Genomic DNA, 57,671 nt, shown 5'->3' with positions numbered 1-57,671 from the left:
AATTTGCGGGCGGGATAGTTACAGGTAGAGATAACGCCACGACGGTCGGCACTGCCGCCAATGGCAATAGGAATATCGCGCAAGGCTGGGTTGTCGCGCATTTCAACTGCGGCGTAAAAACAATCCATGTCGACGTGGATAATTTTTCGCATTACCTGCCTTTGCTATATCGCTACAAACGTAAAACTGTACAAAAAGACAGTATATTACTAATTGCGTTGAATTACACTATCTCCTTGTAGACTTTAGATAGAGTTAAAGATACATGCATATGATTAACGGCTTTATGAAAATGCATTCTGTGTCGGTTTACCTGGCTAGATAAAGCCAAGTTTTACGTTTGTTTCTTTACTACAGAAATACATGGCCTTGTTGGTACAAGTATCGCACTGGTGAATATCCTACTGTTCAGCTCGATACTTCTGAAAACATAGTTGATGAAAAGGATAATTATCCATATTAAAACGCAATTAACGGGATAATTATACCTAACCAAAACAAAGACCTTAAAAATCAAACTTGAATAATTTTATATATAAGGGATAATTATCCGTATTAATATGCAATTTATGGGAAAATAATCCCTAGCGAGTTGAGTATGGCAAGTGTAGCTGGTCACAAAAAACTGTTTCCCAAACAAAAGAAGATCCTCACCACTTTTGGTGAAGACTTATTTCTGGCTATGAAACGCCGAGAATTCACCAAATCATTGGTAGCAGAACGTACAGGCTTAGACCCTAAGACCATCACTAAAGTATTCAATGGCGACCCTGGTGTTGCTATTGGTGCTTACTTAAAAGTGATGGCGGTGTTCGGCATGGAAAGTAACTTTGCTGACATGGCCGGGCACGATGAGTTGGGAAGTAAACTTCAAGACATGAAGTTATTGGAGAAAAAGCGATGAGTCGAGTAACGGCTGAAGTTTATGCTTCTTGGTTTCCAATAAAAGAACCTGTTTTTGCTGGCCACCTTTTATTTCAGGAAACATCACGAGGTGGCGTTTTTAGCTTTGAATACGATAGTGATTTTTTAACGTCTCCGTTTCGCATGCAGCTCGACCCGTCACTAGCATTAACTTCAGGGGAGCATTATAACGATAGAAGTGATAGGAACTTCCGCGTGTTTCTAGATTCTTGCCCAGACCGTTGGGGCGAGTTATTGATGAAACGGCGTGCAGCTCTCGATTTTAAAAATGGCCACAGAGAAACCGCAAGAATGACAGCCATGGATTATTTACTTGGCGTTCATGACTCCTACCGGATGGGAGGTTTACGATTCAAAACATCCCCAGAGGGCAATTTCGTAGATGATAATGCTGAGTATGCCGCACCGCCAATGGCGTCACTGAAACAACTAGAGTATGCCTCAATGATGATCGAAAACGATGAAAACATTGATAGTGACGAGTATTACCGTTGGTTAAGCATGCTCATTGCGCCGGGCTCTTCAATAGGTGGTGCTCGCCCTAAAGCATGTGCCCAAGATGACAACAATGATTTGTGGATAGCCAAGTTTCCCAATAGTAACGACACTACAGATGTCGGCGCTTGGGAAATGGTCTGCCATAAGCTAGCCCTTGATGCTGGCATTGACATGTATCCATGTGATATTCAAAAGTTTAACTCGACTCATCATACGTTTATCACTAAACGATTTGACCGAGATAAAGGTCAGCGAATACATTTTTCATCAGCCATGACTCAGCTTCAATACTACGACGGCAGAGGCGAAACAGAAGATGCGAGTTACCTAGAGTTAGCAGAATTCCTAACCGTGAATGGCTCGCAAACTCAAAAAGACTTAGCGCAGTTGTGGCGCCGTATTGTGTTTAATATTGCAGTATCTAATACCGATGACCATTTACGCAATCACGGCTTCTTACTGACAAAAAAAGGTTGGGCACTGTCACCTGCTTATGATTTAAACCCGTCTATCGATAAGACCGGCTTACACCTAAACATAGATGACATGTCAAATGACCTGGATTATGGCTTAGCATTTAGTGTCGCTGATTACTTTAATTTAAAAGAATCTGAAGCTAATAAAATCTATGACGAAGTGATGCACTCAGTGAAAAACTGGGAAGCGGTAGCATCTAGTATCGGAATTAGTAGGCAAGAACAGCTTGGAATGCAGGAAGCATTTAGGGTTTAGAATAATTACAAGATTAAGCTCAGAGTGAACAGATACAAAAAAGCGCTGTCGATTTACTCTAACAGCGCTTTTAAATATTAAGCCAACGAGAGACTAAGCATTACAAAATTTGATTTTGTTTCCACTCGTTTAACTTTTTCTGGCGGGCTTCTTCTTTTTCCATGCGCGACTTTTTGCGATCGCACGGTTCTGGGCAGTCACAGGCTTTCTCAATACCTAGTGCGCCTAAGCCACCACAACTTCCAGAAATCGTTTTTTTCTGAACTAGGTAACCGATGGCCATAGCCAGAACCATAGTAAGAAAGAAACCAAAAGCAAGAATGAATGTAGACATTGCTACCCCCTAATTATGAACTGTGACCAGTTTATCAAATTCTGGCGACGCATACTCTTCAAATCCGTCATCTGTGCGACGAATGAGAAATACGGCAAGCTGTTCTTGCTCTGCAACCGCTATCGCCTGTTCCCATCCCATCACATTAAACGCAGTCGCCAAACCATCTGACGTCATAGATGATGGGTGAACAACTGTGACCGACACCAAGTTATGGGAAATTGGTTTTCCCGTTGTGGGGTCGATTAGGTGCGAATAACGAACACCGTCTTCTTCATAATAGTTGCGATAATCACCGGATGTTGCCACTGCGTTAGTACCAATAGACACCACTTTTTGTACAGCGCGCTCAGTAGTAACCGGTTTTTCAATAGCAATAAGCCATTCACTGCCGTCGCCACGCTCGCCTTTCACGCGCATTTCACCGCCTATTTCCACAAGGTAGTTTTCAATACCGTGCTTTTCAAGGATCTCTGCCACTTCATCAACGCCAAACCCTTTAGCAATGGTAGATAAGTCGACGTACAACATTGGGTGGCTTTTCTTTAAGCCCGTCGGCGTGGTTAATAGCTTCTTATATCCTACATACTCTCGAATCTCGTCGATGTCTGCCTGGCTCGGTACTTTTTCAGGGCGCTTTGTTGGGCCAAAGCCCCATAGGTTAACCAGTGGACCAACGGTTACATCGAGTACGCCGCCACTGAGGTTTGCCAAGCGCAGTGCCTCATTTACCACGGTAAGTGTATCTGGCGACACAGCAAAGTTATCGGTGTAGCGGTATTGATTAAACCTTGATAACTCTGATGTAGGGTCATAGGTCGACATCATCTTATTAACGTCAACAAGACGGGCGTCTATTTCAGCCTGTAAGCCTTCTACCGGCGTTTCAGCTACAAGGTATTTCACATTGTAGGTAGTACCCATAGTTTGGCCCTGAAGGTGTACCACAGGCGTTTTGTCATCGCTACAGCTTGCTAGTAAAAGAATACCTATAGCAAAAAAAGCGAGAAAAATTCGAATTGCAAATCGAATCACATTGTTGTCCTTACTAACATGTACACAGCCTTGAGGCGAGATGTACGTTGCGCGTTAAGCTTATACAAAAAAGGGGCTTTCGCCCCTTTTTTAGATTGCTTGTTAGCTTGGTAGCTTAGCCACCGAAGTCATCTAGCATGATGTTTTCGTCCTCAACACCTAAATCTTTAAGCATGTTGATTACGGCCGCGTTCATCATCGGTGGTCCACACATGTAGAACTCACAGTCTTCTGGTGCAGGGTGATCCTTCAAGTAGTTCTCTAGAAGTACTTGGTGAATGAACCCTGTATAGCCTTCCCAGTTGTCCTCTGGTTGAGGATCAGAAAGTGCTACGTGCCACTCAAAGTTATCGTTCTCTGCTGCTAACTCGTCGAAGTCTTCTGTGTAGAACATTTCACGAAGTGAACGTGCACCGTACCAGAAGCTCATCTTACGCTTAGACTTAAGACGACGAAGTTGATCGAAGATGTGTGAACGCATTGGGGCCATACCAGCACCACCACCTACGAATACCATTTCGTTTTCAGTTTCTTTCGCGAAGAATTCACCGAATGGACCAGAGATAGTCGCTTTGTCACCTTCTTTCAGGCTCCAAATGTACGATGACATTTTACCAGCAGGTAGGCTTAAGTTATTAGGTGGCGGCGTAGCGATACGCACGTTCAACATAATAATGCCTTCTTCTTCTGGGTAGTTCGCCATTGAGTAAGCACGAATAGTCTCTTCGTCTACTTTAGACTCGATGTCGAAGAAGCCAAAACGCTCCCAGTCACCGCGGTATTCTTCAGGAATCTCGAACTCTTTATACTTAACGTGGTGAGCTGGCGCTTCAATCTGAATATAACCACCTGCACGGAAAGGCACGCTTTCACCGTTAGGAATTTTAAGCTTAAGTTCTTTGATGAAGGTTGCCTTGTTATCGTTAGAGATAACTTCACAATCCCACTTCTTAACACCAAATACAGACTCTTCCAGTTCGATTTCCATGTCTTGCTTAATCGCAACCTGACATGAAAGACGGCAACCTTCGCGTGCTTCACCTTTAGTGATGTGGTCTAGTTCAGTTGGAAGAATTTCACCGCCACCTGAGTGTACATCTACACGACACTGGCCACATGAGCCACCGCCACCACACGCAGACGATACGAAGTAACCCGCGTCAGCTAGTGCACCAAGTAGCTTACCACCCGGTGCAGTTTTGATTGCCTTGTCTGGGTCACCGTTGATAGTGATGGTTACATCACCACTTGGTACCAATTTAGACTTGGCAAACATGATAATAAATACCAACGCTAGAACGATGGCAATGAACATGCCTACGCCTAGATATATTTCTACATTATTCATTTATATGCTCCCGAGCTCTATTACAGCTGAATACCAGTGAATGACTGGAAGCCAAGTGCCATTAGGCCAGCGATCATGAATACAGAACCAAGACCACGAACACCATCAGGCATATCAGCATACTTAAGCTTTTCACGTACTGCCGCTAGCAATACAATTGCTATTGCCCAGCCCATACCACTTCCTACGCCGTAAACAACACTTTCGGTCAAGTTGTATTCACGTTGTACCGCAAATGCCACACCACCGAAAATTGCACAGTTAACGGTAATTAGCGGAAGGAAGATACCTAGTGCATTGTAAAGCGCTGGGAAGAACTTATCTAAGCTCATCTCTAGGATCTGTACCAATGCCGCGATAACACCGATAAACGTAAGGAAGTTAAGGAAGCTTAGGTCAGCTTCTGGGAAACCTGCCCATGCTAGCGCGCCTGGAGCAAGAATGTTTACATAAATAATTTGGTTAACCGGAACCGAGATACCAAGTACCACGATTACCGCTACACCAAGACCCATAGCAGTTTTAACTTTTTTAGATACCGCAAGGAAGGTACACATACCTAAGAAAAGTGATAACGCCATGTTCTCAACAAAGATTGAGCGAACAAATAACGACAAATAATGTTCCATGACTTACTCCTTAGGCTCTACTTGCTCTGGACGGATAGTACGGATTACCCAAATCATACCGCCGATTAAGAAGAATGAGCTGAATGGTAGGATTAACAAACCATTACCCTGATACCAGCCACCGTTTTGAACCAATGGAAGGATTTCGAAACCTAAAATAGTACCGAAACCAAATAGCTCTTTAATTGTACCAATTACAACTAGGATGAAAGAGTAACCCAAGCCGTTACCGATACCATCAAGGAAGCTCATCAGAGGTGGGCTCTTCATGGCGTAGGCTTCAGCACGACCCATCACGATACAGTTAGTAATGATCAGACCAACGAATACCGACAGCTGCTTCGATATCTCATACGAATACGCTTTCAGAATTTGGTCAACAACGATTACCAACGACGCAATGATGGTCATCTGGATAATAATTCGAACGCTAGATGGAATCTGGTTGCGAATTAGTGAAATAAACAAGTTTGAGAACGCTACAACGCTGGTAAGCGCAAGCGACATTACCAATGCTGTTTCCAGCTTAGTGGTAATTGCCAGTGCTGAACAGATACCCAATACCTGTAGGGCGATCGGGTTGTTGTCCAGGATTGGCCCAAAGAGGGCCTTTTTCATTTCTTTAGTATCTGCCATGAGACTTCCCTTATGAACGCCATGCTTGGTTCTTCAGGAACTGGCCGAAGCCTTGCTCGCCTACCCAGTAACGAATTGTGTTTTCAACACCGTTGCTGGTTAGGGTTGCACCTGAAAGCGCATCGATAGTGTGAGGATTGCTAGGGTTAGCATTTTTCACTACGCGAATAGCAACTTCGCCATTCTCGTAAAGCTCTTTGCCGTCCCATTTGTCCTGCCAAGCAGGGTTTTGCACTTCACCACCTAGTCCTGGCGTTTCTTTTTGCTGATAGTAAATAAGCTCGCGAACCGTTTGGCCGTCTGCGTCTACCGCTAAGAAACCGTACATAAGATCCCAAAGGCCGCTGCCGTGTACAGGAAGGATGATACGAGAAACATCACCTGCGTCGTCGCGAACTAAGTAAACACTTGCCACGTTAGGGCGGCGCTGGAAACCAACATTGCTGTTAGTTACCTTTGTGCTGTACTCAGTTTCTTTGGCTGCTTTATACATATCGTAATCTGGCTTAGGCGCTTCTACGAAAGTACCTTCGTCAAGGTTTACATAACGCTGCTCTACTCGCTCGCTGTACGTGCTTTCAATTGCGTTGTTGCTCATGCCCATTTCGTAAAGGCCTGCAGCATTAAGAATGTTACTCTTTTTATCAAGAGCAGCGTTTGTTTGTTGTAGAGAGCGAAGGCCAACAGCCGCGCCAGAAACAACAATTGAACAAACTAAACATACGGCAACAACAATACCTACCGTTTTGCCTAAAGATTCTTTCTTAGCCGACACGTGCTACCCTCCGCTTGATATTGCTTTGTGCGACGAAATAGTCGAACAGTGGCGCCCACAAGTTAGCAAATAGAATCGCTAGCATTACACCTTCAGGGAAGGCTGGGTTTAGGACGCGGATTAGTACCGTCATGAAACCAATGAAGATACCGTAAGCCCACTTACCTTGGTTTGTGAACGACGCAGAAACTGGGTCTGTCGCCATAAAGAACATACCAAAAGCAAGACCACCAACAACAAAGTGCCAATGTGCAGGCATTGCAAACATAGGGTTGGTATCGCTGCCGATTAGATTTAGCAAGGTTGCGAAGAACGCCACACCAATTGCTACACCAGCAACAATGCGCCAGCTTGCTATACGCATGTACATGATGAACAAGCCACCAAGAATAATAGCAAGGGTAGACACCTCACCCGCAGAACCTGAGATAGTACCGATGAAGCTGTTCATCCACTGATCCATGTTCGCATAGTCAAGGTTGCCAGACGCCGCTTGGCTTAGAGACGTTGCACCAGAATAACCATCTGCCGCTACCCATACTTGGTCACCTGAAATTTGTGCAGGATATGCAAAGTATAGGAATGCACGACCAGACAGTGCTGGGTTAAGGAAGTTACGACCTGTACCACCGAATACTTCTTTAGCAATAACAACACCGAAGGTAATACCTAGTGCAACTTGCCATAGAGGAATAGTGGCTGGAAGTGTTAGTGCGAACAATACCGATGTAACGAAGAAACCTTCGTTAACTTCGTGCTTGCGCACAGACGCGAACAATACTTCCCAGAAACCACCTACCGCGAACGTTACCGCGTAGATTGGCAACCAGAAACATGCGCCATAGAAAAATAGACCTAGTGTACCCGCATTTGCCAAGTCACCTCCAAGTGCAGCGAATAGGCCTGCTTGCCACGTATCAGGTAGTGTACCTGCACCAGCAGCAATTGCTTCTTGCGCTTGGAAGCCGATGTTGTACATACCAAAGAACATAGCTGGGAATGTTGCCATCCATACCATGATCATGATGCGCTTAAGGTCAATGCTGTCTCGCACGTGCGTGTTAGCTTTGTTTACTTTACCTGGGGTGTAGAAAATGGTCGCCGCAGCTTCGTAAAGCGCATACCACTTTTCGTGCTTACCACCTGGTTCGAAGTTTGGTTCGATCTTTTCTAAATACGCTTTTAAACCCATGACTTAACCCTCTTTCTCTATCGTGGCCAAACAGTCGCGTAAGATAGGAGCATAGTTATATTTGCCAGGGCATACATAAGTACACAATGCCAAATCTTCTTCGTCCAACTCTAAGCAACCCAATGTCTGAGCACCGTCAGTATCACCAGAAATCAGGTCCCTAAGCAGAAGCGTAGGAATGATATCTAGGGGCATAACGCGTTCGTAATTACCAATTGGAACCATAGAACGTTCTGAACCATTGGTAGTTGTTGTCATATCAAATTTCTTGCTACCACTTAGGTGACCTAAGTAAGCGCGTGTCACTGAGTGTTGGTTTGAACCAGGTAGGATCCAACCGAACAATTTCTTCTCGTGACCTTCTTTTAATAGTGAAACTTGGGTGTGGAAACGACCTAAGAAGCCGTGAACGCCCATCGCCGTTGTACCGCTAAGTACAGAACCAGAGATAACACGTACTTCACCGTCAACTTGCTCGTTTGCAGTTAGCTCGGTTAAGTCTGCGCCGATTACCGTGCGCACTAGGCGTGGGTTTGTTGCTGCAGGACCTGCTAGTGAAATAACACGACGGTTATCTAGCTCCCCTGAAGTCAGCAATGCACCAATCGCCATTACGTCTTGGTAATTGATGTGCCAAACCGTTTTGTTCATGCCGGCAGAATCAAGGAAGTGGATGTGAGTACCCGGTAGGCCCGCAGGGTGAGGACCGCCAAATTCTTCAACATCAACTGCCGCATCGCCAGTAGCAACTGACGCACCTGCCGCTTTACAAACGTAAGTCTTGCCGCCGCTCAATTGCGTTAACGCTTTAAGACCATTTACGAAATCGTCTTGGCGCTCAGCAATAATCACAGCAGGATCTGCTGCCAGTGGATTAGTATCCATTGCTGTAACGAAAATTGAACTTGGAACAGAGTCTAGCTTTGGAGATTTGCTAAATGGACGTGTACGGAACGCCGTCCACATGCCTGACTCTACAAGGATTGACTGAAGCTGCTCGCGTGAAGCGCTCGCGATCTGGTCAGCTGCAATTTTGTCAAATGTCACAGCATCACTGCCGCTTACTTTAACAACTACAGACTGAAGAACACGTTTTGCACCACGGTTAACCTCTACCACTTCACCCGCTGCTGGGGCAGTGAATTTAACGCCAGGGTTCTTTTTGTCTTCAAAAAGTACCTGACCTTTTTTCACTACATCGCCAACTTGGACGTGCATGGTAGGGCGCATACCCACATATTCTTCTCCCAGAATGGCAACGCGCGTAGCAGCAGATGCATCAGCAATCTCCTGCTTTGGCGCTCCCTCAATTGGGAGGTCGAGACCTTTCTTGATTTTTATCATATGTAATCGCACTACTCTAATAGAAATACCCTTTTGCATGACCGCAGGAAACCGGCCTGTCAGCATGCAAAAACGCACTATTAACAGGTGTTAGACACCTTTTCGTTGTTGAATGATGGAACCTGCTGCAATTGTTACGGTCAGCCTGTTATGAAGCCGTAACGCATAATTCCTTTTGCGGACGCTTAATTCGCCCTATTTTTATAGACCACCAGCAGAAATTTACACTTATTATTGTTGTTGCGTAGCTGCAATCGCTACTGCTGTTTTGGTAGAGGCAGAAAAGGCCCCTACTTAATTTCGGGATTTTAGCATTAACCCATACGTTTGTGCCACGCTATTTAAGTATAAAGGCAAATTTTTCTACAATTTAATGTAAACCTTTGGTCTCACTCATTTACATTTTGCGCAGCTTTCCTATGTAGAAGACTGTAATTAGGCGTAAAAAAGCCGTCAAATCAGACGGCTTTTCATTTTTAAACGTTACGTTAATTAATAGTAAGTTAAAGAATTACCACTTAACTAATGGGTCAACTTCGCTGTCGTAATCAACGCTTGAAATGTCAAAACCAAACAGCTTTAGGAACTCATGGTGGTAACCTTTGTAGTCACTTAAGTCATGAAAGTTCTCTTGTGTCACTTGATCCCATAGCGCTTTAATTTTCGCTTGGGTAGCGTCGTTCGTTTCTTTACCATCCATACGATAGCGATTTGCTTCATCTAACGTTGGTGTATTGCCGAACAAGCACTGTGTAAACAAGCCATAAATCTGTTCAATGCAGCCTTCGTGAGTACCTTCTTCTTTCATCACTTTGTATATAAGTGAAATATAAAGTGGCATTACTGGAATGGCCGAGCTTGCCTGCGTAACCAATGCTTTTAACGAGCTCACATTTGCTTGCACAAGTAAGTCGCTGTTTTTGCCAATAATAGCGGCAGCGGCGCGATCAAGGTCTTCTTTCGCTTTTCCAATCGTTGCCTGACCATAGATAGGCCATGTTAACTCTTTACCAATGTAGGTATACGCCGTTGTTTTACAGCCTTCAGCAAGCACATCTGCATCGCGCAAAAAGTCCATCCAACGTTCCCAGTCTTCGCCACCCATTACTTTGATAGTGTTCAGAATTTCTTCGTCGTTAGCTGGCTCTAGTGCCACTTCGTGCACTTTGTCTTTATCAGTATCGTAGGTTTTTGTTGTGTATGCGTCACCTACTGGCTTAAGGGTAGACTTATACGTTACGCCTGTTTCAGGGTCGGTTCTACGGGGCGATGCAAGGCTATAGATAACCAAGTCAACCTTGCCCATTTCCGCTTTGATCTTTTCAATGGCTTCGTTTTTAATTTCATCAGAGAATGCATCGCCATTGATGGTGTCTGCATACAGGCCTTTCGCTTTCGCGTTTTCATGAAATGCAGCTGTGTTATACCAACCGGCTGTACCTGTTTTTCGTTCCGTTGGTGCTTTCTCAAAACACACACCAAGTGTTTTTGCGCCATAGCCAAAGGCAGATGTGATACGTGACGCCAAGCCATAGCCTGTAGAGCTTCCAATCACTAATACGTTTTTAGGACCTTCGCCCAAGTCACCTTTTGCTTCCACATAAGCAATCTGTTCTTCAACCGCTTTAGCACAGCCTACCGGATGCGCGTTTGTACAAATGAAGCCTCTCACTTTAGGCTTGATAACCATAATAATTTTCCTTATTTGAGCGTGGGCCTATTGTAATGCCGAAGCCACTGATAACAACTCGGAGCAGATAAGGAACCAGCATATCGCATACGTGTAGTTACACCAACAAAACTTGAGCACTCACCCGTTCATATTTGAAGATTTGTTATATTTTACAGGTTATTAAACAACGGCATCACTTCATCTTGTTAGCCGAGAACTAATAAATATTTGTGGGAAAACAAAAGAAGAGACTGAGGGAAGAAAAGTGAAGGCTGAATTTTACAGGAGCGCTAGTGAGCACTCCTGTAATGGTGTTTTTAACCTAGAACGTCTAGTAGTTCTACATCAAATACCAATGTGCTGTATGGGGCAATCGCTGCACCAGCACCTTGTTCACCATAAGCTAGGTCATGTGGTACGTATAGACGGTACTTAGCACCTGCTTTCATAAGTTGAAGGGCTTCGGTCCAACCTTTAATCACGCCACCAACAGGGAATTCAGCCGGCTGACCACGCTCGTAAGAGCTATCAAATGTTGTACCGTCAATAAGCGTACCGTGATAGTGAACACGAACAGTGCTAGATGCATCTGGTGTTTCACCGTCACCTTCCGCAATCACTTCATACTGAAGGCCAGACTCAGTTACCGTTACTTCGTCACGCTTCGCGTTTTCTTCAAGGTACTTTGTGCCTTCTTCAATAACTGCTTTGCTCGCTTCTTCTTTAGCCGCTTGCATACGCTTATGAATTTCGCCAAACGCATCGCGCAGCGTATCGTTGTCAACTTGAGGGGCTTGACCCGCAAAAGCGTCTTTTAGGCCAGCAACAACTGCATCGATTGCCAAACCGTCAAAAGGATTTGATTGCAATTGTTGACCCATTTGAAAACCAATGCCGTAACTTGCTTGGGTTTCTACTGAATTGAATGTATCAGTCACAAGAACTCCTGAAATTAAATTACAAATGCAGTACAAATTTCAAACAAACCGCATAATGCGAAAATGTTTCTGCATTTTCCGGTGCAAGAGTGTATCACACCATAAAATATCTTGCTTTGAGCAATGTTAATTAGGGTGCAAAAGTATCAAAATGTTGTAAATTATAACCGAAAGTGGTTAGACAAGTCGCAAAGGACACAGTATGGTTAGCCCATATATTTAGGAGGATAGCATGCAAACACACTATGATGCTGAACTGAAAGATACCGTTCGATACCTAGGAAAAACCTTAGGTGAAACAATCAAAAATCAATTGGGTCAAGAGTGGCTTGACCGCATTGAAAAGATTCGTAAAGGCGGCCGAGCCTCTTATCAGGGAGACGCTGCATGCAGTGAAGAACTGAAAGAAACTTTCAAAACAATGTCTGACAGCGATTTGTTGACTGTTGGCCGTGCTTTCGCACAATTCTTGAATTTGGGCAATATTGCCGAGCAAGAGTACAACGCGGCAATGAATGTCGATGCATCGATTGATGCGCTGTTCAAACACCTAGATAAAGCTGAATTAACAGCTGACAAAGTACAAGATGCTGTAGCAAAGCTGAATATTGACCTTGTATTAACTGCGCACCCGACTGAAGTCACGCGCCGAACGCTTATTCACAAACACAAAGAACTCGCCGACTGCCTTCAAGCAGTGCATCAGGCGTCACTTAGTGATGTTGAGCGTAAGAAAATCGAAACCCGCATTGCTGATCTTATTGCGCAAGCTTGGCACACTGAAGAAATTCGCTCAGTTCGCCCTACCCCCGTTGATGAAGCGCGTTGGGGCTTTTCCGTTATTGAAAACTCGTTATGGGAAGCCGTACCTGATTTCATGCGCGAGCTTGATGGCCGATTAAACGAAGACTATGACGTATCGCTACCGCTAGACGCATCACCAGTACAATTTAGTTCTTGGATGGGTGGTGATAGAGACGGCAACCCATTTGTTACTTCAAAGGTAACCGAGCAAGTATTGCTACTGGCAAGAAAGCGCGCAGCTAAGCTTTTCGCTATCGACCTTGATCGTTTGCAAGTTGAACTTTCAATGTACGATTGCAACGAAGAACTACGCGAAAAAGTGGGCGACGCCATCGAGCCATACCGCGCCCTACTTCGCCCTTTAGTGAACAAGTTCATTGCTACCCGCGATGGTATTGCCGACTATCTTGCGGGTAAAAACCCGGACACGTCAAACTGGATAGAAAGCGACGACGAGCTTATCGAACCGCTCATGCTTTGCTATCAGTCTCTACTAGACTGCGGTATGCAGGTTGTAGCAAATGGTCTACTTCTAGATACTATTCGCCGTGCACGTGTTTTCGGCATTCACCTTCTACGCCTAGACGTACGTCAGGACTCTGAGCGTCACGCCGACGTATTTAGCGAGTTAACTCGTTATCTTGGCCTTGGCGACTACGCACAGTGGAGCGAAGCCGACAAGCAAGCGTTCTTGTTGCGAGAACTGGGCTCAAAACGCCCACTCTTCCCTGCGCAATGGGATGCGTCTGATGACGTAAAAGAAGTACTCGATACTTGTAAAGTTATTGCGAAACACAGCAAGCACGGCTTTGGGATCTACATTATCTCTATGGCAAGTGAGCCATCAGATGTATTAGCGGTTCAGTTACTACTTCAGGAAAGCGGTGTAGATTGGCCAATGCCAGTAGCGCCATTGTTCGAAACGTTGGACGATTTGAACAACTCACCTGATGTCATGCGCAAACTTCTATCAATCGACTGGTATCGCGGTTACGTGAAAGGTCGTCAGTTTGTGATGATTGGTTATTCTGATTCAGCAAAAGACGCTGGTGCACTAGCAGCAGGCTGGGCACAGTACCAGTCGCAAGAAGCGCTTGTAGCCATTGCTGATGAATTTGACGTAAGCCTGACCCTATTCCATGGTCGTGGTGGTACGATTGGTCGTGGTGGCTTGCCTGCACATGCAGCTATCTACTCTCAGCCTCCTGGCTCATTAGACGGCGGCTTCCGCGTAACAGAACAAGGCGAAACTATTCGCTATAAGTTCGGCATGCCAAAGCTAGCTAAACGCAGCCTAGGTATTTACGCCAGCGCTATTATTGAAGCCATGTTGTTCCCGCCTCCGGCGCCTAAAGAAGAATGGCGAGAGCTTATTACCGCAATGGCAGCCCAAGGTCGCGATAACTACCGCGCTACGGTAAGACACGATGAAGAGTTCGTGCCTTACTTCCGCGTGGCAACACCTGAGCAAGAGTTAGGTAAACTTCCGCTAGGTAGTCGCCCTGCGAAGCGTAAGCCACAAGGCGGTATTGAAAGCCTTCGTGCTATTCCATGGATTTTCGCTTGGGCTCAAACCCGTTTAGTACTGCCAAGCTGGTTAGGCGTGATGCGCGCTATTGATAGCGTGAAGACTCCTGAGAACGAGAAAGTGGTTAACGAGATGTTCAGCGAATGGCCATTCTATCGTTCGCGTCTTTCAATGCTAGACATGGTGTTCCACAAAGCTGACCCACGCATTAGTGAAGCTTATGATGAGCGCCTTGTACCTAAAGAGCTCAAGCACTTTGGTGAAGCGCTGCGTAGCGAGCTTAAAGAAAGCATCTCGTCACTGTTGGCTATCACAGGCGATGACGACATTATGAAGAACGACCCGCAGGGTAAAGAGTCTATGGAAATTCGCGCTGCGTATTTACAACCTCTACATTACCTGCAAATTGAGCTTCTAGATCGTATTCGTAAAGCCGGTGATGATGCACAGAACACCAGCTTAGAACGCGCAATGATGGTTACCATCGCGGGTATTGCCATTGGTATGCGTAATACAGGTTAGTCACTGTGTTAGCGAAGTGGTTGAATTGACGCACATAGCTTTATTTTGTTAGTCACCAATCGCTTCGCTAAGTAAAAAGATCAAGAAAGCCCGCTTCATATGATGAAGCGGGCTTTTTTATTGCTTAAGTCTTTCTACTTACACTCAAGATAAGTACTAACAAGTTAGATCAAAACGGTCTGCGTTCATCACCTTCGTCCGCGCTGCAACAAAGTCTTTTTGAAGGTAGTTTCTGTAACCATCTGCAATTGGCTCTAGCGGATCAAACGATTCAGCATAGGTCATGTCGTCAGTGGCATCACCACGTCCTAGTGAGAAAGGAACAGGTACGTCAGGCTCTATATAACGAACTTTTGGTCCTAGGTCGCGGTGAGTAAGTTTAAACCATGCACGAGCGAACACTTCGCTGAAATATTCACGATCGTTATAGAATTTTTCAGAAATTTTTCTATATTCTGGATCCATTTTCATCGCCATATCGGGGTCGGTCATAATAGGGTTATAGCGTTTTGATGGATCTTCAACATCAACAAGCTTATCTTCTTCCTTAATGTTAATTGGTTCCCTCTGCTCAGCACTGGCAGGAGACTTTTTCAGTTCCCAATCGTTATTAAGCAGTAGGTGGAAATATCCGTTGTCCCATTGCGTAGGATTCGTCGTCCACGCGCCTTCAATGCCACTTGATACGGTATCGCGACCAATACTGCGACTCTCATGGTTCATCCAACCAAGACCCGCTTCTTCAATGCCTGCTGCTTCTGGGTCTGGGCCTAACGCTTCTGCGCTTCCGTTACCGTGACATTTAGCGACCGTGTGGCCACCGGCTGCTAACGCAACGGTTTCTTCGTCGTTCATTGCCATACGCGCAAAGGTTTCACGTACGAGGGCTGCCGTTTTAAGTGGATCTGGTTTACCGTTAACGCCTTCAGGGTTTACGTAAATAAGGCCCATCTGCAATTCGGTACGAGCCTGCAGCATGCCACGACATACGAATCATAAGACCGCCATAGTGCCCCCAATCTGCTGGCCACCAAGGCTGTGAATCTGTCATTAAGTCGGTGAGATCTTTTTTAAGGGCTTGAAAGTCTAGTTTTTTAACCTCTTCACGGTAATCTAAGTCCTCTTCCATTGGGGTTGTCTTCGTATCGTGCTGATGCAGAATGTCTAAGTTTAAGGCTTCAGCCCATCAGTCCATTACTGTTGTCCCCGTGGCTGTTAAACCACCATGCATGACCGGGCATTTTTTGTCGAATCATTCACATCACCTAACTTTGCATCGCTCATATTACATCCTCTTTGCCTGTTCGTTTGCGTTATACAACTCACACGTTAGTTAGGTTATAGGATTGACCTATGGGGTTACGCTGTGACACCACCTTCGACATCAAAAAAGCGTTATTCAAGGATAGCCAAAATTTTGGTCTTTCCCACATTACAAAAACATTATCTCATCATATTGGCACTTGCCCATTAGAACTAATACAGGTAAGCCGCTAATCTTTTTCTCATGGCTGACAGCCACAGAATATTGAAGGGTTATGCTTATACTACAGTTAAAGGTATTACTGCAGATTCAGGTGAAATCAGGCTTTTTGATGTAACGAAATACCCATCTCTGAACTAACCTAAACACAGTTCCATTCGAAATTGCCAACATAATATGACCTTATTAATCATGGTTTCCCACAAGAGGTTACAAACAGATCATCCGTACAGTTAAAAAGTCGCTTCGACCTTAATACACTTTAAAGGTCCCAATTCTTGGGGATTTTATTAATAGATTAAGGATGACTTATGCAAGAGTTAAATGTAGAAGAAGTAACACAAGTGTCTGGAGCAATGAGTGACTGGACCTCTGGAGGCATGGCAGTAATAGGCCTTGGGATTGCCGGAGGTCCAGCTACAGGTATATTCGGACTCGCTGTCGGCGGAGCAATGATGTTCATTGGCTATTTCGGCGAGTAAGAAGTGATAAAAGCTCACCTTTGGGCGAGCTTTTAATCTCCACCTAATGAGGGTAAAACACCATGAAACATAAAAAATTGGCTGATTTCACTTACCTAGTTTTGATCTTTACAACGTTCATCGCCTCCTACTTTAAAGATAGCGATTCTTTTTTTTACACATTTACCGTACTAACGCTGGGTTACATAGTCATTCTTCAGCATGGAATTATTCAACGTTTGGATTTTAACGAAGCCCCCCTATCTGTGGGTAATAAATCTATAAATATAGAAAAATGAGATTTGGGGCTGAGAGAAGTTTTGATAAGTAAACTTGCACCACAAACGCCGTCGCAATGTCTACAAAGATGCAACAAAAAAAGCTCGATAAGTAAGGTCGTAACAGACTGCTCTTTTCTAAAAAAACTTCAGTGATTAGGCTATTGAGGTGTTTGGAGGTGGCGGGGCTTTGATAAGTAGGCTCTCCACCGCAGGGAAGCGGTGGCGAAGCCTACAGGGAAGTATTCACGGCGTGCCTACGTTCAAAGGCCCGCCAATGACACTCACCGATTAGCCGTTTACGAAGTCAACGCCTAGCTTGATGTCGCCGCGTAGGCCTTCAAGCATGTCGTTTTTCGCTTTTTCTTCAAATGCGCTTAGCTCGCCGTATGGCAAGATTTCTTCAACACCGTTTGCACCTAGGCGAACTGGGTGTGCGAAGAATGCTGCGTCGTCGCTGTCGTCAGTTTGTACGTAAGTGTACTCAACCACGTTCTCACCTTGCATTGCTGCAACTAGAGATAAACAGAAGCGCGCTGCTGCTTGACCCATAGATAGGGTTGCAGAGCCACCGCCCGCTTTTGCTTCAACAACTTCAGTACCCGCATTCTGGATACGAGTAGTTAGGCTAGACACTTCTTCGTCAGTAAACTCAACGCCTTCAACTTGTGAAAGTAGAGGAAGGATAGTTGTACCAGAGTGACCACCGATTACCGGTACGTGCACTGAAGATACGTCTACACCTTTAAGTTCAGCAACGAAAGTTTCAGCACGGATAACGTCAAGCGTAGTTACACCGAAAAGCTTGTTCTTGTCGTAAACGCCTTTTGCTTTTAGCGTTTCAGCTGCAATAGCTACAGTAGTGTTCACTGGGTTAGTGATGATACCAACACACGCGTTCGGGCAGTTATCAGCTACACCTTCAATTAGGTTTTTAACAATGCCGGCGTTGATGTTGAACAGATCAGAACGATCCATACCTGGCTTACGAGGCATACCTGCTGGAATAAGAACAACGTCTGCTCCAGTAAGTGCACCAGCAAGGTCATCTTTACCGTGACCGGTTACTTTTACCGCAGTTGGGATGTGGCTCAAATCAACGGCAACACCAGGAACTACTGGCGCAACGTCGTAAAGCGCTAAATCTGAACCTGCTGGCAATTGTGTTTTCAACAACAAAGACAGCGCCTGACCAATACCACCGGCAGCACCTAACACGGCTACTTTCATACCATTTCTCCTATGGGATTACTTCACGTATTTAAACGGAACGTCACACTAATGCAACGCGGGGGAAAACTCAATCACCGGATCGTCTTATTAACGTTATTTATGGCGATTTTTATTCGATATTCATTATCATGAATGATTATGCAAAGAAATTGCGCAAAGTCCACCTGTGCGGCACAATATACGCATACTAAATATAATTCCTAACGATAACCCTCAGAAAAGAAAAGAGCGCTAATGGCAAACGCAAAACAAGAGCAACTCATCAAGGCTTTTAAAGAGATTCTCAAAGCGGAAAGTTACGGTTCACAAGGCGAAATTGTGGATGCTTTGAAGTCGCAAAGCTTTGACAATATCAGCCAGTCAAAAATATCAAGAATGCTGAGCAAGTTTGGTGCGGTAAGAACGCGTAACGCCCGTGGTGACATGGTTTATTGCCTTCCCCCTGAGCTTGGTATGCCAACGGCTAAAAGCCCGTTAAAACAGCTCGTATTAGACATTGTGCACAACAATGTGATGGTGATTATCAGAACGAGTCCAGGTGCTGCTCAGCTTATCGCGCGCTTGCTAGATTCTTTGAGCAAAAAAGACGGTGTGTTAGGTACCATTGCCGGCGATGATACAATATTTATTGCCCCCGCAGATGTATCTAAAATAGAAGAGCTAAGACAGCGGGTTGAAGACCTGTTTGAGAACGTTTAAAAAAATGCTTCTGTCTATCAATATAAGTAAAAGTGCCATTGACTAAAGAGCGCTTTGAACGAAATTATGGCTTCGCAAAACAAAGAAACCGCCGTAATAAGGCGGTTTCTTCATTTTTAGTATTAGCACGTTAATTAGGACAGAAGCTTAATGAGCGCGTCTGCTGCTGGGCGTGACGATGGCGGATTTTGACCGGTAACCAATAGACCATCAGTACAAACCTTCACAGCAAAATCATCTGCACTTTCATAATTTCCGCCTTTCTTGACTAACTCATCTTCAACTAGGTAAGGCACTACATCAGTGAGTTCCATTGCAGCTTCTTCGCTATTTGAAAAACCGGTTACCGCTTTGCCGTCTACTAAATACTTGCCATCAGGAGTTTTTACATCCTTCAGCACGATTGGAGCGTGACAAACTGCCCCGACGGGTTTATTAGCAGCGATAGTCTCTTCAATCAATTTGATGGAGTGCGCGTTATCTGAGAGGTCCCACAATGGTCCATGACCGCCAGGATAAAATACCGCGTCGAATTCTTCAGCACGAACATCTTCAAGCGGAATAGTCGAAGCGATTGCACTACGCGCTAACTCATCTTTCGTGTATCGAATTGCATCATCTGTCATGGCATCGTCAGATAGACTGTTAGGATCAATCGGAACCTGCCCTCCCATCGGCGAGGCCAATGTAATTGTATAACCTTGGTCTTTAAATGCGTAATAAGGTGCGGCGAACTCCTCTAGCCACATACCTGTTTTCTCACCCGTGTCGCCCATAATTTCGTGAGACGTCATTACCATTAACATACGTTTTGACATAAGCCCTCCTTGCGAGCATTTAAAAAATGTAACGCCAATTAATTCGTGTGGTGAAGGGTCTTAGATCATAAAAGAAGAGAAGGATCGATTAGTAGCAAATGAGTGAGATAAATCGCAGGCATAAAAAAGTGCCACTTCCTGTTAAGGAGAGTGGCACCTAACACTACAACTTGTAGTTAGTGTTTACTACTTCTTAGAAGCGGTAGTTAACACCTACGCGGATTTCCCAAAGTGATGGACCGCGAGATACGCTCTGCTCTGGTCTTGAGAATGCACTGTACTCGTATTGACCTGCGTCATTGAAGTTTGCTTCTAACACTTGATCACCACCGAAGCTACCCTGACGGAAGTCGCCCCACTGGTCGTTGATTAAGTTAGTCAAGTTTTCGATTACGAAGAACGCGCTTGCTGTGTGACCTTCATAGAAGCCAGGAAGCTCTTGAGATACACGTAGGTCAGCTTTAAACCACCAGTCAGCAGTTTCACTGTTACGCTCAAGGATCTCGCCGCGTTCGAAGCCATTATCTTCAACCCAACGATTGAATGCAGCTTCAGCAACTTCAGCTGTTTGAAGTACATCACCATCACGGTTTGTCTGATCAACAAACACTACGTTCGGGTCGTTTACTTCAGGAATGTAAATAAGCTGACGAGCAAACACACCATCCCAAGGGAACGCTGAGTTGTTGCTGTGAACGTAAGAGAAAGGCTTACCTTCGTTAGCCGTTGCAAACAAGTTGAAACGCGTTGCATAACCGTCAAAGAACTCAGCTGTATAGCCTAGTGAGAAATTGAAACGGTTGCCAACAGCGTAGTCAGACGTTGCTGCAGATGGATTGTTAGGATCGCTAGTTGCAAAGTTAGCGTAGTTCGAGAACGCAACTGCACTTGTCATCGGGTTAGCATCTTCAGCGTCAACATAAGCATATGATGCAGCCATGTCGAAACCATTATCCCATTCTTTGCTTACGCCGATTGAAAGTACAAGCGAGCTACCGTCGTCACTTGAATCCACGTTACCAAGAATAAAGTCAGACGTCTCGTTACGGTCTGCGTCAATGCGCTCGTAAATTGGACGACCATCAAAACGGTTTTGACCTGAGTAAACGATGTTTGCGTCTCTAACAATCGCTGAGTCTTGGCGATCGGTATAGATCATATCGGCATTGATTAGGTAGTCGTTCTCAGTCACGTAGGTGAAGCCTAACGCGTACTTCCACTCAGACGGAATTTCAAAGTCTGGGTCAGTTGCATTCGTGTTTCCGTCACCATCTGTAAGACTAGTGTTCGCCACTTCGTCAAATAGATCTTGTGGTACGTCGAAGATTGGACGACCTTGGCCCGTTAGCGCTAAGTCAAACAATGAAGTAGTACCGCTTACGAAACCATCAATTTGTCTTTCACGCGTACCGATGTTCGTCACACCGTCGTTTGAGTAAGCATTCGAAATCCAAACGTTCGGGTTACCACCAGAGTAAAGACCCAAACCACCGCGTAGCTCTAAGCTTTCATTAACTGTATAAGTAAAGCCAAAGCGTGGTTGAAGAAGGTCGATACCGTCTACGTTAGCCGTATTGGCAAAGCCATAGCGTTCAGTGAAGTTTTCATTCAGGCGAGGCGTGTCGTCTGAGCCGTAAGTATCATAACGAAGACCTGCCATAATTTTTAGGTCGTCGGTTAGATAAAACTCGTCTTGAACATAGAACGTAGTAATATCGAACGCAAAAGACGCGCCAGCGTCAGCTGGGTTGTTTGTACCCGCTGAGTTGTTGTAGTAAATACGGTCAACCAAGCCAGCTTCAAAGTCTTCAATACTTCTGAAACGGTATTCACCTACCGTGTGCTGCATGAACAAGTTAAATACGTCAGTTTCTTCATATTCAACACCAGCTGTAACTTCGTGGTCACCCCAGAAATAAGTACCAGCAAGCTTGAAGTTGAATACTTCATAGTTAAGGTCGTTAGACTGACGAGAATCATCAGGACCGATATAGATACGACCGCCGCCGTCTGTTTCAATTTGCGCTTCAGCAAAACCAGAAGCCGCGTCTAGTGACTGCTGACGATTATCTAGGTCAGTGTGACCGATACGAAGTTCTGTCGTAAAATCGTCAGTCCAGTTTGAGTATAGTGAACCAACAATCGTAGTTAGCTCAGCGCCACGCTCGTAGAAGTGGTTGCTAAGAGAAAGGTTAGTTGAACCACCATCAGACTGACTTACGCTGAAACCGTCGTTCCAGTTGTATACCAATGAAGCACGGTGATCAGCATTAATGTTCCAGTCTAATTTGATTAGAATCTTTTCATCTTCAACTGGTGCAGAACCTGGTGTGCCACCAACATCGTAGCCGTAAACGTTTTGCGCAATTTGAGTAACTTGGTTGATGTCGTCTTGAGTTACACGGCTACCTAGCGCGTTGTAATCATATAACTGAACGCCTTCAAGCTTCTCATATGCAGCAAAAAGGAAAAGGCTATCTTTAATTAGTGGAAGACCAACGTTGAACCCGTAACGTTTTTCAGTGTAGTTACCGTTGTCACGCTCTACGCTGTCAACTTCGTCGCCACGGTAAGAGTCAGACGTAAAGTCATAGAAAACACCACCGTGAACTTCGTTTGTACCTGATTTGGTTACTGCGTTGATATTACACGCAGTGAAGCCGCCGTATTCTACGTCGAAAGGAGCAAGCTCAACCGCTACTTGTTGAATTGCATCGTAAGAGAAAGGCATACGCTCAGTTGGGAAGCCATTGCTGTTTAGACCAAAGTTGTCATTCATACGAATACCATCTAGGGTCAAGCTGTTGTTACGCGGGCTCGCACCACCACAACTAATTGAGTCGTTGAAGCTTTCATCAACGAAAACTCGAGGGTCAACACGAACGATATCGCCGATGCTACGGTTAATAGCAGGAGTATTTTCTAGTGCTTCAAGATTAAATACCGTCTGTGGCCCCGTCGCACCAAACGCTGTTGCAGCTAGTGAACTGCCGCTAACAGAGATAACTTCGATATCACTTGCATCTTCTAGAGTAAGGTTAACGCCAAATGGGTTACCTAGCTCTAGGAATACGCTGTCGATTGTGGTGTCTTGGTACTCGTCAGAATCAACAACAATTCTGTAAGGTCCACCAACGCGAAGACCGCGAAGGTTAAACGTACCGTTAGCACCCACAGTTACTTCACGGGCTGTACCAGTAGGTTCGTGAATAACTGTAACAGATGTTCCCGCAGCAGGTGCACCTGTAGGGGTAAGGATGCGGCCTTCCATTGCAGATGACGTTTCTTGCGCCATTGCAGTGGTCGACAAACCGATTGACAGCGCAACCGCAGCCGCGATGCGGCTGAACTTAGCTGATGAGCTCATGTGTGTGTTTCCCTTTTTGTTTAAAATTCTTTTTTTCGGCCAAAGACTGCACATAAATCACGCAGTGTGCTTGCATCTTAACCGGAACCTGATGAATTGTCGTCAAGGTTCATGTCATTTTTATTACACTTTTACATTTTTATTTAACAGCAATCGTACGAGATTATTGAGTTTGCAAATTTTTTCTTGACCACATGGTCAAGTTAATTTACTTGTTATTATTATTGCTGACCCGCTTCGATTTGCTGGATCTATTCTTGACAGACGGGCAACTAATAAACAGCGTTTAATAAAAATCAGGTTTACCCATAAAAAACCTTTAATTATTAATACATTAACACATTAAAATAAACTTACCTATTGCAATAAATAACCTTAACTGATGAAATCACATTATAAATCGTTAATTCATTCGGTCGTTTTTTTGACTAATTTCAGAATTGTTGCTTCAGGAAAATGGATAATTTTTATTTTGGCCGCTGTTAGTTGTGGTTCGATAAACTATTTTCTAAATTCTGCATCGTATGGCGATATCGCGCCACAAACTGGTCATTACATAACCTGCAAGACTGGTCTTGAGGGTAACAATGATGTTTTTTCTGTTTATGTTACCGATGGCAGAATCGCAGAAATGGCTAGCGAGCGTTTGTGTGATGATAAAATCATCAAGCGTCAATATGGCGAGGTGAAGGTAACTATCGGTCAAAGCGACTATGACACCTTCCGTTACATTAACCACGGCGTGGTTAACTTGGCGCTGGTAAAAAGTAATGTGGTTGATGCGTTTGGCGCAGATCAGATATATGGGTTAACGAAACTAGCTTCCCATCCAGATTATTCAGCGTTTTTTATTGCCTTGAGAGAACGACCACTGCTTTCAAAAGAGTATTTGCTAGGAAAAAGCATTGGACTTTTAGATTATCCAAGCAGCCGCTCTGGCCACATTGTGCCGAAAACCGTGATACAGAATATTGGGTTAAGTGACAGCAACGTAAACATTGTTTACTACAGTTCTCATCAAGAATTGAGGCGAGCCTTACTCGCCGGCGAAATCGATATAATTTCGTCCTATTGGGCTGAAGAAGATAGTGAGAACTTTTCCAAAAACTATGCAACGCCCCTTCAAGAGGATGTTAGCGGCATGCAGTGGTACTTAAAAATGCTGACGCAAAACACGGATCTATTTTGTGCCATGCAAACGGTTGTAAACGAGATAGCTATGTCACACCCAAGGCCTTATTACAAAACGATTACACTTGAAGAAGGCTGTAACTAATGAGTAATAAATCTCTCAACTGGAAGCCTAAGCCTTTTATCTTTTTTATATTCTTTGCACTTTTTGCGTGTATACAGTGTGTGGCTCTCGTCGCACAATACTGGTCTCATCAATCATCAATTCATGAAGCAGTCGACAAGGTAGAACGAAGAATAAGCTTGGATAGCGCCTTTCTTGACGTAGGAAACAGCACGCTAAATACGCCCGTTAATCAATTTGCAATTATTAGGTATCTAGAGAAACTCAATAAGGCGCTCAACGATGGAGGTTATCCAGTTCTTGTAAAGAGTATTCAGAATGTTGAGGACGATAAAGAAGATTTTACATCTTACAGTTCTATTATTAATGCTAATTTCAAGAACGCAGAACAAACGATTACCGCAGAAATTCGAGCCGTTGGAACGCTAAGTGCGCTCTCTTTTAGCTGGACTGCACTGCTGTCGTCACTACTATTGACCCCTATTTTCAGTGTCTCAAATAAGGTTAAAAAGAAACCAATGTCGCTAGAAGAAGTGATTCCGCCTTCACCGAAGCTGGTAATCAATCTTCAGGAAAAAACAATTTCAAATGGTATCGACGATAAGGTCGTTACCCTGCAAAACAAGCCACTTTGCTTTTACACTGCACTGGTGAAATATTGCATTGAACATCCCGGTGTACCACTCCCCCCGCACAAAGATGTGCCAAGTGAACTATTAGCCCTTGCAAATAAAAGTTTTGGTCGCTTAATTGAACTTGGCCACACAAAACGTAAGCGCCCAGATTTCAACGCAAATCTTGACAAGACGTTAAGCGAAATTAGAGCAGCTCTAGACGAAGTATTCTCTTCATTCAGCGAAGAGAAAGAAACGTATTACCCACCGCGGGCTCAGGGCGAGGGTTCTCGGTCTAAACAACACTCTTACGCAATACCATCTATCAAGCAAGAGGATATAACAATCATCGGTAACTAACTAAAAACTGACCACTTGGAGAGCTTTTTGTCATTTTTTGCTAATTAAGTAAACAGCCTGCAATGCCTTGAAAATACAATAAAGTTCTAGCAAAGACCGATCCAAAAACAGATAACTTGTGAATATATCATTGATTCGCGAGGCCTAAACGCGTATCTTTGCACCAACAAAACCAGCTTTATAGTACTATGCAATCGCCACTTATTATTGCCATTTCTGGGGCTTCAGGCTCTGGAAAGTCTCTTTTTACAAAAAATTTGTTCAACGGCTTCAGTGCTCAGGGTCGTCCTGTTCAAGTACTGCGTGAAGATCACTATTATCGTGCGCAAGACCATCTTCCGATGGAACAGCGTGAGAAAAATAATTACGATCACCCTAATGCCTTTGAACATGAACTATTAAAAGCACATCTGCAAGCTTTGCGCGAAGGTCAGCCGATTGATTATCCGCACTACTGCTATAAAACGCATACTCGATTACCTGAAACAGAACGCCTTAATCCGGCTCCTGTTATCATTCTCGAGGGTATTATGTTGTTGGCTCGAACAGATTTGCTTCCTCTTTATGACGTTAAGATTTTTATTGATACGCCTCTAGATATTTGTCTGATGCGCAGGATGATGCGTGACCTTAAAGAACGTGGTCGCAGTATCGAGTCTGTTGCTAAACAGTACGAAGAGACTGTAAAGCCTATGTATCATCAATTTATCGAACCAAGCCGCTTCACTGCCGACGTAGTAGTGACGCAAGGTGGTAAAAACCAAATTGCATTAGATGTGATCAAATCACACATTCAGCAAGCGCTTCTTTAAGGGAACATTTCTATGGTAAGTTTACTGGGCATTGCAGTCCTTCTGGGTATTGCTTTTGCGTTATCATCAGCGAAACGCAGTATAAATTTGCGCACCGTGGGTGGCGCATTTGCTATTCAAGCATCCGTTGGCGCATTTGTCCTGTATTCTGAGCCTGGAAAAGAGGTTCTGTTAGCATCAACAGAGTTTGTTGCCAATATTATTGCTTATAGCCAAGATGGAATTAACTTTTTGTTTGGCCCTATTGGCGACAAATCTATAGCCTTTATATTTGCGTTTAATGTACTTCCGGTTATCGTATTTTTCTCCTCCTTGATTGCAGTTCTTTATCATTTAAAAGTGATGAATATCGTAATAAAGATCATCGGTGGCGCGCTACAAAAGCTATTGGGAACAAGCAAATCGGAATCAATGTCTTCGGCCGCTAACATCTTTGTTGGGCAAACTGAAGCACCATTGGTCGTGCGTCCTTTTATTCCTAATATGACTACATCTGAGCTATTTGCGGTTATGGTGGGTGGATTGGCTTCTATTGCGGGCTCGGTAATGGCCGGATATGCAGGTATGGGTGTAGAGTTAAAATACCTACTTGCAGCCAGCTTTATGGCTGCTCCTGGAGGGTTGCTTATGGCAAAGATAATATTGCCAGAGACAAACACTGCCAGCATAGAATCTAAAAATGTGGAAGCGGAAGATACCGTTTACGCTAATGTGTTTGACGCTGCCGCCAGTGGTGCATCGTCAGGCATGCAGCTTGCGCTAAATGTGGGCGCAATGCTACTCGCTTTCATTGCACTTATAGCGATGGTCAACGGCCTTATAGGCTGGAGTGCAGGACTATTTGGCTATGAAAACGTAACGTTTGAAGGGATCCTGGGTTATGTACTTCAACCTCTTGCATGGGCAATCGGCGTCCCATGGGACGAAGCACAACTTGCAGGCAGCTTTATTGGTCAGAAAATGGTGGTGAACGAATTTGTTGCCTACCTTAACTTCTTGGAAAACCAAGCACAGCTATCTGAAGCGTCTCAGGCCATTATCACCTTTGCTCTTTGTGGTTTTGCAAACTTCTCTTCTATCGCAATCTTGATGGGTGGAATTGGTGTAATGGCACCAACACGCAGAAATGAAATTGCGCGATTAGGATTAAAAGCAGTTATCGCAGCTACGCTATCTAATTTAATGAGTGCCGCACTGGCAGGCTTTTTCCTCTCTCTAGGTTAAAGATCATTAAATTAGACCAGTTGGTCAAGAAAAAACTAGACTAACTAGTCAGGTTTCTGTAAATTACGCGCCAATTCATCGCGGGGTTGATTTATGTCAATTTCTGCGACTTTTTTCTGTAGCCCGTCTACCTTTATAATGCCGCAGTCAAAATATACGGGATAAAGTTATGCAATTAGTTGCTGTTGATTACCAAGCGGAAAACGCACAAGAAGAATTCGTGAAGTCACTTCGCGAGACGGGGTTCGGTGTTTTGAAAAATCACCCTATCCAACAGTCATTAGTTCAAGGTATTTACGACAATTGGCAGGGCTTCTTCGACAGTGAAGAGAAGAATGATTACCTGTACAACAAAGGTAAACAAGACGGATTTTTCCCTCAGAGCGTATCTGAGGTAGCTAAAGGCTTTACGAAAAAAGATATTAAAGAGTATTACCACTTCTATCCATGGGGTCAGTGCCCTGAAGCACTACGTCCTCAAATTTCTCAATATTATGAGGAAGCAAACACGCTAGCGAAAGAGCTGTTGGGCTGGATAGAGAAGCATTCTCCTTCAGAGGTGAGTGATAAGTACAGTCAACCGCTAGGCGATATGATCAAAGATTCTGATCAAACCTTGCTACGTATACTGCACTACCCACCACTAAAAGGTGATGAAGAGGTAGACGCAATTCGCGCCGCTGCGCACGAAGATATTAACTTGATTACTATCTTACCTGCGGCTAACGAGCCAGGATTGCAAGTACAAGCTAAAGACGGTAGTTGGATTGACGTTCCTTGTGATTTTGGGAACTTAATTGTGAATATTGGCGACATGCTTCAAGAAGCATCAGGCGAATATTTCCCATCAACTACTCATAGGGTTGTAAACCCAGATGGTGCAGATATGACGAAATCTCGTATCTCGTTGCCACTGTTTTTACACCCAAGACCAGATGTTGTTCTTTCAGAACGCCATACCGCAGGGTCATACCTGCAAGAGCGCCTTCGTGAGCTGGGCGTTATATAAATTAAGTTCCTTTTGTAGTGTTATTCTTTTGCCGCAGCTAGTCTGCGGCTTTTTTTTACCTACTAGCTATTGCTGCAAGCTTTGAAGTATAGCGTTGCCTATCCTGTTCGTTGGGTGAATGCTTAACGGCCTGCTGTAAATAGCGCTGGGCTTCACTCACATCTCCTAACTCATGATGTGCTTTCGCCATGCCAAAGAGTAACTCATGACGGCTTTTATCCAGCCTTAGGCCTTTTTCGTAGTGGCTAATTGCTATCTCGATATCACCAGAATCGAATGCTTGCTCTCCCAAAATATAATGGTAAAAAGGATTGGTTTTGCGCTTTGTTTCTACCATTTGCGTAATGCGGGAAGCTTCAACGTCTCTGTCTTGATAAATATAAAGAATAGATAAATTTTCCCACGCTGTTAGGTTATCGTCATTAAGCGATAGCGCATGTTTATAGGCTAATTCTGCTTGTTCGTATTCATCGACCATGCGATATAACACGCCCAAGTTAACCCAGCTTTGCTGTAACTCTGGCGATAGTTTCGCCGCTGAGCGAAAATAACTGTAGGCTCGGGTGTAACTATTGGCCACCAGAGCGTCCGCTCCCTTGTTGTTGTAGTACATTGATATTACTTTGTTAAGAGATACGGCGTTACGCGGAAAATAATTTCGTAACATCTGAGGGTCGAAATCGACATCAGCCCAAGCGCCGCCAAGGGCTGCAACTACACCATCGTTAGGCACTGATACTCGCAAATTAATATGGCCATTGAGCAGGCTATATCCGTCTCTACGCGTCCAGTATTCGGGGATATCTACCTCGTAGAATGTCGCATTGAGACCCACATGCTCAGCAAGAGCGTAAGTCATAATTGACAATGAAAGGCAATTTGCCGCGCGGTTGTGGAAAGTAGTATTCGCAGTAGTGTTTGCGCTGTTGCGATAAAGCATACCCTGGTCGGCATGATCGAATATTGCCTTAACGAAGCCTTTCACATTCTTTTGTAAGATGCTCTTCTCATACACCGCTTTTTCCGCAAAGCGCTTTGCGTCTTCATCTAAGAAAAATATCTCTTCAGGGGTTTCAACGGGAAACAAGCTGTATGCAGGGAACAGGCTGTCATTAAGTAAGGTGGGCGCAGCGTCAGTCGTTTCCGTTTCAGTAGACTTACACGCCCCTATTATAATACTAAACAATAATAAGGCAGTTACTCGAGCATTCATTACAGGCACCCTTTTTGTGTACTCGATGCTATAAGTATAGCTCACCACCCGATTTTCACATTTTATTTACATCCCGACTTTTTATCTATTCGGCGCAAATGTTCATCTCGTGCTTTTCCGAGGCGAAGCAAGCTTTTTGTAAGATTACGGAAAGTTAATCATCAATTAGTACCTTTCTACCGTAAGCATTGTCAGTTCAGTAACGCTCGCTAGCTGGATGAAGTGGCAAGTAACTAGAGAGCACATAGTTTCGTGTTAAATTTTTAATCATGTATAGGAAATAGTATGAAAAAGTTAATTAGTGCGTTTGTCGTTATTCTTTTTAGTGCTTCAGCTTTCGCTGGGCATCATAAAGATGCTGAAAATATGGACATCGTAGATACCGCAGCTGGTAACAAAATGTTCTCAACCCTTGTCACCGCGGTAAAGGCTGCTGATTTAGTGTCTACGTTAAAAGGTGACGGTCCTTTCACCGTGTTTGCTCCTACTGATGAAGCATTTGCGGCCCTACCAGCTGGTACCGTTGAAATGTTGTTGAAGCCAGAGAACAAGCAAACGCTTGTTCAAATTCTGACTTACCACGTTGTAGCAGGTAAAGTGACGGCAGAAGACGTATCAACGCTTTCTAATGCAACGACGGTAGAAGGTAGTCAAGTAGACATCTCGGCGAAGATGGGCAACGTTATGATCAACAATGCGAAGGTAATTAAAGCGGATATCATGACAAGCAATGGCGTAATTCACGTGATTGATACTGTATTGTTGCCTGCTGAAGTAGCGGCTGCATTATAATATAAAGAAATTAAAAAAGACTCTGAAGCACTGATACGTCAGTGCTTCCGTTTTTTTAAACCCTCGATCCAATCCTTTATACTTCTCGTACAAATTTGCTTACTAGATGCTAGACAAATTAAACGTTACAAAAGTCTGAAAAGGAGTTCTTATGTTTTCGGTATATACCTACAGCATTGCTGGTTTACTGGTAATTTGTTTGACCGTTTTTGTACAGAATATCGTGGCTGCGATTGCACATCGAAAACAGTCAACCTACATCCCGGGTAAAGTAAGCGAAGAGTTAAGTCACGATAGTTTTGTTTTTAGAAGTCACAGAACGTTTCATAATTCGCTAGAAAACGTGCATCAATTTACACTTCCCGCGCTGTTTTGTATATTTTTAGGTGCGCCGACCAACATCTTGGCATCGCTCATTTGGGTATATGCACTGTGCAGAATTATCCACATGGCCCTTTACTATGCTATTGCGACTGAAAAGAATCCTAGCCCAAGAAGCTATTTCTACATGATTGGCGTGCTCTGCAACCTTGCCGTTTTCATTCTCGCCTTCTTCCAAGTGTTTACCTAAAATCATTTCGATAAACCAAAAGTAAATGTCGTTATATTCAACTTATGTTTAATCCACTTTTGAAGCTTACAGGAGTAATGTGTGTGGTAGATGGTTCCTCCCGCAGATAGGACTGAGTGTGTATAATAAACAGGTCGGCGAACGCACTTTAGATGATTGCACTGTGTTAATTGTCGACGACCAAGCGAGCAGCAGACTGGTGCTAGAAACGCTACTTGAAGATATGGTTTCTTGCGTTTCTGTAGCCTCAGGGCAAGATGCGATCGATTATTGTAAATTTCGCACACCAGACTTAATTTTAATGGACGTTTCTATGCCTGAACTTGATGGGCATGAGACAACGCTATTATTAAGAAAAAAACCTTCCCTTGCTAACATTCCTATTATTTTTGTCACCTCTTCTAGCTCTGATGAAGAAGAAAATAAATGCTGGGATTCTGGATGTGTCGATTTCGTTTTAAAGCCCGTAAACGCATGCACCTTGCGCAATCGGGTAAAGTCACACCTAAACCATAAGCTAAGATATGATTTACTTGAAAAGCTTATCTACATTGACAAACTCACCGGCGCCTACAACCGACACTATCTAGATGACTATCTTCCGCGTTTGGTAAAAGATGGGCTACGCAATGTTTGTCCTCTTGCCTTAGTCATATTCGATGTGGATTATTTCAAGTTATACAATGATATGTATGGGCACTTAGACGGAGATAGCTGTCTATGGAAGGTAAGCAAAACCATCAATGAAGCGCTGCTACGACCCATGGATAAGTTGGTAAGGATCGGGGGAGAAGAGTTCTTGGTCATATTGCCTAACACTGATCTTGAAGGCGCAAAGTTGGTAACAGAGCGGTTACTTACGACTGTCTATGACCTCAACCTCCCCCACGCAGCTTCTGAATATGAACGCGTTACACTGAGTGCAGGGTTAGCGATTAAACAAGCGGACGACAATAAAACCATCGATTATGTCATGTTAGAAGCGGATAAAAATCTGTATTTGGCAAAGACAGGTGGTCGAAACCAATTGAAAATGCCCTCGCTAGCGAAAAGCTTATAAGTGACTAGCCAAGCTGATACCTTCCCACTGCTTTTGTATGTAAAAGCGTCTCTAGCAAATGCTCTTGAGTGATACCCAATTCATTCAGCTGTGCGAAAAACAACTGTATAGTGGCGAGCGCATCATCTAAAGCATTATGAGCAGGGAACACGGGTAAATCTAAACGCTGTCGGCACACTGTAAGTGTTGCACTGTTGTTCGGTAGCACCTGATGCTGCTTGTTTAATTGGTACAAAGCCAATTGGAGGGTATCGATATACATGATCTCTATTTGAGGAAGCTGGCATTGCTTAAACGCAGAATTTAGCGCCATAAGGTCGAGTCGGGCATTGTGAAATAATAAAATGTTTTCCTTGAATAGCGACGATATCGCGGTCAATGCTTCTGCTATGTCTTCACCTTGTGCCAGAATATCTTGCGTTAGTCCATGGATCACTGGGCTTTGCCCCAAGTCCCCGTTTGTTTTGATAATGTGATAGCCGCTCGAAGAAAGGGCCATACGCCCGGCTCTACCCACCACATAACCCATTGACGTAATTTGTGACTTGTCTGCATCTAACGAAGTGAGCTCCAAATCTAACGCTACAAACGTGGTATCGCAAAGACGCCTATCGCGTAGATAGCGTCTAAATTTATTTCTCTTAAAAAGAAATGAACTACAAGCATGTATAAATTTTTTCATCATAGCGGCTAACTTACACCGCCAGAAAATTTCATCACCATGGCTTGATTAGTACGATCAATCGCTTTAAATGCGGCTTTTAACTGATGCTTTTCTATCGAAGATAGCATTGATACGGATACTCTGTTGTCCGTAACTTTGTTTTCTAACTGATGACGCCAGCGCAAACGATTTAAGAAAAGCCAAATATCTCTGAGGTTAGCCGCATCTCGCTTAGAAAGCTGAGAGCTTGAAGAAAGCGCGTCTAAGCGAGCGAGTGTATTGGGAAGCAATATACCGTCTGCAAGCGCATAAATACGGGCAATATTATTAATGAGTGCAACTGCTCGAGTTTTAAGATCAATAACGTCCTTTTCCTTGCGTTTGTCGTTTTTAGCTTTTTCATAAATAAACTTTTGAAACATCGATAGAGGAACCGATATTTCATTACTGTGCCTAGCTAAGGCCGCTAAAAACATATTTTGCTGCATTAAAGGGGCTCTGCGCTTTTGTAGCTGTTTAAATAGACTGACATCACCTGCTGCACATCGCACATCAAGAAAAATATTAAAATGCATAATGGCATCTTTTGTAGGCGCATTAACCCATTGCTTCGCCTCTTCCACTGCCTCATCTAGCGATAAGCGAAGCGTGGGGTTACTGGCCATAATATTACCATCACATAATTTTATACCGCATTTCGCAAGCCCGTTGCAGACATACTCTGCCATAGCAGCAAAGTAGTCTGCTTGCGACTCTGTGGGGCGATTTGCGAGCAACAGTCCATTGTCTTGATCAGACCCCATAGTCTGATCTTCCCGGGCTTGAGAACCATAAACCAGCCACGAAAACATCATGGGTGCTTTGCCGTGGACCTGCTGAAAAAAACCGATCAACTTTCTGGTCATGATGTCTGTTGCCTGAGACAAAATTTTTCCCGCAATGTCATAATCGCCGGCTTTTTTTGCATGCGCCGAAAAATAGTGAGGAAGCTGCCAAGATAAACGAGTTAATTCATATAAATTCTCTGCTTTGCTCAGTTCGCCGATAATAAAAAGAACGTTTCCTCGTTGGTGGCGAATAATGTCACTTGCCGTAACCATACCTAATGGCACAAGCGACTGATGATCAATGACGGGTAAATGATGAATATTACGTTCAGTCATTAACGCTAACGCATCGAATAATGTTCTGTTTCCCATTATTTGGGCAGGGTTAGGCGTCATTATGTGGTCAACCGACAACGACGTATCTAATGACGTGGCAACCACTCTTGATCTAAGATCCCGATCGGTCACAATGCCGATAAGTTTGTCTTCTTTAGTCACCAGTAAGGATGAAACTTTCTGCTCTGTCATCAGCTGAGCAGCCGCTGATATTGACGTTATTTCCTCCACCGAAACGGGCGATTTTTCGATAACATCTGAAAGACCTTTATACAACCACATGGAATTGGTATCAGATATCGCATAATTTTGCAGGGCATTATTTCGAAGTCCATCAAAGAAATGGCGTATCGCGGTATCTTCAAATAATGGCTCAATCACGGCAGCATCAAAACGATAAACTAACCCCGGACTATCCACGCTAATATTTAAGGAAAATGGACGTTTTTCCATGATGCTAGCATAGCCGAAGTAATCCCCTTCACTTAAATGACGTAGGGGCGCATCTGAATCTTGCACAGAAAATTGACCACTTTGAATTAAGAAAAGCGCCGGAGCACCTTGCTGAAGTTCAGCAACAATATCAGCCGTCACGTAGATTAAATCTGCGTGTTTAACTAATTGCAGCTTCTGTTCGCTATCGAGGGTATCAAGCGGCGCCGACGTATTCAGAAAGTCTTCAACTTGTTTAGCCATTGCAGTCATAGAAATCGTCCAGTGATAGGGTTTGTTCGCCTTCGCTGTGTAAATTTTAGCCCACATACACAACAAAAATGAGCTCGTCCCTCAAAAAAAAGAAAAAACAAAAGAAAAAACCAACCTATTCACGTTCGCCAATAGGTTGGTTTCATTTTGCTATCGCCTATCTTTAGGCTGTATCAGGTTAGTGAGCTGATGCTTCACCTGCACCTTTTGGATACCGAATGCTTTCTACTAGCTCTTGAATTTCTTCAGGCGCTTCATCGGTAGCTTTGAACACTAGGAAAGCCACGATAAAGTTAACCATCATACCTAGCGTTCCGATGCCTTCTGGCGAAATACCGAACCACCAGTTGTCAGGGGTGTTAGCTGCAGGGTTTACAAACTTGAAGTAAATGATGTAAGCCGCAGTAAACGCGATACCTGATATCATTCCCGCAATTGCACCTTTGTCGTTCATGCGCTTGCTGAAGATACCCATGATGATTGCTGGGAAGAAGCTCGATGCAGCCAAACCGAAGGCAAAGGCCACGACCTGCGCAACAAAGCCGGGCGGATTGATACCGAAGTAGCCTGCGATAACAATTGCAACCCCCGCCGCTAAACGTGCGTACATAAGCTCAGCTTTATCGGTAATATTTGGCATAAAGTTTCGTTTCAACAGATCGTGAGACACGGATGTTGAAATAACTAACAATAAGCCCGCAGAGGTAGACAAGGCTGCTGCCACACCACCCGCTGCCACGAGTGCAATTACCCAAGCTGGTAAGTTTGCAATTTCAGGGTTAGCCAATACCATGATGTCGCGGTCAACTTTCATTTCGTTGCGCTCATCACCCGAATAGAACATCTTGCCGTCGCCATTTTTATCTTCATAAACGATAAGGCCGGTTTGTTCCCAATTTTTAATCCACGACGGCGCTTCTTCATAGCTTGTGCCTGTCATCTCTGGGCCATTGATGGTTTCAATCATATTTACGCGAGCAAATGCAGCAAGAGAAGGTGCTGTTGTATATAAGATTGCAATGAACGCCAGTGCATAACCTGCTGATTTACGCGCATCATGTACCTTAGGTACGGTAAAGAAGCGAACGATTACGTGAGGAAGACCCGCTGTACCCACCATTAGTGCAAAGGTAATGAAGAATACGTCTATGGTACTTTTGGTGCCCGATGTGTATTCGTTAAATCCGAGTTCGACGGATAAATTATCGAGTTTTTGCAGCAGGTGCATCCCCGACCCGTCGGCGAGCGTTGCTCCAAAGCCTGTTTGCGGCAGGATGTGACCTGTGACCATCATTGATATAAATACCGCTGGTACGATATAGGCAAATATCATTACGCAATACTGCGCTACTTGTGTATAGGTAATACCTTTCATGCCACCAAGCACTGTGTAGAAGAACACAATAACCATACCGATGACTACGCCGGTTACAATATCTACTTCTAAGAAGCGGCTGAATACTACGCCCACGCCACGCATTTGGCCGGCAACATAGGTGAAGCAAACAAAAATTGCACAGAATACGGCAACCGTACGTGCAGTTTGAGAGTAGTAACGATCGCCGATGAAATCAGGCACCGTGAATTTGCCGAATTTACGCAAGTAAGGCGCTAAGCACAAGGCTAACAAGACGTAACCGCCAGTCCACCCCATTAGGTAAACCGCGCCGTCATACCCCATAAAAGAGATGAGACCTGCCATCGAAATAAACGATGCAGCCGACATCCAGTCAGCGGCAGTAGCCATACCATTCATGACCGGAGGCACACCGCCACCAGCGACGTAGAAGTCATTGGTTGACCCTGCACGAGCCCAAATTGCAATTGCGATATATAGCGCAAATGATGCGCCAACGATAATAAACGTTAATGTTTGAACGTCCATGATTTACTCCTCATCTACGCCGTAGCGTTTATCCATGGCGTTCATCTTCGCCATATAGACAAAGATCAATGCAACAAATACATAAATTGAGCCCTGTTGTGCAAACCAGAAGCCTAATTTAAAGCCAAAAAATTGGATTTCATTTAAGATATCGACAAAAATAATGCCGGCGCCGAATGATACGATAAACCAAACGACTAACAGCTTAGCGAGTAGAGCGAGGTTTTCGCTCCAATACGCTTTCTTGTCCTCTTCGTTTCTAAATGCCATTGTTTCACCCTCACATCAGGTTAATTGATTGTTATGTTTTTACATATTCCTAACGCCCGGCTTTGTTAACGTTATTGCTGCTTAATTGGTAACTGACTAAAGACAACCACCAGCAGCAAAGTCAAGCACTTAGGAGCTTGCGTATTACTCTAGACCTGGAAGGTGAAATTCAAAATGAGACCATGGTCGTAGGTAGACTATGGTCGAAATGATTATAATAACAACAAAGTTGTTAAAACCCCGTTAAAGGAATCTTATGGTTTTTGGTTGGGTCACACTTGCAGTTTTGTATCTCTTCTTGCTTTTTTCACTAGCAAGCTGGGGAGAAAAAAATTCGCCCACCGCGCGAGCGCTGACGTCTCACCCTGCGATTTATTCGTTAGCTCTTGCCATTTATTGTACCGCGTGGACATTCTTTGGCATGGTGGGCCAAGCAAGCAGAGACACATGGATTTATCTTCCGATCATGCTGGGGCCTATCTTGGTTTACGTGTTAGGTTACAAGTTTATTTATAAACTTACGTTCGTTAGCAAAAAGCAGCACATTACCACCATTTCTGATTTTATCGCTTCGCGCTACGGTAAGCGTCAGACTGTTGCGCTAGTTGTTACACTTATCGCGCTACTTGCCACTATTCCCTATATTGCACTTCAGTTAAAAGCCGTAGGCGCCACCTTCCAATTGCTGACACAACAACCTAACAGCAACGGCATCATTATTGCCGCAACGGGCTTTATCGCAGCCTTCGCCATTTATTTTGGTACACGGCAAACTGATGTAACGGAGTACCGTCGAGGTTTAATGCTGGCTATTGCTTTTGAATCGACAATAAAATTACTGGCATTGGTTCTTGTTGCAATCATTGGTTACAGCGCGTGGAAACGCACTCAAACTGGGCCATTTTTTGAAAGCTTCACTAACGAAATCGCGTTAGCCCAATTTGGTTCGTTTAGCTTTATCGCACAGACCATCATGGCAGCAGCAGCTATTGTCTGCTTACCAAGACAATTTCACGTGGCAATCATCGATAACTTGAGCTTGGGGCACCTACGAACCGCGCGCTGGCTCTTCCCGTTATACCTTGCGGTGATCTCCGCAGTGATCCCTATCATCGCCATTGCCGGTAAATCGATATTCGCAGGACAAGGCATAGAGCCCGACTCTTATGTGTTGTCGTTGGCGATGTTTTCAGAATCAACCCTGCTCCAAGTTATTGTATTTGTAGGTGGCCTTTCTGCAGCGACGGCCATGATCATCGTAGCAACACTAACCCTTAGTACTATGCTGACCAACGATGTCATCCTTCCTCGCATTTTGGCGTTCACGGGAAATACCGACGACAAGAAAGACGTATCGAAAAAAATTCGCTTAATCCGACGGATTGTCATTGCCTTTATTCTGCTGATGGCATTTTTGTACCATCAACAAATGACGAGCAGTCGCTCTCTTCACTCCATCGGACTAATTGCGTTCTCCCTGGTTATTCAACTGATGCCTGCCATTGTTGGCGGACTTTACTGGAAGCGAGCTCATGCACACGGAGTGTATGCTGGTCTGATGGTGGGCTTGGTCATCTGGGTGTTATGGCTAGTACTCCCAATTGTGAGTGAACAAGTCTCTCAGCTGGAACAAAATGAGCTAATTAGCCAAGGGGCAATGATTAGCTTAGCGGCAAACAGTTTTGTTTATATTCTTTTTTCACATTTCGCGCCTCAGCGTCTCATCGACCGCATACAGGCCGAAGCCTTTGTTTCTCCGGCCATCTCTGGAAACAACACCGTAAAAACGCAAACTATTAGTGTCACCGTATCCGATCTTGTCACCTTGCTTACAACCTTTATGGGTACAGGTCGTTGTAAACAATTGCTTGGACAATATCAGCAGTTAAATCACTGCAATCTCGACCACGACAGTACACCTGACGAGTCATTTTTATCTTTTTGTGAGCGGGCTCTCGGTGGAGTGATAGGCGCATCGAGCGCCAAAGTGCTGCTAGACAGTGCATTGCGCGGTAAAAAAATGGATTTTACAGAAGTTATTAACTTCTTTGACGATACCACTCAAGCCATGCAATTTAACATGACCGCGCTATTAACTTCGCTTGAGAATATGGATCAAGGCATTAGCGTTGTAGATAAGCATCTCAATCTGGTGGCTTGGAATAAACGATACGCGAACCTTTATCCCTACCCTGATAACCTGCTGGCTGTCGGTACGCCTATCGAAAAACTCATACGATACAATGCATCTCAGGGGGAGTTTGGTACCGATAATGTCGATGGAGAAGTGGAAAAGCGCCTTAGCCATTTAAGGTCAGGCATGCCCCACCGCTTTACTCGCCAGCGTAAAGACGGCCGCGTTATCGAAATGGTGGGCAACCCTCTACCCGGGGGAGGCTTTGTAACAAGCTTCAACGATATAACCGGCCACGTAGAAATTCAGCAGGCACTTGAAGAATCGAACATTGACCTTGAGGCCAGAATTAAAAAACGTACAGAAGAAGTGCATTCAATAAACGCCGAACTGCGTCTTGAAATTGAACGACGCTCAGAAGCTGAGAAGGAACTAATAAGAGCGCGAAAAGCAGCTGAAGACGCTAATGCAAGTAAAACCCGCTTTCTTGCTCTGGCCAGTCACGATGTACTGCAACCGCTAAACGCTGCCAAGCTTTATGTCAGCGCTTTGGAAGAACAAGAACTTTCAGAGTCAGCCCACGCCATTATTCAAAAGTTGGGGCATAGCGTAACCTCTAGCGAAACCCTTATTGGCACACTGTTAGATATTGCACGCTTAGACCAGGGTGAAATGAAACCTGACTTAGAGTCTATCGATGTTCGCACTCTTCTTTCTCCTCTCGTGGACGAAATGGCCATGAGAGCAAAAGAAAAAGGGCTGGGATTTAAAGCCATTATTCGCTCATGCTGGGTCAGAGCAGATAAGACTTACCTTTACCGAATTACGCAAAACTTGCTTTCAAATGCTGTGAAATATACAGAAAGTGGAAGAGTATTATTTGTCGTCAAACCGATTAGCAATACCGTTCATTTCAAAATTCTCGACACTGGAATTGGTATATCCAACGATAAAAAAGACAGTATTTTCGGAGACTTTTTCCGCGCTAACGAGAGCAAAGAACACGGCATTGGGCTCGGGTTAGGCGTAGTACGCCGGTTAAGTTTACAGCTAGATAGCGACATACGGGTAAGGTCGCAGATAGGTAAAGGCAGTTGCTTTACGTTTTCTCTTGCGAAAGCCGAATCTAAAGTGGTGTCTAGCGAGACAACCAAGCCTCGCTCCACGACATTTACCGGCATGGATGTTCTTTGTGTGGACGACCAAAGGGAAAACCTGGACGCAATGCAAACGCTACTACAAAAATGGGGAATTAATGTTGTGCTTGCAAATAACTGGGATGATGCCCTTAAAATATGTGAGACCATTCAGCCCCAAATTCTCCTAATGGATTACCAACTCAGTCACGATAGCGAGAAAAATGGGCTAGCACTTATCGAAGAGATTAGACATCGGTTAAATGTAGTAATGCCAGCAGCGTTAATCACAGCAACACCAGATGAAAGCTTGGTAACCCAATGCAAAGCACAGGGAGTTAATTTTTTAGCTAAACCCCTTAAACCGGCAAAACTACGGGCTCTGCTTCAAAGTATGACCCGCTATATCAGAGAAGCAAAAAACGTGTAGCTCTGCCTTGTTACGCTAACTTTGTATTAGGAAAGCCCTAAACCGACTATAGCAACTCTTCATGAGGCTTGCTGTCGTCGGTTTTCGTAACGGATGACTCAACATTCGGCTTAGCCACCACTTTTCCCATTGCGCCCCATTTTTGTTTAGGGTTGAGTAACACCGGCCGGGTGAGAATTAAGTTGTTGGGGTACATCAACGTTTCGCGGTCAGCGGTAACTAATCGGGTGCTGAACGGCCCTAAATCGGCGATTACGCCCTCAATATAGTTATCGCCATCGAGAATACGCACGTAGTTGCCCCTGCGATAGGCAACGTTAGTCAGTAAAATAAAATACGCAGTGATATTGCTGATAAGCGACCAGCTTGCAAAGAGTGCGACGCCTGTTACGGTAATAATAGACGTTGAGAGCACCAATAAACCTGAGAAATCAATACCCCATGCAAGCAGCAACAGGGCAACAGTAACAGTGGCCACAATCACGCGTGCGGCGAATAGCCCCTTTAGCGCACTACTAGACTTCAGCTTAGATTTTTCGATATTGGTTTCTAATTTTGGCAGAAGCTTGCGAGACATCGCTAAATAAAATAGTAAAGCCAGACCACTCCACACGACATTTGACTGGTACTGAATCAACCACGCCAAAAACGCATGCCACCATTCATTCATCAACCTAAACCCTCTCTCATTTTTAATTCTAGCAAACTAAATTTTCAGACCTTTACGACCTGTGTTCCTGCGCCCTACCATGCTAACGTGAATAAAAGGCGAGTTCATGCATTAAAAGCAATCGCCACAACAAGAAATATTCGTAAGACTCTCTTTACCACATACATTAGTATGCGCGCAAAAATGACTTGTCTAATTCAAATTCGCGTTCTAACGTGTTAAAAGACATGTCGATTAGACGACAAACAAAACACAAACTACAGGCTTTTTATAATGCGCATTGCAATACTTTCCAGAAATCCTCGTCTTTACTCTACTTCACGCTTAGTCGAAGCTGGTCAGGCTCGCGGGCACGAGGTTGACGTCATCGACACCATGCATTGCTACATGGATATCACAAGTGCGCGACCGTCTGTACGATACCATGGGAAAAAACTTCCTTATTACGACGCCGTTATTCCTCGAATCGGCGCTTCTGTGAGTTTTTACGGCACCTCAGTCGTGCGTCAGTTTGAAATGATGGGCACTTACAGCCTGAACGAGTCAGTCGCGATTAGTCGCTCACGAGACAAGCTTCGCTCGCTGCAGCTTCTTTCACGCAAAGGCATTGGCATGCCGAGAACGGGTTTTGCCCACCACCCTGACAAAATTGATGATGTCATCAAAACTGTTGGTGGTGCCCCTGTAGTGATAAAGCTTCTTGAAGGCACCCAAGGTATCGGCGTTGTACTTGCTGATACACAAAAAGCTGCTGAGTCTATTATTGAAGCCTTTATGGGGCTAAACGCCAGCATATTGGTACAAGAATTTATAAAAGAAGCGGGCGGCGCAGATATTCGTTGTTTCGTAGTGGGCGGGAAAGTGGTTGCCGCTATGAAACGCCAAGCAGCACCGGGTGAATTCCGTTCTAACCTTCATCGCGGTGGGCAGGCAAGCTTAGTACGTCTAAGTCCTGCTGAACGCAAAACGGCTGTAGATGCGGCTAAGACCATGGGGCTCAACTGTTGTGGTGTAGATATCTTGCGGTCAAATAACGGGCCAGTGGTAATGGAAGTGAATTCCTCTCCTGGCTTAGAAGGTATCGAGAAAGCAACCAACAAAGACGTAGCAAGTATGATCATTGAGTTTATCGAAAAAAGCGCTGAGCCGCATAAAACGAAAACCCGTGGCAGAGGCTAGCCTCTAAATTTTTGCTGTAAAAACAAGATATGGGAAACGTTAGTGGTAAATGATGTTTTAACAATTGGGGGTCAAACCATTGCCCCTGGCGAAACAAAGAAGATTGAGTTGGAAATGCCGCCGTTGTACACGGCGACCAATATGAGCATTCCCGTTTATGTGAAAAGAGGTAAGCGCCCTGGTCCAGTTATGTTTGTCAGCGCTGCCATTCACGGTGATGAACTCAACGGCATCGAAATTGTGGGACGACTAATCCGCTCAAAAGCTATAGAGCGTTTAAGAGGAACCCTTATCGCGGTGCCAATGGTGAACGTATACGGCGTACTCAACCAATCTCGTTATTTACCTGACCGACGAGATCTAAATCGCAGTTTTCCAGGCAGCAAAAAAGGCTCTTTAGCAGGACGATTAGCGAATTTATTTTTTAAAGAAGTCGTAAGTAAATGTGATGTGGGCATTGATTTGCACACCGGTGCTATACATCGAAGCAATCTGCCTCAGATTCGTGCAGATTTAGACGACGCAGATGTCCTAGAAATGGCCAAAGCATTTGGTGTTCCCGTACTTTTGAATGCAGAATTACGGGATGGATCTTTACGCGAAGCGGCAAGTGAAAGTGGCGTTAAAATATTGCTCTATGAAGCCGGGCAAGCGCTGCGCTATGATGAGTTTTCTATTCGTGCGGGCGTAAGGGGTATTATAAACACCATGCGCCACTTGGGCATGCTCAATAAAAGCCGGAGTAAAGGCCATAACATTGAGCGGTTTATCGCCAGACAAAGTGGTTGGGTAAGAGCGCCAGAAAGCGGCTTTGTTACCCATTTAGCTCAGCTGGGTGATCACGTAGAGAAAGGTGACAAACTTGCAATTATTGCAGACCCATTCGGTAACTATTTAGATAGTTTAGAGAGCCCTGCAGAGGGCGTGGTAATTGGCAAACAAAATATTCCGCTAACGCAAGAAGGCGAGGCGGTTTACCACATTGCATACTTCTCAGAGCCAGATACGGTTGCAGAACATGTGGAACTACTACAGGATAATTTATTGCCACCAGAGCAGGCTCCTATTTTATAAAATTGGTAGATAAACTGATGAACAAAAAGAAAATTGTCGGTGCAGTAGAGCTGTGCGATTTACCCAAGCTTGCGATTACTGATTTAAATGTGCGTGTAGATACAGGGGCCGCAACCTCTTCGCTACACGTAGACAATATCGAAGAATTTGAGCAAGACGGCGAGCTGTGGATTAAATTTGATATCCACCCTGATATTCATAACGTTGAGCGTGTTGTGCGAAGAGAAGCCCGTGTAGAAGGCCAAAAGCGAGTAAAAAGCTCAACCGCTACACGAGAGAGGCGATATGTGATAATTACGCCTATAATAATGGACGGATATCAGTGGGATATTCAGTTAACCCTCACTGACCGCTCGGAAATGACCTATCTTATGTTACTGGGTCGCGAGGCAATGAGCGGGCAATTTATTGTAGACCCCGAATATGATTTTCTGCTTACGGGGAAGGATTAAAAGTCATCAGCCAGGTCAAAGGTAATGATGAAGCCTCTCTTAACAAGGCGTGCGCTGACCGCATGAGATAACACATATGGACGTTAGGGCAATAATTTTAGGTATAGTGTTACCACTGCTAAGTGCATGCGTGCTTTTTGGTGCTCAAGCGACAGAGCCAGCATTCAATAAAGTAAATAACGACTTACCCCATACCCTAATTCGTTTGCCTAATGTTCACCCTGGAAGAGACAGTGTATATGCATACGCTAAAACGCTGCTAACTGAAGCGCTTCTGGTTACAGAACCTCAATACGGTACTTTCGAGATTATGGTTAGTGGTCAAGAGTCGGCGCAAGAACGCCAATTACGTAACCTTGAACACAACCTGTTAGATGTGACTTGGAGCGTAACGTCAACGGAAAGAGAGCGCCAGTTTCTTCCTGTCCGCATACCAATAATGGCCGGGCTATTCGGGAAGCGTGCGCTTTTTGTAAAAGAGGGAGATGAGCGCCTTAAATACGTCAAAACCTTGAAAGAGCTCAAATCGTTCAGAACAGTTCTTGGCTACGACTGGCCTGATACAAAAATCTTTCGCGCTAATGACCTGCCGGTTTTAGAAACGACCTACCGCGCTTCCTTTCGTATTGTCTCTGAAGGATTTGCCGACATCTTTCCGCGCAGTGTAATGGAAATTAGAGAAGAGTTTGAAGATGAAAAGCTAACTCGAGGGCTTGCCATAGATGACAACCTTATTATTTCCTATCCGAGCCCTATTTTCTTCTTTGTAAGAAGCGACAATCACGCGTTAGCTAACCGAATTGCTGAGGGCTTGCTTATCATGTTTGATTCAGGAAGGTTTCAGGAACTTCTGCTCTCTCAGGATAATTTTCGACACGGTATGTCGATGCTCAAAGGTCGCACTGAACTAAAAATTCAAAACCCGCTGTTAAGCGAACCCAGTCGAATTGCCCTTGAAAAATTTCTTCCAGAGTTTACTGCGACCAAAACAATTCAACAGTTCAACGCTAGTGAGTCGGTGGCTCCAATTCAAGCTGAGAAGCGATTAGGACAGCCTGAGTCCGGTTATTAATACCAAGCTTTTTGAAGATGGCAGTTACATGCGCTTTCACTGTTGCTTCGGCTATATCTAAATTGAAGCCTATTTGTTTATTTAACAGTCCGTCTCGCATGTAGCATAAAACTTTGTATTGAGAAGGCGTTAGTGACGCTACTTTATCTGCAAGCTCAGAGAACGCTTCATCAACTTCATCGACATTTTCGCTGAGATTATCAGGTAGCCAAACATCACCATCTAAAATCGCCTCTACGGCATTCGCAATATCCTGGGCACTCGCGGTTTTAGGAATAAAGCCGAGCGCGCCAACGCTAATAATCTTTGAAATCAGTGTAGCGTCTTCTGTACCCGACACTACAGCAACAGGAACATCAGGGAAAAGCTTGCGAATATGCAGAAGACCAAACAGGTCATTACTGCCCGGCATATGCAAGTCTAAAAGTAATAAGTCGATATCCTCGTTATTGAGAATATCGACAGTAGTAGGTAAATCGCCAGCCTCTTTAAGCGTCAAGGCTGGCAGAGACAAGGACAAAGCGCCTCTCAGTGCATCGCGATACAGCGGATGATCATCAGCGATCAGAAGAGTTATCATTGTCTATGCCCTTAATGCTTACTTATTTAGACGTTCCTCTATCAGTGTATCAACAACCGACGGATCCGCCAATGTAGATGTATCGCCTAATTGCTCATGTTCATTAGCAGCAATCTTACGTAAGATTCGGCGCATGATTTTACCCGAGCGAGTCTTGGGCAAACCATTAGACCACTGGATCATGTCAGGGGTAGCAATAGGGCTTAACTCTTGGCGTACCCAGGCTTTGAGCTCTTTGGTTAGTGCTTCGTCAGCCTCAACACCTTCATTAGGCGTAACGTAAACGTAAATCCCCTGCCCTTTGATATCATGAGGGTACCCGACTACTGCCGCTTCAGCGACTTTAGGATGGGCGACCAGCGCACTTTCAATTTCAGCGGTACCTAAGCGATGCCCTGATACGTTCAGTACATCATCTACACGTCCTGTGATCCAATAGTAACCGTCTTCATCACAGCGCGCGCCGTCACCGGTAAAATAAACGCCTTTGTATGCACTGAAGTAAGTGTTTATAAAGCGCTGATGATCACCATAGACGGTACGAGCCTGGCTTGGCCAGCTGTCTTTTATAACTAGATTGCCCTCAGCTGCACCTTCCAATTCATTGCCATCGGCATCAAATAAGGCAGGCTGAATACCGAAAAATGGTCGACTTGCTGACCCTGGTTTTAACTCCGTAGCTCCCGGCAGAGGTAAAATCATATGACCACCCGTTTCGGTTTGCCACCAAGTATCTATGATAGGGCAACGTCCCTTACCAATGACACGATGATACCACTCCCACGCCTCTGGATTAATTGGCTCACCGACGGTACCGAGTAAACGAAGGGAAGACAAATCACACCCTTCTGCTGGCACATCACCATGAGCCATGAGCGCGCGAATTGCCGTTGGGGCGGTATAAAGGCTGTTTACTTTATATTTTTCAACGACCTGCGCAATACGTTTTACATCAGGATAGGTAGGAACCCCTTCAAAAAATACTTGAGATGCAGCGTTAACCATAGGTCCATAAACCATATAGCTATGACCTGTGATCCAGCCCACATCAGCGGTACACCAATAAATATCATCATCTTTATAATCGAATGCATATTTAAATGTCATTGCAGAATAAAGCAGGTAGCCACCGGTTGTATGAACAACGCCTTTAGGTGTGCCCGTAGAGCCTGACGTGTAAAGAATGAATAGTGGGTCCTCGGCGTTCATCACTTCAGGTTCACACTGACCTGACATATCCTCGATGGCGTCATGCCACCATACATCATGCTCTTCGTTCCAATCGATATCGCCACCCGTTAGCTTGTGAACAACGACATGACTAATGGAAGGACACGCGCCGTTTGCCAAGGCTTTATCAACATTCGCTTTTAATGGAATGCTTCTGCCCGCACGACGACCTTCATCGGCAGTAATAACAACTTTAGCGCTGCTGTCGTTAATGCGATCAGCAATTGCATTTGGTGAGAAACCACCAAATATGACCGAATGCACAGCGCCGATTCGGGCACACGCCAGCATAGCGTACGCCGCCTCTGGTACCATCGGCATGTAAATAGCGACGCGATCACCCTTTTCAACACCCATTCCTTTAAGCGCGTTAGCTAATTTACACACTTCATAATGCACTTGTTGATAAGTGATATCTTGACTATCTTCTGGAGAGTCGCCTTCCCAATGGAAGGCGACTTTAGTGGCGTTCTTAGCCAAGTGGCGGTCGATGCAGTTGTAACTAGCGTTTAGTTCACCATCCTCAAACCACTTTATTGAGACATCATTCTCGCCGAAAAACGTGTTTTTGATCTTCGTAGGTTTTTGATACCACTCAAGAATAGACGAATGTTCCGCCCAAAACGCTTCCGGCGCTTCTACTGACTGCTTATACATCGCGTCATATTGCGATGCATTGAGGTGGGTAGACTGAAGAATGTTCTCAGGTACAGGATAAGTCTTGCTGGCGCTCATAAGGATTGCCTCCAATATCAATAATGTAAAATTCTTGTTTTATGATGAAACACTCTAGCCATTCAAGCACAAAGCAAAATGAGACTTTGGTCTTAGCAACACCCTACTTAGGTGCTAAGCGTCAAGTATTACGGAAAAGTATTACGACTATGGTCTTATGCGACCATAGGCGTATTTAATTTTGCGATAATACGTACACAATCAGTGATGTTAACGTTGAATTTACATTTATTTAACCACTTTTGGAACAGACACGATGAAAGCTAAAATAAAAAATACGGCGACGGCGGTAGCGCTGTGCCTAGCAGCATCAAGCGGTGCAGCACAAGCAGCAACGATCGGCGATACAAGTGTGAAATTCACAGGCTATGTCAAAGTTGACGCCATGGTCAGTGACTACTCAGACGGCACCATTGCTTCGGGTAGCGTTGGCCGAGACTTTTACATCCCTTCACTAACTCCTGTTGGTGGCGTTGACGAAGACCCACAATTTGATGCACATATTCGGACTTCACGATTCCGTTTCGCAACGTCTACGCCGACAGAAGAAGGCGATACGATAAACGGTGTGTTTGAACTTGATTTTGTTGTTACCAGTGGTGGTGATGAGCGTATTAGTAACTCTTACGTACCACGTGTTCGCCACGCCTATATAACGTACAAAAACTGGTTGGTAGGCCAAACCTGGACCACGTTTATGGATGTAGGTGCCCTGCCAGAATCGCTCGACTTTATTGGTACAACTGACGGCATAACGTTCGGACGCCAAGTCATGCTGAGATATACCAACGGCGGGCTCCAAATTGCGCTAGAAAACCCGGAATCTACCATAACGCCATTTGGTGGAGGCGGCCGTATCACCAGTGACGACAACGCAATTCCAGACTTAATCGCGGCATATACGTCAAAACAGGACTGGGGTTATGTAAAGGTTGCGGGCTTGGTTAGACAGCTTTCCTATGACAATGCCGCTGGCATTGATGCTGACGAAACCAGCTTTGGTGTGTCAGTGACGGGTAAATACAACCTGTCGAACGGCGATGATATCCGTTTTACATTCAATACCGGTAGCGGTCTTGGCCGATATTCAGCTCTAAATGCGGTAAATGGCGCAGTTCTTAACGAAAGCGGTGACCTCGAAGCTATTGACTCAACAGGCTACGGCATTGCATATCGCCACAAGTGGAGCGATAAGGCGCGCAGTAGCATTATGTTCTCGGCCTTTGAAGCTGACAATGATGTATCGCTAACTGGCTTGGCTACCACCGAAAGCACATATAGCACCCGTGTGAACTACCTATATTCGCCAACTAAGGCATTGACGGTAGGTGCCGAATACGCTTTCGCAAAACGAGAAGTTGAATCAGGCCTTGAAGGCGACATGAACCGCTTCCAAGTCTCAGCGAAATACGCGTTCTAAGAAAATGTAAGATGTGACAAAAAAACCGGGGCTTCTTCATTAAGAAGCCCCGGTTTTATTTATCTGATAAGTAAAAAGCTATGCCCTGCCACTCAGAAAACCCGCTTTTAGGGGCCTAAATAGTCGTAAAGATAATACCCAAAGGAACGACGAAGAAAAGTCCACCGACATAGGCCGCACCATACACTTTCCTTTCCGCTGCCAGAACTGATAGCTGATACGACAAGTTAATAGGGATATTTCGCAGAACAGGGATACCGTAAATAAGCGTTACGCCAATTACATTATAAATAAGATGTACCAGCGCAATTTGCAAAGCGAACCCACTATTTACACCCACTACTCCTAAAGCAGCAATTAACGCAGTGATACACGTTCCGATATTAGCCCCCAGGGTAAAAGGATATATCTCACGGGCTTTCAAAACGCCCGCACCAACCAGAGGCACCATGAGCGACGTGGTGGTAGATGATGACTGAACCAAAACCGTCATCAGAGCGCCGGATGTAATACCTGATATGGGGCCTTGCCCAATGCTTTTATGTAATAGATCCTTAGCTTTGCCGACCATAAGCGATTTCATGATCTTGCCCATGTAGGTAATTGAAACCATGATAAGTGCAATACCCAAAAGGATTTTAACAATGCCCGGATAAACCGACGGCAAAAACTGGAGTGATTGAGAAACTAAATCTGTTACGGGCTGTGTGGCTGCCTTTATGGGATTAAACCCACTTACTCCTAACGCTTCCCCGGTGTGAATAAGCGCTACAATTTGGCCACTTAGATACTCTAGAATGCCAAACGCCATCTCAAGCGGGAGAAATATGAGCACCGATAAAACATTGAAAAAATCGTGGATGGTAGCGGCATTAAAAGCCCGCTGAAACTCTTCTTTTTTTGCAACGTGCCCAAGGCTTACCAGTGTATTCGTGATGCTGGTTCCGATATTTGCGCCCATCATCATGGGCACGGCAATGGTAATAGGAAGTCCACCAGCAACCATTCCAACAATAATCGAAGTAACCGTGCTTGAAGACTGAATTAAAGCGGTAGACACCATGCCGATAATCAAGCCCATGATAGGGTTAGACGCGAAGTTGAAAAGCTCTCGCGCTTGCTCGCCAGCCGCATATTTAAAACCGCTGCCAATCATACTTACGGCAAGTAGCATGACATAAACAAGTAAAATAAGAAGAAGCCATCGTTGCCAGTTGTTGTTTTTTTCTACTGAACTGGCGGAAATTATTTGTGGGTCAATCATTTAATAATGGTTACAAGTTATGACAGAAAAACCCATAGTATTACCAACGTGTGACACAAAAATGACGGGTAACGCCCGCCACTTTTGCGAAAATGTTGGCTTGAAAGATTCGAGCCCTTCAACTTGCACTATGTCATTTTTAGCGGCCTTGCACCACGTAGACAAAAAGGATGAAGCCCGAAACTTATGCGGGCCTAAAAGCCCATAGGATATTGACGCAGTACGTCGTGAGTAGCCTTCAACGTCTCTTGAGACAAATCCATATCAAACGCTTCTATATTTTCTTTCAACTGAGGCATTGTCGTTGCCCCTATGATAGTAGAAGTAACACCGGGTACTTGTTTACACCAGGCTAAAGCAAGTTGAGAGGGCGTCACGCCAGCTTTTTGAGCAATTTTTATGTATTCAGCAGTGGCAGCTTGCGCAGGCGGTTTATCTCTGAATAATCCCATACGTTGAGCTAATGTCCATCTGCTCCCTTCCGGGCGCGCACCGTCTTGATATTTACCACTTAGCATACCCGTGGCCAGTGGCGACCATGGTAAATAAGCAATATTTTCAAGCTCACACATTTCAATGAGATACGGCCAATCCTTCGCGTGAAGTAGGCTGAACTCGTTTTGAATAGACACGGGCAGAGGCATATCAAGCTCTTTACAGAGTATAAGAAAAGCGTGAATTCCCCAAGGCGTATCATCCGACAGCCCCCAGTGCCTAATTTTTCCTTCATCAAGGGCGCGCTTGATCCCCATCAGGATATCTCGCATACCGTCGAGTTCTCTCTCACGATCGGTTTTTGTTGGGTTTGCGCCATCCGGCCAATGTTTACCAAAGTGAGGGGTAACTCTGTTAGGCCAGTGAAGTTGATAAACGTCTATATAATCTGTATTCAAACGTTCCAAAGAGTACGTTAACGCATTGGCAATCGCGCCAGAAGTAATTGGGCCCGCATTGCGAATATACTTAAGTCCGCTGCCGGCTATTTTAGTCATCAGTACGATATCTTTACGCTTAGACGCGTTGCGTGAAAGCCAATTTCCAATAACACGCTCTGTGTCGCCGTAGGTATCAACGTTTGGCGGTACTGGATACATTTCTGCGGTATCAATGAAATTCACGCCTTTATCTAACGCAAAGGCCAATTGCTCGTCAGCGTCTTGCTGAGTGTTTTGAATACCCCAAGTCATAGTGCCCAAACATATGTCTGACACTTGTAAATCGCTCGTTCCCAAACGGTTAAACTTCATTTTACTCATACCTTATAAATGCAATAGCGAACTGGTCGCTTGGTGCAACAAAGTCCCTACTAGGTGCTATGATGCTTTTTTATTGGCCAACTCGGCTTCAACACTGGCTAAACGCGCTTCAATATTTCGCTTTGACTCGACCATCTCGTTTGCCAGTTCAGCAAGTGATTTTAATTCTGCAAACCCTAACTTCCTGGTATCAATTTTTTGATATTGACGTTTGCAGCGATAAAAGAAAGTAAGAAAGTTAACAAAAGCCCGATGAAATGTCGCAAAACTCTTGATTAAAACCAGAATTAATACGACAGATGTGAGCGCGGCAATGCCTAAACCGTAGATACGTACTTGAGCTTCCTGTTGTTCAATAAGAGGTTGAAGCGCGCTATCAACACTTTTAAGTTGGTTCTCAACGTTGTGAGCGCTTTGTCTAAACTCACCGCGTAGCCCATCGTTATGAGTTAAACCAAACCTTAGGTAGTTGTTAACCAATGCCACAAGCGCAGACTGATATCGTTGAAGCGTCACATTCAAATTTTGATCATCGTCGAACATCGACACTAAGCGAGTGCTGAGCTCTTCAATTTCACGGGCATAAACCGCTTCTTGGGTTATTTGAAAGTTGCGAGTTGCTAGCTGCAAATCACCAAATAGCTCACGTGTTGGTGCTCGATTGACTTCAGTCTCAGATAATCGATTCTCTAGGTTGGTTATTTCGCTGCGAATACCACTATTTAACGTTAAGCCAATTTGGCGCTGCAGTGCTACGACCTCTTGAAACTTTTCTCGGTAGGTTTCTATGGAATTCGACAGGCTTTCCACATCTGTGATTGGTAGATCATACTGACTGAACATGGGCACCAAACTATCTAGCCGAGTATTGAATGAAACGGCTTGCTGAGAAAATTTTATAAAATAGGCTTCGTCTGACCTTAAGAGAAAGTCTTTTTCATGCCGGCGCATTTGAAGCAAGTCTTGTCCCATGCGTAAAAGCACGTCACGCTGCTGATTGAGGGTGATAAGTCGCTGTGTAAAATAATGCTGGCTAGCTACCAGCCCTCCCATGCCGATGACACAGATTAGCGTCATCAATACTAATCGAGATTTTATTGAATCGAACTTCACGGAGAAATCCTTATAAAAGGATACAAAATGCAAAATTTAGTTAAAACTAAACCCCAAATTTGCTACGGAAATAGCTCGTTAAATATAAGCATAAAACATGACGGTTTTAATTAAACCTTTGTAGAAATTAATAGTCATTTATGAAGGACTGCTGATTCCAAATTCTGGCAATCGTCAATAGGAACGCAATCCTTAAGGATTAGCGCATCTTGAGTAAATAGGCTAGCGGCAACGATGCCTAATTCGAATTGAGCTAAAATTAGCTCTCTTATAGGCGCTTAGAGCTGCACGCCTACATGAAGGTTGCTAAGAGGTTTAGGGGCTTTTACTTCCACACATACTTGATCACCATAATAATTATCAGTGTAGTTGCACTGCACCTTTATTGGTTGATTTGGAGTGGTAGCTACACGTTGGCTAGTCGTGATTGTTAGTTTTTTTAGTAATGCGTTCATTTCGCTCTCCTTGTTAAAGTAAACGCATTATTATTGATTAGATAAAACTATTAAAATGATATAATTTGATTCACAAGATAGAAAATTAAGATTATAAACCTGCTGGCTCAATTAATTCAGCAATGAACTACAGATGTTTCGACACAAATTTATTGTCGGAAACCGCACGGGCTAGGCGATGTAGTTTTTGAGCGAGATAGCAAGGAACCTGAGACCAAAGAACCTCATAAGCAAGGAACGGCGTAAGAGTAAAACACCGTTCCAATGTTACTTAGAGACAATACCCAAAATACCAGTCCGCATTGATAAGTATTACGCCCTGGCCCAAGGACCTGTAATCGCCAACGTTTTAGTAGGTGAGTAAATATTGACGAAAAGCGTATTGCCGTCGGGCGAGAAGCACGCGCCGGCAAGCTCTGTTTGAGCGTGTAACTTGGCAAAGTTATACACCTCTCCACTTGGCGTGACGCCGCGCAAATGATTATCGACGATGTCGGTGTATTGGTCTTCACACACTAACAAATGCCCGTTTGGACACACCGTCAGATTATCACCAAAGTTATACAAGTTCTTGTCTTCGCTTTCTAGAAACAGCTGCAGCTTGTCTTGTTTACCATTTTCGGAAGGAACAAGTTTCATTACCTGACCGAGCTGCTTTTCCCCGCCATTGGTGCAGCAAAAGTACAACTCATCGTCTCCCCAGTGTATGCCTTCACCGCGAGCGAACAAGGCTGCACCCTTGTCATACCCTTGCTGACGTAAATCATCATCCGGACTCTCTGGGTTATCTAGCGCTACCCACTCAATGTCAAACCAGGTCGCTGTAGGCATCGTTGAGGAGCTCCAGTTACGCGTATCAAACTGGGGGGTATTTTTTACTACTAAGGCTTCTAATTGCCCGCCAGCAGCCAAGTTTCCGTATTCGCGAGGCACAAAGCGATACAGCAAGCTATCGCCCCTATCTTCGGTCAAATAAACAATGCCGGTTTTAGGGTCAACGCACGCCGCTTCATGATTAAAACGCCCCATTGCTTTAAGTGGTTTAGCTTCAATCAGTGAATCAGCATCTGCTGGCACTTCAAAGATATAGCCGTGAGATTTGTTTACCACATCACCGTTAGGGCCATGAGGGCGGTCTACCGACTCTTCACACGTTAGCCACGTGCCCCAAGGGGTGATACCGCCCGAGCAGTTTCTTACCGTTCCAGTAAGACTAATAAACTCTCGCTCTACCATCTGCGTGGTAAGGTTGTACACCATTGTTGTGGTGCCGCCGGGCAACGCCACACCATCAGCGTAGTTGTCGTAGGCGAGTTTACTGGTATGTTGCTGAATAGAATCAGGCTGAGCACTCAAATGTTTGGGATGCAGCTCGTGGTTACGTATGAGCGCCACTTTGTTATTGTTACCTTTAATAGGCAAGCAACCCATACCGTCTGCTCTGTCGGGAACGTGCATACCATCAGACATTACATCACCAAGGCTTGAGATAACGTTATAAGTAAAGCCCTTTGGTAAATCTAGTAGCTTTTGCGGGTCGGGTAAAAGGGCTCCGTACCCTTCGCTCATCGGCATAGACGCCACATTCAATTGCTTACCAAAGGCACTGGTAGCTAGGCCACCAAAAGCCAAAGAGCCCACTAAAAATTGACGTCGTGTAATCATAAAAATCTCTTACTGCGCTAAATGTAAATATCATCGCTTGGTATTGTTACACTATAACAGCACGAGATCCGCAAACTAGCAAGAACGCTTTCTGTTAAAGCGACAACAAGCGGATAAAATACGCTTAAGACTAAGCAATACGATAAACGCTATTTGCAGGCGCCGTTTTAACATTAGGGAAGCTTTGTATTTTTTTGAAGGCCTTCCCAATGCGCTTGTGGTTCTGGCCTTGAGAAGTAATAGCCTTGGAATTTTTCACAGCCTTTAGCTTTCAGATAGTTTAACTGCTCTTCGCTTTCTACACCTTCGGCAATGCAGGAAACGTTAAGCGCTCTTGCCATTTCAATAATAGCGTCAACAATCTGCGCCGCTTTTCCGTCAAAGTCTTTTCCTATGTCGTCCACAAAATATTTATCTATCTTGAGTTCGCTGATAGGAAGAACTTTGAGGTATGCAAGACTGGAATAACCTGTACCAAAATCATCAATTGAAAAACGAAAACCGAACTTCGCCAGTTCAAGCATGGTTTCTTTAACCAATTCAATATCTACGACTAAAGCGGTTTCAGTTAGCTCTAGCATTAACATATGAGGTGGTATGCCAAACTGATTTACGCGAGAAAGAAGCGTGTTAACAAAGTCAGGCATAACGATTTGTCTAGCGCTGATGTTGATCGCAATGCTGGTATTTAAGCCGTTCTTTACGAAGCTACTAATCACGTTGAGCGTTTTTCGTAAAACGATGTCACCTATTTCGCAGATGGCATAGCTCTCTTCTGCGATAGGAATAAATTCACTTGGGCTCACCTGCCCCAGCGCCTTCGAATACCACCGCACAAGCGCTTCAAAGGAAGAAACCGTTCCGTCATGGGTGACTTGGGGCTGAAGCACAATTGATAATTCATCGTCTTCTATCGCTTGCTCAAGCTTAGACTTTATATCTAGGTAGCGATCAAACTCTTTAAAACCCTCTTCTGATATATGGCATAGCCCAAAAGGTGCGGCTCGTTTAGCTCTTTTAACCGCTTGCTCAATTACATTAATAATCGACTCGAAGCTTTGACCTTGTGGGTTAAAAATAGCACTTCCCAGCGATGCGGTTAGAGACCATTTCACGGAGTTTAAAATAATATCGAAGTGACGAGGATTAAGCAGCGCACTTTCCACCAAGCTCGAATCAAACTTGTGGAGTTCTTTTTTTCTGTAGGTTTTCTTCGACAACACAACAAAGCTATCACCACCATACTTAAATATCTCATAGTCGTGTCCGATAACGAATAGCAACTGCTCGGCGACCTTTCTTATGGCGTAGTTACCATTTCCGAAGCCAAATCGAGTGTTGATTTGGGCCATGTTATCGATATCTAAGAGCAGAATATGTATGTATTCTTGATTCATTGATGCGCGCAGCATCAAATCTTTAAAACGCTGATGAAACCACTGCTGATTTCGAAGATGAGTAACCGGGTCGGTGTAAGCAAGGTTATAAATGGTATCCTGCGCTTCTATACGTTCACTGATATCTCTAATAACCCCAATAAAGCCCCTTTCACCTAAGTCACTGCTTTCAGATAATGACAACTCCATCTGAAAAATGTCGCCGTTTTTGCGTTTAGCTGGAAGCTGACGACCCACACCGATAATTTTGCCTACTCCCGACTCCATATAATTACGCATGTAGTAGGCATGATTAGAGGCGTAAGGCTCTGGCATTAGCATCTCAACGGAGTGACCGAGTAACTCACCTCGCGTATAGCCAAACATTTTAAGTGCAACGTCGTTACAGTGTGTAATGGTGCCTTTTGTATCAATACTAAATACGGCGTCATTAATGTTGTTCAATATACTTTGAATTCTTTTGGCGCGATCTTCATTAAGAATCAGCGCCGTTTTGTATTCGGTAATATCTTCAAACGCACCAAACAGCCGTTTAACTTCGCCGTTCTTATAAAACTCAGCCTTTCCAGAAGCTCTTACCCACCTTGCTGAACCAGATGTATCAATGATTTGACACTGAATGTCATAGGGTTGCTGGCTATTGCGTAGATTTTCAAATGCACGTGTAATTTCGGCTGTATACTCAGTGGCGATAAAGTCGATAGCTTTCTGAAGATTGATCTCACTGCTTACTGGCAGGCCATGTATTCGATAGGTTTCCGGTGACCATATCAATTTTTCAGTTTCAGGGTAAAACTCCCATGACCCTGTTTGCGACATACGACTTATCTCATCAATAAGCGACAAGTTATGTGCTGTTTTTATCGCAAAAAAGTCCTTTTGAAGCTGCGTAGAAAACAGTTTCGCTTGAAGTGAAAATACTTGTAGCCACTCAGTGATGTCTTTTTTCGGCGTTTTAAATATAGCGACGAGCACACCAATATCACGACTTCTTTCATTAATAAGTCCTGCGCCCAAATACCCTTGAGCTTCAAGCGCTTTAAGGGTTTGATCGGCGGGAAAGTGCTCGTGAACGTTTGACTCATAGCCACATGGCCCAGTTAACAAAACACTTTCACAAGGAGAGCCGTTAAGCTCATATTCTATTTCTGCAATCGGTGAGTGATGAGACAGCCCTATGAGTACGGAAATGCTATCTGTTTTTTTGACACCCAAGTAGAGATAGTCAGCCTGTAGTAGCTCGTTAAACGCTATTAAATCTTGCTCGTAGGCACTACGATTTTCCAAAATAATGGTGCTGAACTCTGATTCATTTAGGACTGACTCGAATGACATTACCTTATAAAACCTTAATGTAAGACTAAACTGAAGCTTGCCACTTCGCACTAAAGAAAGAAACACATAACAATGATAAATTTCAGATTTATCAATACCTAAGCTTAGCTCAACTTTCGATTAAAGCTACCCACTACCCTTATCAATGTTAAACAAATGCTTGCTAAATCCCGCCATAGGATGAATGCGATGTCGTAGCCGCTAATACAAAAGTACGGGTGGGTCCA

47 protein-coding genes and 1 pseudogene (1 of these 48 running past the window's edge) are annotated in these 57,671 nt (G+C 44.4%); 19 read left to right on the top strand and 29 right to left on the bottom strand.

Going from position 1 to position 57,671, the window contains the following annotated elements; translation table 11 throughout:
- Window positions 1–152, bottom strand: the beginning of a protein-coding gene (gene dinB, locus GVO62_RS18230; RefSeq protein WP_159120459.1) for a DNA polymerase IV. The gene continues 922 nt to the left of window position 1, outside the view; 152 of the gene's 1,074 nt are visible here — the first part of the coding sequence; it begins with the start codon at window positions 150–152; its stop codon lies beyond the left edge, outside the window.
- A 446-nt stretch (window positions 153–598) separates the two neighbouring features.
- Here dinB and GVO62_RS18225 point away from each other — a divergent pair, with 446 nt between their 5' ends.
- Together GVO62_RS18225 and GVO62_RS18220 are read left to right on the top strand one after the other, a co-directional pair.
- Entirely contained in the window at window positions 599–904 is a 306-nt protein-coding gene (locus tag GVO62_RS18225; protein ID WP_020744337.1) for a hypothetical protein, read from the top strand.
- Complete coding sequence (locus GVO62_RS18220) at window positions 901–2,154, top strand: type II toxin-antitoxin system HipA family toxin (RefSeq protein WP_159120458.1); 1,254 nt, start codon at window positions 901–903, stop codon at window positions 2,152–2,154. Before GVO62_RS18225 ends, GVO62_RS18220 begins: the two co-directional genes overlap by 4 nt.
- Window positions 2,155–2,254: 100 nt before the next feature.
- On the opposite strand, the gene nqrM is transcribed toward GVO62_RS18220, so the two are convergent.
- The 10 genes from nqrM to GVO62_RS18170 form a co-directional block, all read right to left on the bottom strand.
- A complete protein-coding gene (gene nqrM / locus GVO62_RS18215) occupies window positions 2,255–2,488 on the bottom strand; it encodes a (Na+)-NQR maturation NqrM (protein WP_105930386.1) in 234 nt (77 codons plus the stop codon).
- Between the two features lie 9 nt (window positions 2,489–2,497).
- Window positions 2,498–3,523 carry an FAD:protein FMN transferase gene (locus GVO62_RS18210; protein ID WP_105930387.1) on the bottom strand — a complete coding sequence of 342 codons (1,026 nt, stop codon included), beginning with the start codon at window positions 3,521–3,523 and terminating at the stop codon, window positions 2,498–2,500.
- A gap of 115 nt (window positions 3,524–3,638) precedes the next feature.
- Window positions 3,639–4,871 carry an NADH:ubiquinone reductase (Na(+)-transporting) subunit F gene (nqrF, locus tag GVO62_RS18205; RefSeq protein WP_159120457.1) on the bottom strand — a complete coding sequence of 411 codons (1,233 nt, stop codon included), beginning with the start codon at window positions 4,869–4,871 and terminating at the stop codon, window positions 3,639–3,641.
- Window positions 4,872–4,891: 20 nt separating this feature from the next.
- Complete coding sequence (gene nqrE, locus GVO62_RS18200) at window positions 4,892–5,500, bottom strand: NADH:ubiquinone reductase (Na(+)-transporting) subunit E (protein WP_159120456.1); 609 nt, start codon at window positions 5,498–5,500, stop codon at window positions 4,892–4,894.
- Between the two features lie 3 nt (window positions 5,501–5,503).
- On the bottom strand, window positions 5,504–6,136 hold the full coding sequence (locus GVO62_RS18195) for an NADH:ubiquinone reductase (Na(+)-transporting) subunit D (RefSeq protein ID WP_118492037.1): 633 nt from the start codon (window positions 6,134–6,136) through the stop codon (window positions 5,504–5,506).
- Window positions 6,137–6,146: 10 nt separating this feature from the next.
- Window positions 6,147–6,911 carry a Na(+)-translocating NADH-quinone reductase subunit C gene (locus GVO62_RS18190; protein ID WP_105930389.1) on the bottom strand — a complete coding sequence of 255 codons (765 nt, stop codon included), beginning with the start codon at window positions 6,909–6,911 and terminating at the stop codon, window positions 6,147–6,149.
- On the bottom strand, window positions 6,901–8,103 hold the full coding sequence (locus GVO62_RS18185) for an NADH:ubiquinone reductase (Na(+)-transporting) subunit B (RefSeq protein WP_014950797.1): 1,203 nt from the start codon (window positions 8,101–8,103) through the stop codon (window positions 6,901–6,903). The genes GVO62_RS18190 and GVO62_RS18185 overlap by 11 nt, the downstream gene beginning before the upstream one ends.
- A 3-nt stretch (window positions 8,104–8,106) precedes the next feature.
- Window positions 8,107–9,447 (bottom strand): Na(+)-translocating NADH-quinone reductase subunit A, encoded by a 1,341-nt coding sequence (locus GVO62_RS18180; protein WP_159120455.1) that lies wholly within the window; start codon window positions 9,445–9,447, stop codon window positions 8,107–8,109.
- 511 nt (window positions 9,448–9,958) lie between these two features.
- The gene (gene fabV, locus GVO62_RS18175) at window positions 9,959–11,137 is read right to left on the bottom strand and encodes an enoyl-ACP reductase FabV (RefSeq protein WP_159120454.1); all 1,179 of its coding nucleotides are present in this window, start codon (window positions 11,135–11,137) and stop codon (window positions 9,959–9,961) included.
- Between the two features lie 299 nt (window positions 11,138–11,436).
- Complete coding sequence (locus GVO62_RS18170; protein WP_159120453.1) at window positions 11,437–12,057, bottom strand: FKBP-type peptidyl-prolyl cis-trans isomerase; 621 nt, start codon at window positions 12,055–12,057, stop codon at window positions 11,437–11,439.
- Window positions 12,058–12,289: 232 nt separating this feature from the next.
- Between GVO62_RS18170 and ppc the strand changes: the two genes are divergently transcribed.
- Window positions 12,290–14,911 carry a phosphoenolpyruvate carboxylase gene (gene ppc / locus GVO62_RS18165; protein WP_159120452.1) on the top strand — a complete coding sequence of 874 codons (2,622 nt, stop codon included), beginning with the start codon at window positions 12,290–12,292 and terminating at the stop codon, window positions 14,909–14,911.
- A gap of 324 nt (window positions 14,912–15,235) precedes the next feature.
- Here the strand turns inward: ppc and GVO62_RS18160 are convergent.
- A pseudogene (locus GVO62_RS18160) lies at window positions 15,236–16,142 on the bottom strand (peroxidase family protein); the annotation flags it as partial.
- Between the two features lie 563 nt (window positions 16,143–16,705).
- On the opposite strand from GVO62_RS18160, the gene GVO62_RS18155 reads away from it, so the two are divergent.
- Window positions 16,706–16,876 (top strand): hypothetical protein, encoded by a 171-nt coding sequence (locus tag GVO62_RS18155; protein ID WP_159120451.1) that lies wholly within the window; start codon window positions 16,706–16,708, stop codon window positions 16,874–16,876.
- Between the two features lie 548 nt (window positions 16,877–17,424).
- Here GVO62_RS18155 and mdh read toward each other — a convergent pair.
- Window positions 17,425–18,363 (bottom strand): malate dehydrogenase, encoded by a 939-nt coding sequence (gene mdh, locus GVO62_RS18150; RefSeq protein ID WP_159120450.1) that lies wholly within the window; start codon window positions 18,361–18,363, stop codon window positions 17,425–17,427.
- Window positions 18,364–18,600: 237 nt separating this feature from the next.
- Between mdh and argR the strand changes: the two genes are divergently transcribed.
- Window positions 18,601–19,065 (top strand): transcriptional regulator ArgR, encoded by a 465-nt coding sequence (gene argR, locus GVO62_RS18145; RefSeq protein WP_105930397.1) that lies wholly within the window; start codon window positions 18,601–18,603, stop codon window positions 19,063–19,065.
- A 134-nt stretch (window positions 19,066–19,199) separates the two neighbouring features.
- On the opposite strand, the gene GVO62_RS18140 is transcribed toward argR, so the two are convergent.
- Window positions 19,200–19,883 (bottom strand): type 1 glutamine amidotransferase domain-containing protein, encoded by a 684-nt coding sequence (locus tag GVO62_RS18140; protein ID WP_105930398.1) that lies wholly within the window; start codon window positions 19,881–19,883, stop codon window positions 19,200–19,202.
- Between the two features lie 193 nt (window positions 19,884–20,076).
- Complete coding sequence (locus GVO62_RS18135) at window positions 20,077–23,250, bottom strand: TonB-dependent receptor (protein ID WP_159120449.1); 3,174 nt, start codon at window positions 23,248–23,250, stop codon at window positions 20,077–20,079.
- 382 nt (window positions 23,251–23,632) lie between these two features.
- Here GVO62_RS18135 and GVO62_RS18130 point away from each other — a divergent pair, with 382 nt between their 5' ends.
- The 5 genes from GVO62_RS18130 (at window position 23,633) to GVO62_RS18110 (ending at window position 28,524) form a co-directional block, all read left to right on the top strand.
- On the top strand, window positions 23,633–24,526 hold the full coding sequence (locus tag GVO62_RS18130) for a PhnD/SsuA/transferrin family substrate-binding protein (RefSeq protein WP_159120448.1): 894 nt from the start codon (window positions 23,633–23,635) through the stop codon (window positions 24,524–24,526).
- Window positions 24,526–25,479: a hypothetical protein gene (locus GVO62_RS18125; RefSeq protein ID WP_159120447.1), complete on the top strand. Its 954-nt coding sequence runs from the start codon at window positions 24,526–24,528 to the stop codon at window positions 25,477–25,479. Before GVO62_RS18130 ends, GVO62_RS18125 begins: the two co-directional genes overlap by 1 nt.
- A gap of 188 nt (window positions 25,480–25,667) precedes the next feature.
- Entirely contained in the window at window positions 25,668–26,291 is a 624-nt protein-coding gene (gene udk, locus GVO62_RS18120) for a uridine kinase (RefSeq protein WP_105930445.1), read from the top strand.
- Between the two features lie 12 nt (window positions 26,292–26,303).
- A complete protein-coding gene (locus tag GVO62_RS18115; protein WP_159120446.1) occupies window positions 26,304–27,515 on the top strand; it encodes a NupC/NupG family nucleoside CNT transporter in 1,212 nt (403 codons plus the stop codon).
- Between the two features lie 169 nt (window positions 27,516–27,684).
- On the top strand, window positions 27,685–28,524 hold the full coding sequence (locus GVO62_RS18110) for an isopenicillin N synthase family dioxygenase (protein WP_105930403.1): 840 nt from the start codon (window positions 27,685–27,687) through the stop codon (window positions 28,522–28,524).
- Window positions 28,525–28,579: 55 nt separating this feature from the next.
- Here the strand turns inward: GVO62_RS18110 and GVO62_RS18105 are convergent, their stop codons facing one another.
- On the bottom strand, window positions 28,580–29,737 hold the full coding sequence (locus GVO62_RS18105) for a tetratricopeptide repeat protein (RefSeq protein ID WP_159120445.1): 1,158 nt from the start codon (window positions 29,735–29,737) through the stop codon (window positions 28,580–28,582).
- 285 nt (window positions 29,738–30,022) lie between these two features.
- Here GVO62_RS18105 and GVO62_RS18100 point away from each other — a divergent pair, with 285 nt between their 5' ends.
- The 3 genes from GVO62_RS18100 to GVO62_RS18090 all read left to right on the top strand — a co-directional run bounded on the left by GVO62_RS18100 (window position 30,023) and on the right by GVO62_RS18090 (window position 32,160).
- Window positions 30,023–30,529 carry a fasciclin domain-containing protein gene (locus GVO62_RS18100; protein ID WP_120963511.1) on the top strand — a complete coding sequence of 169 codons (507 nt, stop codon included), beginning with the start codon at window positions 30,023–30,025 and terminating at the stop codon, window positions 30,527–30,529.
- Between the two features lie 151 nt (window positions 30,530–30,680).
- Window positions 30,681–31,100: an MAPEG family protein gene (locus GVO62_RS18095; RefSeq protein WP_159120444.1), complete on the top strand. Its 420-nt coding sequence runs from the start codon at window positions 30,681–30,683 to the stop codon at window positions 31,098–31,100.
- Window positions 31,101–31,218: 118 nt separating this feature from the next.
- Entirely contained in the window at window positions 31,219–32,160 is a 942-nt protein-coding gene (locus tag GVO62_RS18090; RefSeq protein WP_159120443.1) for a GGDEF domain-containing response regulator, read from the top strand.
- Between the two features lie 4 nt (window positions 32,161–32,164).
- On the opposite strand, the gene GVO62_RS18085 is transcribed toward GVO62_RS18090, so the two are convergent.
- From GVO62_RS18085 to GVO62_RS18070, 4 genes are all read right to left on the bottom strand, one after another.
- Window positions 32,165–32,845: a 3'-5' exonuclease gene (locus GVO62_RS18085; protein ID WP_159120442.1), complete on the bottom strand. Its 681-nt coding sequence runs from the start codon at window positions 32,843–32,845 to the stop codon at window positions 32,165–32,167.
- A gap of 5 nt (window positions 32,846–32,850) precedes the next feature.
- The gene (locus GVO62_RS18080) at window positions 32,851–34,692 is read right to left on the bottom strand and encodes a DUF294 nucleotidyltransferase-like domain-containing protein (protein WP_159120441.1); all 1,842 of its coding nucleotides are present in this window, start codon (window positions 34,690–34,692) and stop codon (window positions 32,851–32,853) included.
- A gap of 178 nt (window positions 34,693–34,870) precedes the next feature.
- Window positions 34,871–36,577, bottom strand: coding sequence for a sodium:solute symporter family protein (locus GVO62_RS18075; RefSeq protein ID WP_159120440.1), 1,707 nt, complete (start codon window positions 36,575–36,577; stop codon window positions 34,871–34,873).
- Window positions 36,578–36,580: 3 nt separating this feature from the next.
- Complete coding sequence (locus tag GVO62_RS18070; protein WP_105930411.1) at window positions 36,581–36,847, bottom strand: DUF4212 domain-containing protein; 267 nt, start codon at window positions 36,845–36,847, stop codon at window positions 36,581–36,583.
- 256 nt (window positions 36,848–37,103) lie between these two features.
- Here GVO62_RS18070 and GVO62_RS18065 point away from each other — a divergent pair, with 256 nt between their 5' ends.
- Window positions 37,104–40,547 carry a PAS domain-containing hybrid sensor histidine kinase/response regulator gene (locus GVO62_RS18065; RefSeq protein WP_159120439.1) on the top strand — a complete coding sequence of 1,148 codons (3,444 nt, stop codon included), beginning with the start codon at window positions 37,104–37,106 and terminating at the stop codon, window positions 40,545–40,547.
- 46 nt (window positions 40,548–40,593) lie between these two features.
- Here GVO62_RS18065 and GVO62_RS18060 read toward each other — a convergent pair whose 3' ends face one another.
- The gene (locus GVO62_RS18060; RefSeq protein ID WP_159120438.1) at window positions 40,594–41,217 is read right to left on the bottom strand and encodes a mechanosensitive ion channel family protein; all 624 of its coding nucleotides are present in this window, start codon (window positions 41,215–41,217) and stop codon (window positions 40,594–40,596) included.
- A gap of 273 nt (window positions 41,218–41,490) precedes the next feature.
- On the opposite strand from GVO62_RS18060, the gene rimK reads away from it, so the two are divergent.
- The 4 genes from rimK to GVO62_RS18040 all read left to right on the top strand — a co-directional run bounded on the left by rimK (window position 41,491) and on the right by GVO62_RS18040 (window position 44,994).
- Window positions 41,491–42,396, top strand: a complete 906-nt coding sequence (gene rimK, locus GVO62_RS18055; protein ID WP_105930414.1) for a 30S ribosomal protein S6--L-glutamate ligase — start codon at window positions 41,491–41,493, stop codon at window positions 42,394–42,396.
- 42 nt (window positions 42,397–42,438) lie between these two features.
- Window positions 42,439–43,470 (top strand): succinylglutamate desuccinylase/aspartoacylase family protein, encoded by a 1,032-nt coding sequence (locus GVO62_RS18050; protein ID WP_120963505.1) that lies wholly within the window; start codon window positions 42,439–42,441, stop codon window positions 43,468–43,470.
- A gap of 17 nt (window positions 43,471–43,487) precedes the next feature.
- Window positions 43,488–43,922, top strand: a complete 435-nt coding sequence (locus GVO62_RS18045) for an ATP-dependent zinc protease family protein (protein ID WP_159120437.1) — start codon at window positions 43,488–43,490, stop codon at window positions 43,920–43,922.
- 130 nt (window positions 43,923–44,052) lie between these two features.
- A complete protein-coding gene (locus GVO62_RS18040) occupies window positions 44,053–44,994 on the top strand; it encodes an amino acid ABC transporter substrate-binding protein (protein ID WP_236547230.1) in 942 nt (313 codons plus the stop codon).
- Here the strand turns inward: GVO62_RS18040 and GVO62_RS18035 are convergent.
- Window positions 44,930–45,574, bottom strand: coding sequence for a response regulator transcription factor (locus GVO62_RS18035; RefSeq protein WP_159120436.1), 645 nt, complete (start codon window positions 45,572–45,574; stop codon window positions 44,930–44,932). The two genes, GVO62_RS18040 and GVO62_RS18035, sit on opposite strands and share 65 nt — an antisense overlap.
- A gap of 18 nt (window positions 45,575–45,592) precedes the next feature.
- The gene (acs, locus tag GVO62_RS18030; RefSeq protein WP_159120435.1) at window positions 45,593–47,539 is read right to left on the bottom strand and encodes an acetate--CoA ligase; all 1,947 of its coding nucleotides are present in this window, start codon (window positions 47,537–47,539) and stop codon (window positions 45,593–45,595) included.
- A gap of 256 nt (window positions 47,540–47,795) precedes the next feature.
- Here acs and GVO62_RS18025 point away from each other — a divergent pair, with 256 nt between their 5' ends.
- Window positions 47,796–48,959, top strand: coding sequence for a DcaP family trimeric outer membrane transporter (locus GVO62_RS18025; protein ID WP_105930420.1), 1,164 nt, complete (start codon window positions 47,796–47,798; stop codon window positions 48,957–48,959).
- Between the two features lie 115 nt (window positions 48,960–49,074).
- On the opposite strand, the gene GVO62_RS18020 is transcribed toward GVO62_RS18025, so the two are convergent.
- From GVO62_RS18020 to GVO62_RS17995, 6 genes are all read right to left on the bottom strand, one after another.
- Window positions 49,075–50,223: a Na/Pi symporter gene (locus tag GVO62_RS18020; RefSeq protein ID WP_159120434.1), complete on the bottom strand. Its 1,149-nt coding sequence runs from the start codon at window positions 50,221–50,223 to the stop codon at window positions 49,075–49,077.
- A gap of 194 nt (window positions 50,224–50,417) precedes the next feature.
- On the bottom strand, window positions 50,418–51,470 hold the full coding sequence (locus GVO62_RS18015; protein WP_159120433.1) for an aldo/keto reductase: 1,053 nt from the start codon (window positions 51,468–51,470) through the stop codon (window positions 50,418–50,420).
- Window positions 51,471–51,536: 66 nt separating this feature from the next.
- Window positions 51,537–52,592 carry a chemotaxis protein gene (locus GVO62_RS18010; RefSeq protein ID WP_159120432.1) on the bottom strand — a complete coding sequence of 352 codons (1,056 nt, stop codon included), beginning with the start codon at window positions 52,590–52,592 and terminating at the stop codon, window positions 51,537–51,539.
- 278 nt (window positions 52,593–52,870) lie between these two features.
- Window positions 52,871–53,047: a hypothetical protein gene (locus tag GVO62_RS18005; RefSeq protein WP_159120431.1), complete on the bottom strand. Its 177-nt coding sequence runs from the start codon at window positions 53,045–53,047 to the stop codon at window positions 52,871–52,873.
- Between the two features lie 312 nt (window positions 53,048–53,359).
- Window positions 53,360–54,712, bottom strand: a complete 1,353-nt coding sequence (locus GVO62_RS18000; protein ID WP_159120430.1) for an alkaline phosphatase PhoX — start codon at window positions 54,710–54,712, stop codon at window positions 53,360–53,362.
- A gap of 173 nt (window positions 54,713–54,885) precedes the next feature.
- Window positions 54,886–57,444 carry a sensor domain-containing protein gene (locus GVO62_RS17995; protein WP_159120429.1) on the bottom strand — a complete coding sequence of 853 codons (2,559 nt, stop codon included), beginning with the start codon at window positions 57,442–57,444 and terminating at the stop codon, window positions 54,886–54,888.
- Between the last annotated feature and the right edge of the window lie 227 nt (window positions 57,445–57,671).

The sequence above is a fragment of the Alteromonas sp. KUL150 genome, from assembly GCF_009811475.1.
Classification (GTDB): Bacteria; Pseudomonadota; Gammaproteobacteria; order Enterobacterales; family Alteromonadaceae; genus Alteromonas; species Alteromonas gracilis.
Note: the sequence above shows the minus strand (reverse complement) of the source record. Positions and strands in the feature narration are given on the sequence as shown.

What these genes read in the sequence shown, in the direction of transcription:
- GVO62_RS18225 (WP_020744337.1), top strand. Translation starts at nt 599, where the DNA reads ATGGCAAGTGTAGCTGGTCACAAAAAACTGTTTCCCAAACAAAAGAAG.
- GVO62_RS18220 (WP_159120458.1), top strand. Translation starts at nt 901, where the DNA reads ATGAGTCGAGTAACGGCTGAAGTTTATGCTTCTTGGTTTCCAATAAAA.
- nqrM (WP_105930386.1), bottom strand. Translation starts at nt 2,488, where the DNA reads ATGTCTACATTCATTCTTGCTTTTGGTTTCTTTCTTACTATGGTTCTG.
- nqrF (WP_159120457.1), bottom strand. Translation starts at nt 4,871, where the DNA reads ATGAATAATGTAGAAATATATCTAGGCGTAGGCATGTTCATTGCCATC.
- nqrE (WP_159120456.1), bottom strand. Translation starts at nt 5,500, where the DNA reads ATGGAACATTATTTGTCGTTATTTGTTCGCTCAATCTTTGTTGAGAAC.
- GVO62_RS18195 (WP_118492037.1), bottom strand. Translation starts at nt 6,136, where the DNA reads ATGGCAGATACTAAAGAAATGAAAAAGGCCCTCTTTGGGCCAATCCTG.
- GVO62_RS18185 (WP_014950797.1), bottom strand. Translation starts at nt 8,103, where the DNA reads ATGGGTTTAAAAGCGTATTTAGAAAAGATCGAACCAAACTTCGAACCA.
- GVO62_RS18180 (WP_159120455.1), bottom strand. Translation starts at nt 9,447, where the DNA reads ATGATAAAAATCAAGAAAGGTCTCGACCTCCCAATTGAGGGAGCGCCA.
- fabV (WP_159120454.1), bottom strand. Translation starts at nt 11,137, where the DNA reads ATGGTTATCAAGCCTAAAGTGAGAGGCTTCATTTGTACAAACGCGCAT.
- ppc (WP_159120452.1), top strand. Translation starts at nt 12,290, where the DNA reads ATGCAAACACACTATGATGCTGAACTGAAAGATACCGTTCGATACCTA.
- GVO62_RS18155 (WP_159120451.1), top strand. Translation starts at nt 16,706, where the DNA reads ATGCAAGAGTTAAATGTAGAAGAAGTAACACAAGTGTCTGGAGCAATG.
- mdh (WP_159120450.1), bottom strand. Translation starts at nt 18,363, where the DNA reads ATGAAAGTAGCCGTGTTAGGTGCTGCCGGTGGTATTGGTCAGGCGCTG.
- argR (WP_105930397.1), top strand. Translation starts at nt 18,601, where the DNA reads ATGGCAAACGCAAAACAAGAGCAACTCATCAAGGCTTTTAAAGAGATT.
- GVO62_RS18140 (WP_105930398.1), bottom strand. Translation starts at nt 19,883, where the DNA reads ATGTCAAAACGTATGTTAATGGTAATGACGTCTCACGAAATTATGGGC.
- GVO62_RS18135 (WP_159120449.1), bottom strand. Translation starts at nt 23,250, where the DNA reads ATGAGCTCATCAGCTAAGTTCAGCCGCATCGCGGCTGCGGTTGCGCTG.
- GVO62_RS18130 (WP_159120448.1), top strand. Translation starts at nt 23,633, where the DNA reads ATGAAATCACATTATAAATCGTTAATTCATTCGGTCGTTTTTTTGACT.
- GVO62_RS18125 (WP_159120447.1), top strand. Translation starts at nt 24,526, where the DNA reads ATGAGTAATAAATCTCTCAACTGGAAGCCTAAGCCTTTTATCTTTTTT.
- udk (WP_105930445.1), top strand. Translation starts at nt 25,668, where the DNA reads ATGCAATCGCCACTTATTATTGCCATTTCTGGGGCTTCAGGCTCTGGA.
- GVO62_RS18115 (WP_159120446.1), top strand. Translation starts at nt 26,304, where the DNA reads ATGGTAAGTTTACTGGGCATTGCAGTCCTTCTGGGTATTGCTTTTGCG.
- GVO62_RS18110 (WP_105930403.1), top strand. Translation starts at nt 27,685, where the DNA reads ATGCAATTAGTTGCTGTTGATTACCAAGCGGAAAACGCACAAGAAGAA.
- GVO62_RS18105 (WP_159120445.1), bottom strand. Translation starts at nt 29,737, where the DNA reads ATGAATGCTCGAGTAACTGCCTTATTATTGTTTAGTATTATAATAGGG.
- GVO62_RS18100 (WP_120963511.1), top strand. Translation starts at nt 30,023, where the DNA reads ATGAAAAAGTTAATTAGTGCGTTTGTCGTTATTCTTTTTAGTGCTTCA.
- GVO62_RS18095 (WP_159120444.1), top strand. Translation starts at nt 30,681, where the DNA reads ATGTTTTCGGTATATACCTACAGCATTGCTGGTTTACTGGTAATTTGT.
- GVO62_RS18085 (WP_159120442.1), bottom strand. Translation starts at nt 32,845, where the DNA reads ATGATGAAAAAATTTATACATGCTTGTAGTTCATTTCTTTTTAAGAGA.
- GVO62_RS18080 (WP_159120441.1), bottom strand. Translation starts at nt 34,692, where the DNA reads ATGACTGCAATGGCTAAACAAGTTGAAGACTTTCTGAATACGTCGGCG.
- GVO62_RS18075 (WP_159120440.1), bottom strand. Translation starts at nt 36,577, where the DNA reads ATGGACGTTCAAACATTAACGTTTATTATCGTTGGCGCATCATTTGCG.
- GVO62_RS18070 (WP_105930411.1), bottom strand. Translation starts at nt 36,847, where the DNA reads ATGGCATTTAGAAACGAAGAGGACAAGAAAGCGTATTGGAGCGAAAAC.
- GVO62_RS18065 (WP_159120439.1), top strand. Translation starts at nt 37,104, where the DNA reads ATGGTTTTTGGTTGGGTCACACTTGCAGTTTTGTATCTCTTCTTGCTT.
- GVO62_RS18060 (WP_159120438.1), bottom strand. Translation starts at nt 41,217, where the DNA reads ATGAATGAATGGTGGCATGCGTTTTTGGCGTGGTTGATTCAGTACCAG.
- rimK (WP_105930414.1), top strand. Translation starts at nt 41,491, where the DNA reads ATGCGCATTGCAATACTTTCCAGAAATCCTCGTCTTTACTCTACTTCA.
- GVO62_RS18045 (WP_159120437.1), top strand. Translation starts at nt 43,488, where the DNA reads ATGAACAAAAAGAAAATTGTCGGTGCAGTAGAGCTGTGCGATTTACCC.
- GVO62_RS18035 (WP_159120436.1), bottom strand. Translation starts at nt 45,574, where the DNA reads ATGATAACTCTTCTGATCGCTGATGATCATCCGCTGTATCGCGATGCA.
- acs (WP_159120435.1), bottom strand. Translation starts at nt 47,539, where the DNA reads ATGAGCGCCAGCAAGACTTATCCTGTACCTGAGAACATTCTTCAGTCT.
- GVO62_RS18025 (WP_105930420.1), top strand. Translation starts at nt 47,796, where the DNA reads ATGAAAGCTAAAATAAAAAATACGGCGACGGCGGTAGCGCTGTGCCTA.
- GVO62_RS18020 (WP_159120434.1), bottom strand. Translation starts at nt 50,223, where the DNA reads ATGATTGACCCACAAATAATTTCCGCCAGTTCAGTAGAAAAAAACAAC.
- GVO62_RS18015 (WP_159120433.1), bottom strand. Translation starts at nt 51,470, where the DNA reads ATGAAGTTTAACCGTTTGGGAACGAGCGATTTACAAGTGTCAGACATA.
- GVO62_RS18005 (WP_159120431.1), bottom strand. Translation starts at nt 53,047, where the DNA reads ATGAACGCATTACTAAAAAAACTAACAATCACGACTAGCCAACGTGTA.
- GVO62_RS18000 (WP_159120430.1), bottom strand. Translation starts at nt 54,712, where the DNA reads ATGATTACACGACGTCAATTTTTAGTGGGCTCTTTGGCTTTTGGTGGC.
- GVO62_RS17995 (WP_159120429.1), bottom strand. Translation starts at nt 57,444, where the DNA reads ATGTCATTCGAGTCAGTCCTAAATGAATCAGAGTTCAGCACCATTATT.